Raw genomic sequence first — 55,178 nt, forward strand, 5'->3', positions numbered from 1 at the left:
CTGGCCACAGCCTTGGCTCAGCCATGGCTCAATACTTCGCCGCGGAATCACTGACTAAACCCGTGATGGCTTTCGGATGGGGGTCTCCCGGCGCAGAGCCTCCACCCACCCCCTCAGCGATGGTCAATTTTTTCGATGTCTTCGACCCAGTACCGAAACTCGGAGCAATCGGGGGCAAAGTGAGGGTCGGCGGTGACGTGTTTATTCACAGCCTTCTCGACAAGGACTCCTTCGACATAAAGACATTCACCTCTGAAGCTCACTCGATGGAGCTTTATACCCACGAGACGCGGCTTCTGGTCGAGCATGCCGCTGACAGCGCCAGTTCCTTCTACACCACGACTCTCGCAAGCAATCTTCGGGAGGGCACTCCCTATACCGGCCCTGACATTCAGATCATGCCCGGCACGATGAGCAACGACCGGATGGCTGGCTTCTCCGGGGACGATTTCGTTCTGGCGGGGAATGGCAACGACACGATCCTGTTGGACAGCACGAACTGGTTCGCGTTCGGAGCTCGCACGCTCGACGGGGGCTCGGGGCTGGGAGACAAACTTTTTCTGCCGACGCTTGTGGGCGCGGCCATCCAGCTCACGGCGCTGAACGCGGGGGACAGCGACCTTTCCTACAAGCCCTTTGCCCTGCTTCCCGGGTTGCACATCGGGACGCTGCGCGGCATCGAAGAGGTTATGACCGGCGATGGCCAGATCATCCGCCTGGGCGTGCCCGCCGCTAACATACAAGGCCCGAGCGGTGGCGCAGCCCAGTCGGTCGATCCGAGCTTCGACGCGTTCGATGCGGGCGACGGCACCCAGATGATCGCGGGCTCGAGCGCTGATGATACGATCCTGCTCGGGCTTGGCGCGAAGGTCGTCAGCGCGGCGGAGGGCGACGACACCGTACTTGTGAAAATCTGGGCCGATGGCTCCGACGTGGTGGTCGACGGCGGACGCGGCAAAGACATTCTGATCGGCGGGACCGGGAACGACTTCCTGCTGGGTGGGCTCGATGTCGACATCCTCAGCGGCCGAGCCGGCAACGACACGTTCGGCGTCAACGACAGCGGCGATCAGGTTTTCGAGGACGCGGCCGAAGGCATCGACTGGGTCCACAGCACGATCGATTACGTGCTGCCCGACAATGTCGAGCACCTGTATTTGCTGGCTGGCGCGACCACCGGCATCGGCAACGCCGAGAACAACGCCCTGATCGGGAACGCGGCCGACAACATCCTGTCTGGCGGGGAAGGCATCGACGAGTTCATCGGCGCCGGGGGCAGCGACACGATGATCGGCGGGCGGGGACACGACTTCTACTATGTCGACAGCCGCTACGACACAGTGGTCGAAAAACCCGGCGAGGGTACCGACCGCGTCTTTGCGACTGCGAGCTTCACCTTGCCGGAGAATGTCGAGGTCTTGATCCTCCAGGGCAGCGCCCAGACCGCGATCGGCAGCTCCGGAGACGACGCACTGATCGGCAACGCTATCGGGAACGTCCTCTCGGGCGGAGCCGGCAATGACGAGTTGTTCGGCGGTGGCGGCAACGACACCTTCGTGTTTCGGACCGGCTATGGTCACGACGTCATCGACGACTTCCAGGGCGGCCTCGGAAGTGGCGATGTCATAGCGCTGGACCCGGCGCTGGCATCAAGCTTCGCCCAAGTCATGGCACTGGCCACCCAGATCGGGGCCAACACGGTGATCTCGTTCGGCGAGGCCGCCTCCCTCACCTTGGTCGGGTTCGCCAAGACCAGCCTGGCGGCGGATGACTTCGTGATTTGACCGAACCGCTCCGGTTAACCCACACCCCTCCCCGCCTTCATGGGACCGAACGCGTGCGGGGGCTGCAACGGCGTCGTCGGTGAGCGTCAGGGAACTGCTTCGGTGGCCTTCTCCAGCCCCTCGCCGCAGTATCCCCGCCGCTCGCCCGGTAGCGCCTCCCGCATCGCGCGGACCTCAACTCTGCTCGCAGATTCCGCGCCTCATGGTGTAACTTAAGTGCCTGCCATCCGATCCAAGGACATAGCCGATGACGACCCGCGATCTGACCCGTGACGGTTCGAGCGACATCATCTGGTGGAATGACAATGGCGCACTCGGCTATTGGGATTTCGATCACGGCACTCCGAGCTGGGCCGCACTTCAAAGCGTCAACCGATCGGCCGCTACACTCCTGGGGGTCGGGGACGTTACCGGTGATGGCGGTCAGGACATTCTATGGGATGCCCGTGACACAGTTATCGCAACAACTTTTCTATATTATGGCGAAATCACCAATCAGCGTGTGGGCTATTGGGATATGGATAATTCCAGGATCGAATCCTGGCAATTGACCGGCGATAATTTCAGTTCCACCTATTTGCGGAGCAATTTTCCTCCCATCACCGAGGAGGTCCGCGGGCATCTCGTTGATATCATCTATTCCGACGGCGCTGATTTCTTGGGCGATGGCCGATCGAGTTACATCATAAATGATCAGGGAACTTACTCGATCCGCGCGCTGGCAGACCCGAACCATGCTTACACCACCTACTCGATCTCGCCGGGGAGCGACTGGTCGATTGCTGGTCTGGGCGATTTCACCAAAGACCGCACCACGGATATCCTGTGGCGCAACGCTGCCACTGACGAGGTCGCTCTCCATTCGGTCAAGAACGGAGTGTCGATCTCCTATACCGCCCTTGGCTCGGTTGGCCAAAATTGGGAGGTCGCCGCCACAGACGATTTCAACGGTGACGGCAGAGCGGATATCCTCTGGCGCGATGCAAGCACCAACCACTACGGCTTCTGGACGACATTCGATTACGGATCGTCGGTAGCCGCAGCCTGGACGGAGCTCGGGATATTCGATCCGGACTGGCAAGTCGCAAAGACGGGCGACTATTTCGGCGATGGCTCGGCGGACCTGATCTGGCGCAGTACGTCAACCGGCGAGCTGCAACTGTGGGACTACGATCAGGGCGTGATGACCGGATATGTCGGCCTTGGCATTGTCTCCACGGATTGGCATCTCGTTTAGAGAGACGACGGTTCCAGGTCGCTGGTAGGGATAGCCGAATCGCTCGGTCGATCGGGTTATGCCTTAGCCACTCGTCGAGGGCGGTGACCAGTCCGATCAGTTCGGCCTCCTCAGCGCTATCCGCGATGCAGCCGGTCAACCCCCGTGCACGCTCCGCTGCGCGCTCGACATCGCCGGCATATGGCGCAATGGGAATGGCCAATCGGCCATGACAATCCGGCTCCGGTTCAGCACGGACTAACGTTGCCCGCTTGTGCGGCTGCGGCAAGAGTGCGCAGGGGTATTGCCATTCAGGCCGCTCGCGGTTTGGTTTTTACTCAGGCGCCGATTTTCCGGTCATTTCCCGTTGTCGTCGGGCCGTTGACCCGCATGCGAGCGGACGCGCACTTACTTCCTCAGAAGCCGAGGTTGCTCGTATCCATACCAGTTCTTGCCGTCCTTTGCGTAGGACCACGGATTCTCGGTCAGCTTGGTCGAAGGATGCGGCTCTTCTCCGCGCGCAAGCGCGGCATCAGCCACCCGACGCGTCCTGCGATGCGCCAGCTGCTTGTCCTGCTTATCGCTCGGGGCAACCGTCATGCCCCCGGCTGGATTTTTCTTTCGAGAGCGCGACATCCGGCTGAAATATCTCAGCGAGCGGTGGCGTTCAAGGAACCGCCTGTTTTCGCTCTGCTTTTTCAGGCGACCGGGAACCAGTCTCGGCTCGCGGTGTTGATCTGCCGGCACTCATCCAAGCGCCAGCCTACCGCCGACCAGGACGCGAGCCGCGGATGTACCGGCCGCGCTGGTCGGAGGTAGCAGCCACGGAGGACAGAATGTCAGCCATTGAATTTCGGAGGCCTCAAGCCCAGATGCCGGCACTACGGAAGCTGGCGTCCCTCGCTATGTTGGTGGCGGCGACCGGCTTCATCCTCACCGTTCTGGTGCAGTGAGGGCAGCAAGGGTTCAGTAGCGGCCGTTCGCTCGCGCGACGACGGTCACAAGGCTCATCAGGGCTCTTCGGCGGCATCGGCCCGTTGCTGCTCACCGCCTTCATCTGGCACGACATCTGCAAAGCGTCTCTGCGTGCCGAACGGAGGGAACATGAACACGTGGGTCGCGCCTGGTGTCCGCTGCATCTGCGTCAACGACGATTGGACGGAATTCACCGCCCGCGGGCAGGTGTTCCCGGTCAGGCAGCCCATGATCGACGAGGTGCTGACGATCCGGGACGTTCAGCCGGGCCTCAGCGGCGGCAACGGCGAGCCGATGCACGGCTACCTCGGGTTCTGGGAGATCGACATCGTTCAGGAGAGCGGAGCGGTCTTCGCGTCGATCCACTGGATCGTCACTCATTTTCGTCCGGTGCAAGAGCCGAACACGGACATATCCGAGCTCAGCGCTTTGCTGGAGCCGGGGCCGGGCGAGCTGCAAAGGGAATGCGTGGGATGGACGTCTCGCTCTACCGCAGCCTGCTCACCTTCGCAGTCGGTGGCGGGACTGGCAGGCCTGGCCGGCTGCTGCCACTCCGGGTGAAGCTCCACATTTATCCTTACGCCGGGAGGTGTGTAATCGCCGGTCACGCTTACCGCGGCTCGTGTGTGAGATTAAGATAGGCTGGATCGAAATCAACCAACTCGGCCAGCCCTGTGAAATCGTGGATGGTGATGACCGATCCTTTCCAGCTGACCAGCCCCGTATTGCGCAATTGTTTTATGGTTCGATTGACGTGAACCAATGATAGACCCAACACATCGGCAATTTGAGCTTGCTTAAGCGGAAACTCGAAAGAATTACCTGAAATTAATCTTGCAGCGGTCAGTCTCGTGCTCAACTCGCAAACCAGGTGACCGAGGTGATGCAAGGGGGACCTTCGGCCAAAGCAAGCGATCCAAGCTCGATGTATCGCGCCATCGACGATGGTGGGGAGCCAAAGCAGCCGCCCCAGGTGCGGCGCAGCTTCGGAAATTTTCATCAACTCAGCATGCGGGATGTACGCGACGACGCCATCGCTCAAACCTACGACGCTATGATCGATCACCCTTGTAAGGACGACATGAAGGTCAACGAAATCGCCAGCAATATGTACCGCTGCGATTTGCCTTCCGCCATCTTTCAGCATGATTTCACGGCCTGCGAAACCGCTCACGACGACGCAACTCTCGCTTGGACGCGAGCCCGCGCAAACCAACTCGTCGCCTCGGCCGAACGACCGGAACCGCGTGGGCAAGCTTGCGATCAGTTCCTGTTCTTGAGGGGAGAGGCTATCTCGAGCTTTTAAATTTCTGCAGATGTTCTGGATCGCCAGTGGTCTGTGGTTAAGGCGCTCATCCATCGAGCCGCAACCTCACCCCAGAGCGGCGCGCGCGGCAGCTTGGCCATCTCCGTGCTTTATCGGCCAGCCAGAACCGGACGGTCGGCAGGCGGTAGACCTGTGAGTGTGACGGCTCGCGCATATGTCCCGCGGTAGGGCCGAGCCGGCGCCCCCGCTATTTCAATTGACACTCTACCTCTCAAAAAAAACCAATCGCTTGATCTAGTGCTGGCGTCTGGGGCCGGGCGGCCTTCGCGGCCTTCCCCCCAGCGTGCTCGGCGCTCTCAATTTCGACGTCGTAATCGGCCGTATCGCGTTCGGTATTGGCATGCCGGCCGCCAGAGCGACCTTTCGAGCATTCCGATATTTCGGCCGCTCAGACTTCTGAACCTTTGGCGCGCGCCCGCGTTCATCCGCCGGCACGCATCCAGCGCCAGCCTACCACCGACCGCTGTGAACCGCGGATGTACCGGCCGCAGCCGGTCGGAGGTAGCACGCAGTGAGGACAGAATGTCAGCCATTGAATTTCGGAGGCCCCAGTCCCAGATGCCGGCACTGCGGAAGCGGGCGTCACTCGCCATGTTGGTGGCCGCGACCGGCTTCATCCTCACCGTTCTGGTGCAGTGAGGGCAGCAAGGTATCAGTAGCGGCCGTTCGCTCGCGCGACGACGGTCACAAGGCCCAGCACTCCTAACGGGGGCTGGGCCTTTTTTCCCTCAGGGTGCGTTTTATTTTTGCCGGCCTAACCTTTGGTAAGGACTTCCCTCGCCAAGCCTCTTACAGTCCGTAGATCGAAGGTCGTGTCGCAACACCTTTGATGCTGGCCAGGCTCCGTCGGTTCACGCTGGCGGAGCCTACTAGAGCTTCCGCGGCAGCCTCATTTATGAACCTTTTGCGCCGCTCCGCGTTGAATCTCCGGCACTCATCCAAGCGCCAGTCTGCTTCCGACCGGTCGAGATCACGTATTCTCGCCAGCGCCGGTCGGAGGTAGCAGCCCCCAAACCGGCGGAATTCAATGAAAACAGCGAAAATTGCTTTTCAGATCCAGGTGAGTTCTGACCTGATCGAGCGCCAGCAAACTTACTTCGTTGGAGCTGATACCGAGGAATCGGCGATGGAAGCGCTGAGGACGAGTAAGTCCGTGCCTACCTCTTCCGACATGAGGATCGTGCGCTCACTTGGCACCGCTGCGATTCAGCAATTCGAGATAGGGCCGGGTACCATCTTCAGATGGGTTTAGGCCGCCGGAACTGCCGGCCGAGATTGAGTTCCGCGGCTGGAGCGATGATGACAAACTGCGTCATGCGTCGTTCAAAGGCCTACGCGAAGAAGCCGAAATGGGCGATGTATTCCAGCTGAAGACCTATCCTTCAGCGCAATAGCTTCGCGCTCGAATCGAGATACTCTCGCGATTGGCGACGAAAGCGCATCCATTGCCAATGATTATGCATTGTCTTGCCTTGGATCGGCCATGACGCGTTCAATCGCCCAACAGAGCGGTTACAGGTTAAGTATCTCGCCGCCTCCTGCCAGCCCCTCAACCTGGCCAGAGGCGGCGCTCTTTTAGGTTCCTCTGTAAGCCGTTGTCGCTCGTCGGAGCGCGCTGTTCGGAGATGAACGCGAGGCCTCTCAAGCTATATCGCCGCTACTGCGCCCAGCGCCGTTCTTCCCAACGCTCGAAGCTTTCGACGAGCAGAGCAAGCTTGCGCTCCTCCTCGCTGTCCTCGAGACATCCGGCGAGCTCGGCGATGTGCTCGCTGACGCGCTGGCAATCGAGTTCGCATTCAATCAGAGCGCCTGCTGGCCGGCCCGTCTGAAACGCCTCGATCGCGTCGGCGAGGTCTGCAAGCTCAGCTTCTTCATCGCTCTCGCATGTGCAGCCCATCAGGTATTCTGCCCTGCGCAGAGCGGCCGTCAGCTCGTCCATGCTGGTGATGACCATTGGCATGCCCCCACAACCGGACGCGTCGGGCTTCGTTCCCTGGGGCTAGGCGTCGTTGCCTGGAGCTGGTGGCGCGAACAGTTCAACGGCAACCCGCTCGAATTCATCGGCGCCTCTGATCATGGCGTCGGCCTCGACAAAGTCTCCGCCGCGGCGCGTCTTCTCGACCAGGTCGCGCTGCATTTGCGCCATGCCTTAGCTCACCCGGCTGCGCGCTCGCCATCTGCCTGATGATCATGGCTTGACTCCTGCTCCTGCTCGGATGTTCTTGTAATGTTCTCATTCGCAACAGAGTCAGATGGCCGCTGCCGAAGCCAAGAAAACGCCGGAGCTGGACGACGAAGAGGGCGGCGCGGCAGTCGTCGAGTTCACGTTCTCCGCCCGATCCACGACGGCGCGGGGACCAATGCCGGCGCGAAAGCCGATCATCGGCGAACCCGTTCTTGTTCCGCTGCTTCGAGCAGCCGTCAGTGCAGGATTTCCCTCGCCGGCCGACGATTATGCGGATGGGCCGATCGACCTCACGCGAACGCTGATCACCAATGCTCCGGCGACCTACATCATGCGGGTCTCTGGCGACAGCGCGGTTGATCTCGGCATCTTCGACGGTTCGTTGATCACGGTCGACCGCAGCCTGAAGCCAAGGGACGGCGATGCGGTCGTCGTGGATGTGAATGGAGAGCGGAGCGTCAAGCTGTTCCGGATCGCCGGAGGACAGCCGGGGCTGGCCTATGGAAACCGGCGCTATCCCGACTATGACCCAGGCCCCGATGCGGAAATCCTCATCTTCGGCGTCATCACGAATTCCATCCGGCGGTTTCGGCGATGAGCCGGTCGTTCGCGCTGATCGACGGCAATAGTTTCTACTGCTCCTGCGAGCGCCTGTTCGACCCCAAGCTGCGCCGGCGACCCGTCATCGTCCTTTCCAACAACGATGGGTGTGCGGTGTCGCGCACGGCCGAGGCGAAGGCGCTCGGCGTAAGAATGGCGACGCCGATGTTCATGATCCGAGACCTGGTGAGGCGAGAGGGAATCGCGGTCTTCTCGTCCAACTATGCGCTCTATGGCGATATCAGCCGCCGCATGAACGAGGTCTATCAGCGCTTTGCTCCGGACATCGAGATCTACTCGATCGATGAGAGCTTTCTCGATGTCACGGATATCGAACCGGAGCAGCGCGAGGAGTTCGGGCGAGATCTGCGCTCGACTGTCTCGACATGGACCGGCATCCCGACCTGCGTCGGCATCGGGCCGACGAAGACGCTCGCAAAGCTGGCGAACCATATCGCGAAGACGACGCCACAGCTCGGCGGCGTGTGTGATCTGACCAGCGCATCCGTGCGAAAGGAATGGCTGCCGGCGATTGCCCTGGGCGAGGTCTGGGGCATCGGCCGGTCCAGCCAGGCCAAGCTTGCTGCGCTGGGATGCAGGACCGTGGCTGATGTTGCCGCGCTCGATCCTCGTCCGGTCCGCAAGGCGATGACGGTCGTCGGCGAGCGCATCATCCATGAGCTGCGCGGTACCCCGTGCCTCGACCTGGAGAGCGTCACCCCAACGCGCAAGGGATGCGCGGTGACACGCTGCTTCTCAGGACGGGTGGATGAGCTCGAGGTGCTGCTCGAGGCCGTTGCCTCACATGCGACCCGGCTCGGCGAGAAACTGCGACAGCATGGGCTCGCGACCGACCATGTCACCGTCTTCTATCACACCTCGGAGCATGACCGCGGCGAGCCGCAGCGCTCGGTTTCCTTCACCGTCGATCTGCCCGAGGCGAGCAATGACAGCCTCGTCCTCGTCCGCGCGGCAAGATGGGGCGCCAAGCGGATCTGGAAGGCTGGCTATCGCTATTCCAAGGCCGGGCTCGTCACCGTCGATCTGGTGCCGCCGGAAGCATCACAGAGGGCACTGATCGGAGCGTTCGATCGCGACGCGAGTGGCCGGCTGATGGCGGCGCTCGATGCCTGCAACAAGCGCTTCGGCCGCGGCTCTGTCTTTCCGGCCTCGACGGGCATCGAGCGGCAGCGGCAGCGCTGGCAGACGAAATTCGAGATGCGAACGCCGCGCTACACCACGCGGATCGAAGAGGTCCCAATTGTGCTCGCGAGAGCATGACGAGCTAACGCCGCAGTGGCGCTTTGACAGTGAATTTGGCAGCGCGCCACGACGGGATAGCGGCCGGCAGGCTGCATCGCCGCCCCATCCTCCTGCCCGGACGGGTTCCGCGAACAGGCGCGACTAGGGGCGTGCCCAGATGGAGGCTTGGCGGCCCGCTGCTGCCGACTTCGCAGCCGCTACGAGCGCGCCACGGCCCGAAGTCCGAGGGGCGTCGGTACATCCGCGAGCGCCCCTCGGTATTGGCAGCCATATTCGGCTGGAAACCAGTTTGCCACGATCCGATCCGCAGCGGATGTCGAAGGCGGATAGCAGCCTGCGCGCGTTGGGATTACGCCGCCTGATCACTCCCGCATCACCGCACCCCGCCGCCTCGGCGGCGGCGATCGTCTGCGGACCATCGCTCGTTCTCTTGTTCATCCGCCGTTGCGGCGGATCATGTCGAACCGTCCCCGGAAAGAGCTCTTCCCAAAGAGGCTGCCTGACGGCTTAGAGCGACGACTTAGCCGTTGGCGCCCTCGATCAAGTCGAGATGCGGTCTCTTACGCTTCTTCACAGCGCAGTGGCCGGCTTGGGCAGAATGCTGCGCAACAATTGGGCGCACAGAGCTCGGATCGGTTCTGCATTCAGTTCGATTTTGCGGTAGCAGATGTCGGAGAGGATAGCGGAGGCCGGCAGAACGACCAGGGCTTGCGTGGTCCCATAATGGAGTTCGCTCGAAAAAGCGGGCGGGTAGAACTGCACCGTCCCGACCCAGACGATCGCCATCACCGGATAGTGCACAAGATAGAGTGAGTAGCTGCGGTTTCCGACCCAGAGCATGGCGCGATAGGCCAGGGTGTCCTTGCCGGAGAACGCACTCTCCCTGGCCGCCAGCAGGACGACAATCGCAAAACACGCGCCCATCAAGGGCAGGCCGACTCCGTCGAGCAGATCCTTTGGCCCCGGTGCGAGCGGGCTGCCGCAAGCGAGGGCAATGACGATCGGCGCGGCCAGCATCAATGCCCCGATTGCCGTTCCGAAGCGCGAGAACGCGAACCCGGCCCGGTACGCGAAATAGGTGATGACCCCCAGCGCCATGAAATCGAATTTCCAGGCCGTGAGGTAGAGCGCTCCCGCAGATGGGGATGGCAACATGCCCCCGGTGGCTGTCGACAATCTCTGCCACATCGCGAGGGCATAGACACCAACTGCCACAGAGAAGATCAAGCGGCGTCCAAGCCGCGGGGAAAGGCGCAGAGCCGAGATCGCCGCAAGAACGACGGCAAAGCCGGCATAGAACTGGAATTCGACGGACAGCGACCACATCGCGGAATTGGTATAGAGGGCGGGACCGTCCCGGTTGATGAAGTACCCTCCCAGCACGGACAGGCTCTGTCGCGTGAATTCGGCAGTGCCGACGATCAACGCCTGGTCGGCCCATGAATTGCCGGCCGTGAGCCAGGACGCAAGAAACACCGCGAGTCCGCTGAGCGCGACGAAGGCCAGCATCGCCGGCAACAGGCGAAACGCGCGGCGCTGCAAGAAGCGGCCGGGTGCCATCGACGAACCTTCGACAACCGCCTTCGTCACGACGAAACCGCTGATGACAAAGAACAGCTCGACGCCAATCCAGAAGGGTGACGGCGGCTGGCCGGGCAGCATCGCCAGAAACGTGTTCGGCAGGCTCAGATGCGCCAGCAGGACCGAAAGGATGGCCACGGCGCGCAGGATCTGAATGTCGGCGATCTTCTCGCGCGGAGCAGGCGACAGGCTCGTCGGGGACATAGCGGGCTTCCAGATTGCGGCATCCCTATGACATGCTACAAGAGGGACGGCAACTTGGAGTAAACCGGCCCTGGGCACCATTCATCGTTCCACGATGTTTCAGCCAGCTTTCCAGACAACCCACAAACCGCGATTTCCCGAGCTTTTGTTGCGTGCCGAGTGGAACGCCCGGCGGCGGCTATCTATCAGTGCCGCAGCGTCCGACTTCGCGCTGCCCTATGATCCAGACCTCCTGCAACTTGTGGTATGTGACCGATCGCCAGCCTGGCGCATGGCTGCCACGAGCGCGCCACGACCCGAAAGGCCGAGGGATGTCGGTCCATTCGCGAGCGCCGCTCGGAGGCATGATTGGCTGGGAATGAGTTTGCCACGTTGCGCTCCGCAGCAGGATCTCGAAGGCGGATAGCTGTCCGTACGCGTTCGGATTGCACTGCCTGATTGCTCCGTAGCGCCGCCCCTGCCGCCTCCGCCGTCGCACATCGCCCGTTCACGTGTTCATCTGCCGTTGCGGCTGGCTCCTGCCGCCTTGGCTGCATCCAGGCGCCGGCCTTATGGACCCGCGGGACGACATGCGGGATGCTTGGCGCATGATCCGAATCGCTTTCGCCCTGCTCGCAATTGCGGCCCTTGGTGCCGACCAAGCGGCCCACGCTGCGGGCTCTTGCCGCCCCACCCGTGACGGCAAGGACCGCATCGAGCAAGCCGGCGGGTGCCCCAGCGGCTACTTCGCGCGGGGCGCCTGCTGCGAATCCTTCCAGGCCATCTCCCAGCCGACGACAGCCGGCACTGGCGCGAAGACCTGCCCGGCGGGCACCGTCGCGAAGCTTGGGGTTTGCGTAGCCGCGAAGTGACCAAGCCGTCGACTTTGGCAGGCTCGGAGACAAGTCGCCGCCGCCGCTCGATTGATGATCCAGCCCCTTGTTTTCGCATCGGCTTTTTCCGAAAACCGCAATCCACTTTCCGGGCCGATGCGCTGGAGACAAGGTCTCACTCTGAATGATGGATCGCCATGGCGCGAAGCGGTTCGAGCCAGTGATGCCGCTTCGCCTCCCAGCCGGAATGCGTGGGCGCCGGAAAGGTGGGATCGGCAAACGAGCCGACGGCTACGGCGATATGGCCGGGAAATGCCTCTGCTTCCCAGTACACGGTCGACCCGCAAAATGGGCAAAACCGGAATGACACCGAACGGCCGGCGTCCGACTGGCGCGTGAATTGGGTTGAGCGGCCCGACATGCTCGTCTGCTCTGGAGTGAACCACGCCTGACCACCGAAGACCGCTCCGGTCCTGCGCTGACATGCGAGGCAGTGGCAGATCGAAATCCGGACCGGCTCGCCGCTGCACATGATCTCCAGTTTTCCGCAGCTGCAGGCTGCGCGACGCATTGCCATGGACATGCCCCCTTTTGTTCGGCACGCACGATTGAGCGCTTCTGCGAATCGCGGAAATTCTCTATCGCCTTGTTTTGACGCATTTTCTTGACGCGAAGCCGTGTCCACCTCGCTCGAAATGCCAGCCACCAACGTCATTGCGAGCACCCGGGTCTCGCCTTCGGCAGGTTCGAGTACAGGCTCCGCGAAGCAAACCAGGGCGGCCGGCCACCCAGTCCCCCTGGATTGCTTCGTCGCTCTCGCTCCTCGCAATGACGGGGGAGGTCAGGCGTGGATCACCGGCCCGGTCGGCGTCGCAGCGTCGAAACTAGTCGATAGGAAGAGTCTCACTGCAACCAGCGCTTCTGCTCCCATTCCTCGAAGGCCTCGGTCAGCGCGATCAGCTCCACCTCTTCGGCCGTATCCTCGAGGCAGCCGAGCAGGAGGTCGATCCGTTCCTGGACGCGCTGGCAGTCCAGCTCGGTCTCGATCGTGACCGGCGCGACGGTCTCCGGAAGGGCGATGGCGGGGATCATTCCTTGCTCAGCTTTCCGAGATTGCCGGGCAGGTCGGCGACGGGCAGGTGGTCACCGGTCCTGGGCTTGCCGCCTTCGGGCGCCGCGCCATCCTGGTCATCGTCCTGCTCGCGCAGCATGTCGCCGGCAGCGGCGAGGACATCGTCCGGAGGGGCCATGTCCTCCTGCAGATGCCACTCGACGAAATCGCGGCTCTTATGGGTACGCTCGGCGAGTTCCGCGACCCAGTCCTGGTGCGGGAAGCGGCCGGCGAGCGTGAGGGCGAGATCCCGCCCCGTGCCGATATGGTCGATGGCTGCCATGATCGCACTCCTCCTCTTGCCGCGCCCGCTGGAAGAACGTTTGCCTCGGCGCGGCAGTTCCGCCTGGAGCGGTCTCGTTGCCCCCAAATCCTCCATTTCCCCCCTTGGGAAAAGCGGCGCTTCAAGGCATGGTTCCGCGCGCCGGCCTGCTGCCGGGAGGGGGATCAGGGATGCGTGTGTTGCGGCCGGCTGGTTTTTGCGTCTTCGGCGCCGCTGTGCTGATCGCGGCTCATGCCGCGGCGCAGGCGCCGGCAGAGATCGACTGCAGCGGCCCCTTCGCGAAGAACGCCGATGAGGCGGGGCTGATCAAGGCCTTCGGCGCCGCCAATGTGCAGAAGGCCGATATCGATGTCGGCGAGGGCATGACCGAGCCCGGCACGATCCTGTTCCCGAAGGATCCGAAGCGCCGGCTCGACATCCTCTGGCGCGACAGCGCGAAGCGCAGCCAGCCGAGCGCGATCATGATCCGCGACAACAGCGCCTGGACGATCACCGCGCCCGGCGAGGCGCGGACCAAGATCAGGATCGGCACGCCGTTGAGCACGGTGGAAGCCGGCAATGGCGGGCCGTTCACGATCAACGGCTTCGGCTGGGATGGCGGCGGCTATGCCGGCGACTGGCGCGGCGGCAGGCTCGGCAAGCATCCGGCCGGCTGCACGATCACTGTGCGATTCGACCCGGACCCGAAGGCCAGTCCCAAGGCGCTGGACCGGGTCAATGGCGACAAGCCGTTCGCCTCCTCGAACGCCAATATGCGGGCGGTGAAGCCGGTGGTCAGCAGCATCAGCCTGGACTGGGGTCTCTAAATTCGCATCGGCATTGTCCGAAAACCGCAATCCACTTTTCGGGCCGATGCGCGAGCGCCGATTGTTTTCGCATCGGCTTTCTCCGAAAACCGCAATGCACTTTTCGGGCCGATGCGCGGTGCTTACCGCTCGTCATCCTCGCGGCGGGAGGGCGCGGTCTCGGCCTCGTCGATCGGCTCGCCGGGCACGACATAGCTGCCCTTCAGCCAGCGGCCGAGATCGATATCGGCGCAGCGCGCCGAGCAGAACGGCTTGTAGCGCTGCACCGAGGGCTTGCCGCAGATCGGGCATGGCCTTGCCGGCGGCGCGGTATTGGGTTGATCAGCCATATTTGAGCGTGACGCCTCCGTCGACGACGAGTTCGATGCCGGTGACATAGCGCGCTTCGTCGCTGGCGAGGAAGAGCGCGGCATAGGCGACATCCCAGGCCTCGCCCATATGGCCCATCGGCACCTGCGCGTCGCGCGCCGCCCACATCGCGGCGACGTCGCCTTCGCCATAGACCTGGGCAAGGCCGGCGGAATGTTCAACCATCGGCGTCTTCATCAGCCCGGGCAGGATGGCGTTCACGCGGATCTTCTGCGGGGCATATTGCGCGGCGGTGGTGCGGGTGAGCTGGTTCAGCGCCGCCTTGGTGGCGGAATAGCTGGCATAGGGCACGCCGGTATGGCGGATCGAGGCGATCGATGAGATATTGATGATCGAGCCGCCCTCGCCCGTCTCGTCGAACTGGCGCTGCATCACCGGGATGACATGCTTCATCGCCAGGAAGGCGCCGGTGAGGTTCACCCTGAAGACGCGCTCCCAGGTCTCCTGCGGCAGGTCGACGACGCTGCCGACCTCGGCGATGCCGACATTGTTGTCGAGAATATCGATGCGGCCATAGCGGCCGAGCGCCCGGCCGACGAGATCGGCCACGGCATCGGCCCTGGTGACGTCGGCCTCGACCGCGAAGGCCTGGCCGCCCTCGTTCTGGATGATCGCGGCAGTCTCCTCGGCGGCGTCGCGGTTGATGTCGGCGCAGATCACCCTGGCGCCTTCGCGCGCGAAGATCGTCGCCGTCGCCTTGCCATTGCCCCAGCCAGGTCCGATCGAGCCCGCTCCGGCGACGATCGCCACCTTGCCCCTGAGACGCTCCGACATCTGCACTGCCCTCCCTGCGGCGCCTTGTGACCGGCGCGGTTGCGGCGGCAAGGATCGGGGTTTCGGGCGGCCGGGGCAAGCCGTTCCGAGATCGTTCGAGACTTCGCTGGGGAGAGTCGAGTGGTGTGGCCGTCGAAAACGGAGCGCAGCGGACGTCCTGTGCGTGAGCACCGGACGCGCAGAGGGCCGCGTCAGGCGGCCGCCGCAGGAGAAGCAGCGAAGGCTCTCAGGCGACGTTCATCCAGCCGAAGCGGATCGGAAAACCCTCGCCACCGAGCAGGTTGACCGTCTCGTAGAGCGGCAGGCCGACGACGCTGGAATAGGAGCCGACGAGCTTGACCACGAAGGAGCCGGCAATGCCCTGGATGGCATAGGCGCCGGCCTTGCCGCGCCATTCGCCCGAGGCGAGATAGTGCTCGAGATCCTCGCTCGAGAGCCGCTTGAAGCGCACGCGGGTCTCGACAATGCGGTCGCGAATCGCGCCGCCGGGGGTCACCAGGGCGACGCCGGTATAGACGCGGTGAGCGCGGCCGGAGAGCAGGCGCAGGCAGGCGGCGGCCTCGTCGACGATCTCGGCCTTGGGCAGGATGCGGCGGCCGAGCGCGACCACGGTGTCGGCGGCGACGATGTAGCAGCCTTCGAGATCGGGCCGGGTCTTTGCGACTTCGCGAGCCTCCTCGGCCTTCTCGCGGGCGAGCCTGCGAGCGAGATCGCGCGGGCGCTCGCCCTTATGCGGCGTCTCGTCGAGATCGGCCGGCAGCATCGCGTCCGGCTTCAGGCCGGCCTGCTCCAGCAGGGCGAGCCGGCGCGGCGAGGCCGAGGCCAGGACCAGCATCGGACGCCAGCCGGGATGTTTGGGAGATGAGAAGAAACTCAGGGCAGCCTCCTGGTCGGCCACGATCGGCCACCCACTGGACTTGAATGCCTGTAAATCATTTTGGCCTACTGCGAAATCGTGAAGCGGAGCGCAAAAGCGCACTGGCATGCAGCATGCCGAATGCGCATATTTTGCGCAGCAGCATCCCGTTCTTCGCATTGCAGCTTGGCCGAAGCCTTGTCAGACTATGATCGCGGGACGTCGCTTTGCCCCGCGAGGCCACGGCCAGGGCGCCGCCCTCCCCCGCTCCCGGAGACTCTTTCCCACATGGCAGCTTCGAACCGGCGCTCGCGTCCCGCTGCTGGGACGGCGGTGGAGACGCAGGCGCTCGTCAGCAAGGTGCTGACCATGCAGGCCGATGCCGGCCTCACCATCGCGATGCGGATGCCGATCCTGCTTCAGGGTGCGCTCGGCGATACCCGTGGCCAGCGCGAGGCGGCGAAGGCCGTGACCGAGAAAGTCTCTGCGGTGATGGAGAGCGGCTTTGCCGCAAGCCAGGCGGTCGGGCTGTTCTGGTGGGGCATGGCGCTCAATCCGCTCGCCCAGGTCGATATCGCGGAAGCCGCCGCCAAGGCCGCCAACAGCGCGCTCGAGCCGTTCTCGAAGCGCACCCGCGCCAATGCGGCGCGGCTCAGCGGGCGCAAGCGGCGCTAGTTCATTGTTTTCGCATCGGCTTTTCCGAAACCCGCGATCCACTTTCGGGCCGATGCGCTGGCGGCGCGCCGACGACTAGCTCGAGCCATAATCGTATTTGGCCGCGAACCGGTATTTCCGCTTCCGCTCGGCGCACCAAGCCGGAAAGCTGCCTGCACCCTCGCGGGAAAAGGCGATCCAGTCCGCCACCAGCGCTTCGAAATAGCGCAGCTCACCGGCCGCTGCCGCAAATAGCACCGGGTCCGGTGCGCCTTCGATATAAGTTCCGAGGCTCTTCAAATCCTCGACAGTCTCGTCGACGCTGCCGATGAAGAAGTTCTCGTCGAGGTGATGCGTCGCATAATTGATATGATGGAGCGTCCGCTCGACCAGCCGGCGACGGACGGGCAGGTCGTCCGGCGCCATCGCCAAGGCGCGGGCGAGCAGATGGTCGCTGTGCTTGAGGAAGCCGAGCCAGCGCAGAGGCGTGATCGATCCCGGCTCATCCTCCATCCATGTTTCCAGGACGGGAAACAGGAAGCGGGCCCGAAGCGGCTGCGCCAGGAACTGATGAGCCTCCTTGGTCCTGTCGTGCAGTTCGAGGATATCGACTGCCGCCGCTCGCGCCTCCGGGCCGTCGAATTCGGAGGCCAGCTTCAGGAATTGCTCCAGGGCCGCAAGCGCCTGCCTGCGCAGCCCGCGGCTGCGGAGGCCGCAATAGTCGCCCAGCAAGCGCAGGCGGGGATGCGCGCGCAGCTCCTCGGCGAGCGCGTCCAGCCCCTCAAAATTGCGTCGATTCGAATGGTACATCCCGGCCGCCATCCCTGTCCCGCCGCCCGGCGGGACACCCTGCACTCAGAGTGGATCGGCTGCGATCGCAATCCTGCCCTGCGGCCCCATTCAGGGCGCAGCTTCCGCCTTCTCGTCAACCGGCGCCGGCACTGCCCGAGCCGCATTATATTCGCGGTCGAGCTTGCGATAGCGCGCGGCGCTGACCGGAATCAGAGCGAGATAGCTCACGACGATCAGCGAGAGCATCTCGAACGGATAGGCGACGACGAGGCCGGCCAGCACGACCACGGCGACGAAGATCGGCAGCACCATCTCGCGCGGCACGCGGGTGCCGAGCGTCTTGCCGGCATAGCAGGGGATGCGCGAGATCGTCAGGAAGGCGATGAAGAGGATATAGGCGCCGACGAAGACGGCGCCGTATTCCTGCACCGGCAGGCCGATGAAATGCAGGTAGAGCGGCAGCATCGCCGTGACCGCGCCTGCGGGCGCCGGCATGCCGACGAAGAAGTTCTTCTGCCAGTCGGGCCGGTTGGGATCGTCGAGCATCACGTTGAAGCGCGCGAGCCTCAGCGCCATGGCGCAGGCGAGCGTCAGCGCGATGATCCAGCCGAAGGAGCGCAAGTCGTGCAGGACGAAGATCCAGAGCACATAGCCGGTCGCGACACCGAAATTGACGAAATCGGAGAGCGAATCGAGCTCGGCGCCAAAGCGCGAGGTGCCTTTCAGGAAGCGGGCGAGCCGGCCGTCGACGCCGTCGAGCAGCGCGGCGGCGAGGATGCAATAGGTCGCGGTGTCGAGCTTGCCCTCGACCACGAGCCGCATCGCGGTGAGACCGAGGCAGAGCGCCAGCAAGGTGATGACGTTGGGCGCGATCAGGCGGAACGGGATCGCCTTGAAGCGGGCGCGCTTCGATTCGACCGGCTCGGGCGCGAAGGGAGGAAAGAGATCGCTCATGAGCGCGGGAATACGCGGTTTTGACGGCGGAGGCTAGGCGGGGTCCTCACGCTGGGAGAACGCCGGTCAATCATCATTGACCCCGTAAACGTCGATATCGAGATACAGGCCACGCGAGCCGAGCGCGACCATTGTTTCAGGCTCCAAACCGATACCCTCGTTCCGGCTCTCCAAAAACAGCCCAGCGAAGATCATCCCACCGAAACGGCTGGAGAGACCCGCCAGATTGCCAAATCCGAGCTGAGTGGAGTCAGTAAGCCCGCAATCTGCATATCGAGATTGCCGGGCCGAACGCGCTCGGCATTGAGCCTCCAAAGGCCGCTGCCGCAGATTGTTTCTCGCCCGTTGGCGTCAAACGCAGCTCGCCCTTACGATAGGCTTGCGTCGGGATGGCGCCGAGCAGACGGGAGATTTCGGCAGGGTCGAGATCATCCCCACAAAAGCGCAGCGCTGCCGCTGTCTCCGATAGCTCGCCCATACCGACCCGGCGCTCAGATCGATCGGAACGCCCGCTTGAGCTCGCTCGCGCTCATATCGGCCAGCACGGTCTCGCCGGCGATCGCCGTCTGGCCCTCGCCGACCAGCGGAATCACGGTCTGGGGCAGGTAGACATCGACGCGCGAGCCGAAGCGGATCAGCCCGAAACGCTCGCCGGTCGTGATCGGGTCGCCCTGCTTGACGAAGGGCACGATGCGGCGGGCGATGAGCCCGGCGATCTGGACGACGCCGACGATGCCCGCCGGCGTCTCGATCGCCAGCGCGTTGCGCTCATTGTCGTCGCTCGCCTTGTCGAGCTCGGCATTGAGGAAGAGCCCGGGCGTATAGGCCATCCTGACGATGGTGCCGGCCACCGGGGCGCGGTTCACATGGCAGTCGAAGACATTCATGAAGATCGAGATGCGCGTCATCTGCTCGGCCGGCAGCTCGAGCTCCGGCGGCGGCAGCGCGAGCGCGACCTGGCTGACGCGGCCATCGGCCGGCGAGATCACCAGCCCCTCGCGTTGTGGCGTGATCCGCACCGGGTCGCGGAAGAAATAGCAGATCCACAGGGTGATCAGCGCGCCGACCCAGCCGAAGGGCTCCCAGAGCTGGCCGAGCACGATGGTCGCCACCAGGCCGATCGCGATGAAAATATAGCCCTCCTTGTGGATGGGCACGATCAGCTTGCGGCAGGAATCGATCAGCGACATGAAAATCTCGTCTTGTTGGCGCTTATGCGCGGGCTTTCGCGCGGAGCGGCCCACGCGCACAGTGGCGGGAGATTTAGGGGGTTCGGCCCTCCGGGGGAAGAGCCTCGCCGCCGCCAAGCGGATTTGACGCGAATTCCAGGGAGTCGCGGGCCATGATGCGCTTCAGCCATGCGGAGACCGCCTCGTTCGCCGAGCTGCGCCATGACGAGGTCAGCCTGCGCCTCAGCGAGCGCCGCGAGGCCGAGACCTCGCCCTGGGGCGCCCTCGCCTATCGATTCGACATCCTGGTCGCCGGCGAACGCGCCGGGACGATCAGCCTGCGGATCGGCACCAGCTACCTCCTGACCCACCTTGCCGGCCAGATCGGCTTCTCGGTCGAGCCGCCGTTCCGGGGGCGCGGATTGGCCCGCAAGGCGGTGCTCGCCCTGCTGCCCGCCGCCCGGGCCCATGGGCTCGATGAGCTCTGGCTGACCACGACCGAGGATAATCTCGCCTCGCGGCGCACGCTGGAGAAGCTCGGCTGCAGCTTCGTCGAGCGCGTGCCGGTGCCGGAGAACTATGTCTCCTACGCCCAGGGCGAGCGCGAGAAGCTGCGCTTTCGCCTCGCGCTCGATCGGGGCCCGTGACCGAGCCAAACCAATTCGGTCATAAATTCACATAAGCAAATAAAATCGGTCATCCAACTGTCGTCCGCCTGCGCTTCACTGCTGCCGAAGCTCAGGAAGGCCAGATGGAGGGCCAGATGGACCATTCGAAGTTGACGCGCCGCCAGGCGCTTGCGGCGGGGCTCGCCGCCAGTCTCGCCGGCAGCATGGGCGCTCAAGTGCAGGCGCAGGAGAAAGACCGGAAGGCGTTGCGGATCGCGATGTCCGGCTATCCGCCGGCGCTCGAGCCGGTGCTGTTCAACCACACGGCGACGCGGCGCGTGGCGCCGCAGATGTTCGACACGCTCACCGCCTTCGACCATGGCCGCGGCATGGCGCTGCGGCCGGCGCTGGCCGAGCGCTGGGAGCGGATCGACGCCAGGACGCTGAAGCTCTTCCTGCGCAAGGGCGTCACCTTCCATGATGGCAGCCCGTTCACGGCCGAGGATGTCGCCTTCAGCCTCGGGCCGGACCATCTGCTCGGCCCCGGCCGCTCGGGCCGTTCGATCGCGATGCAGACGCTCTCGACGCTCGACCGGGTCGAGGTGGTCGATCCCTTCACCGTGATCCTGCACGCCAGGGAGAACGATGCGCTGCTGGAGCAGCGGCTCGCCGCCTGGGGCGCCGAGATCGTCGGCAAGCGCGCCTTCGATGCCGCCGGCTCCTGGGACAAGTGGACGGCGGCGCCGGTCGGCACCGGTCCCTATAAGCTCGTCGAGCAGAAGCTCGACCTGCATGTCCGCCTCGCGGCGCATGATGCCTATTGGGGCGGGCGCCCGCATTTCGAGACGGTCGAATACAAGATCGTGCCCGAACTGGCTTCGCGCGTGAACGGCCTTATCACCAACCAGTACGACATCGTCACCGATGTCTCGCCCGACCAGTTCCAGGACGTGCAGAACCGCAAGGAGCTGGAGATCGTCGGCGGCGCCGTGCAGAACCTGCGCTTCCTCTCGATCGACCAGACCGCGCCGCTGCTCAGGGATCCGCGCGTGCGCCGCGCGCTCAGCCTCGCCATCGACCGCAAGCTCTTCCTGGAGACCTTGTGGGACAACCGCGTGCCGGCGCCGAACGGCTTCCAGCTGCCGAGCTTCGGCCAAGGCTATATCGAGACTTTCCCGGCGCTGGCCTATGATCCGAAGCTGGCGCGCGAGCTGCTCGCGGCCGCCGGCTACAAGGGCGAGCCGATCACCTATCGCCTGCTCAACAACTACTACACCAACCAGACCGCCGGCGCGCAGGTGATGCTGGAAATGTGGAAGGCGGTCGGGCTCAACGTCCAGATCGAGATGATGGAGAATTTCTCGCAGATCCAGAAGAAGCCGGTGAACGCGATCTACGATTCCTCCTCGACCGCGATCTTCCTCGACCAGCTCGGCCAGGCCTGGCGCGAATTCGGCCCGAACGGCACCTTGCCGAAACAGGTCGGAATCTGGTCGAATGAGGAGTATTTCGCCCTGGGCAACAAACTCCAGACCACCGTCGAAACCGCTGAGCGCCGCAAGATCCTGACCCGCATGCTCGAAATCGTCGACCGGGACGACCCGCCCGTCATCATCCTGCACGTGTCCGGCCAGTTCTATGGCAAGCGCAAGGATACGCCCTGGCTGCCGGGGCAGACGCTCGACCTCGATTTCGGGCCGTTCAACGGGGCGTTCGCACGAGGCTGACCGGATGCGAGACAGCGAAGAGCGCACATTGCGCAACCGGGCGGGCGGAGCGCTTAGCGCCGCTCGCCAGCAGGAAATCCTGAGCCTGATCTCGCGCGGCGAGATCCTCGCCGTGAACGCGCTCGCCGAGCGTTTCGGCGTGTCGCAGGAGACCGTCCGGCGCGACATCCGGGCGCTGGAGGAGGCCGGGCTGCTGCAGCGCGTCCATGGCGGCGCGATGCCGACGGGCACGGTCGATCTCGCGGCGCGCCGGCCGGTGCAGGAGCGCCTCGGCCTTGGCCGCGAGGCCAAGCTCGCGGCGGCGCAGGCGGCGCTGCCGCTGTTCAGGGACGGGATGAACGTCTTCCTCGGCGGCAGCTCGACCATGCTGTTCCTGGCCGAGGCCCTGGCGCGGCGGCCGCTGTCGCTGACCGTCACCACCAACATGGTCGATATCGCGACCGCGCTCGCCGGCAACAGCACCTGCGAGGTCTCGCTGCTCGGCGGCATCCTCAAGCCGGCGACGCATACGTTGACCGGCGTCGAGACGATCCGGGCGCTCGAGCGCCGGGTCTTTGATCTCGCGCTCTGCGGCGCCAGCGCCTTCGACCCGGTGCATGGCATCCTCGGCCCGAGCGCTTGGCATGCCGAGATCGGCGACACGCTGGGCCGCCAGGCGCGCCGGCTCGCCTATGTGATCGACGCCTCGAAATTCGGCCGCTCGGATGCGCATGTCGTGCGCCCCATCACCGGCCTGCATGCGATCGCGACCGACAAGGAGCCCGACGCGGCCTGCCGCAGTGCCTGCGACGCGGCCGGGATCGACCTGCTCATCGCCGCGGCGGATGCCACCGACACGGCGGCGGAAGGCGGCAAGCCGGCCTGAGCCCGGCGACGGAACCCCGCCCTGCCCGCGACGTTGCCAAGCCGAGCGCCGCAACCAACCGGCAGGGAGGCCGCGATGGCGAAATCAGCAACCAAACTCAAGGCCGAGAAGCCTAGCAAGGGCGTGAAGCCCGGCAAGGGCGTGAAGGCCGCCGCCAAGCAGCAGCGGCGCATCCAGAAGCAGGTGGCGCGGGCCGATGCGCGGCCGCAGACGCGCAAGAGCGGCGCGATGCAGGCCGGCATGCGGCTCTATCCCGAGCCGCCCTTTCCGAAGCAGCATCAGCCGAAACCCGGTTCGGAAGCGCTCCTCGATCCGGCGCCGATGTATGACGCGCCCTATTACAAGGGCTCCGGCAAGCTCGACGGCAAGGTCGCGATCATCACCGGCGGCGATTCCGGCATCGGCCGCGCCGTCGCCGTGCTGTTCGCGCGCGAGGGCGCCGATGTCGCGATCCTGCATCTCAGCGAGAGCGAGGATGCCGAGGAGACCTGCAGGGCGATCGAGGCGGAGGGACGGCGGGCGCTGAGCCTCGCCGGCGACGTGCGCGAGGCGCGCTTCTGCCGCAAGGCGGTGGCCGAGGTGGTCAAGGCCTTCGGCAGGCTCGACGTACTCGTCAACAATGCCGCGTTCCAGGTGCATGCGCCGAGCTTCGAGGAGCTCACCGAGGAGCATTTCGACACGACGCTGAAGACCAATCTCTACGGCTATTTTCACATGGCGCAGGCGGCCGTGGTGCATATGGGCCCGGGCAGCGCGATCGTGAATTCAGGCTCGGTGACCGGGCTCGAAGGCTCGAAGCAACTGATCGACTACGCCACGACCAAGGGCGGCATCCATGCCTTCACCCGCTCGCTCGCCTCGCATCTGGTGCCGCGCGGCATCCGGGTCAACGCGGTGGCGCCCGGCCCGGTCTGGAGCCCGCTCAACCCCTCCGACAAGACGGCAGAGGATGTCTCGCAATTCGGCGCGCAGGTGCCGATGAAACGCCCGGCCCAGCCGGAGGAGATCGCGCCGGCCTATGTCTTCCTCGCCTCGCCGCATTGCTCGAGCTACATCACCGGCGAGATCCTGCCCGTGATCGGCGGATACTGAAGCGCCCTTTGTGGGCTGCATCACAGAAGCGCGGCACCGTTTCAGCGCATGTGGGGTCACCGACAGGAGACCTCAGCCATGGCTCACGATCGCAACGGCACCTTCAATGCCCGGACCACCGCCCTCGACCTGGCGGCGATGCGGGCGCTCGCGACACCAGAGATCAACGACCTCAGCGAGCTGACATCGTCGCTCAAGCGGCTCACCAGCTTCGCCTGGCGCAGCTTCGGCGAGCGCGCCGTCATCAATCCCGGCCTGCTCGGCAACCTCGGCCGCGCGGTGACGACGATGCGGACCGCCCGGTCCTTCGCCGGCCCGGAGCTGCGCTGAGGCCTGGCGCTACGCTGAGGCCTGCCGATCATCTAACGTCTTGTTTTCGCATCGGCTTTTCCGAAAGCCGCAATCCACTTTTCGGGCCGATGCGCTAGGGCAGGATTGACAAAAGCCCGCGCCTCCACAAATTACCATCAGTAACTTACTAATGGTAACCAATGGAGGCTTTCATGGCGGCAATCCCGCAAGACCCGGTTCTCATCATCGGCGGCTCCGGCGTCGTCGGCTCGCTCGCGGCGCGCATGCTTCGGCAGGCGCAGCCGGAGTTGCCGATCACCATCGGCGGGCGCGACCTCGCCAAGGCCAAGGCCGTGGCGCGCGGGATCGGCAAGGCCGATGCGGCCGCAATCGATCTCGACCGGGCCGATCTCGGCCTGCCCGAGGGGCGCCGGCATTCGGCGATCGTCGTCTTCGTCAAGGATGCCGGGCTCAACGCGCTGCACTATGCGCAGGCGCACGGCATTCCCCATCTCAGCGTCTCCAGCGGCGTCTTCGAGGTCGGGCCCGAAATGGCGCTGCAGGTCCACAAGCCGCAAGCCGCTCCCGTGCTGATGGCGAGCCATTGGCTCGCCGGCGTCGCCGTGCTCCCGGCCCTGCACCATGCCCGGGATTTCGCGCGGGTCGACGCGATCAGGATCGGCGTCGTGCTCGACGAGCAGGATATGGGCGGGCCGGCGGCCTATGCCGATTACGAGCGCCTGACCACGGCCGCGCCGCATGCGCTGATCCTGAAGGACGGCAAGTGGAACTGGGCCAAGGGCGAGGACGGCGCGCGCCGCTTCGTCAATGTCGACGGCACCGAGTTGCCGGGCCAGGCCTATTCGCCGCTCGACGTGATCAGCCTGGCAGCCGCGACCTCGGCGCGCGACATCCGCGTCGACCTGCATTACGGCATCTCGGCCGGGCGCCAGCAAGGCGGCGCCTTCTCGAGCGACCTCGTCATCGAGATCGCCGGCGAGGGCCGCGACGGCAAGCCGCTCAGCCAGCGCCATGAGATCAGCCATCCGCAGGGCCAGGCGCCGATCACCGCGCTCGGCGTCACCGTCGGCACCGAGCGCCTGCTCGGACTCGCCGGCGGCCCGCCGGTCCAGCCCGGCCTCTACCTGCCGGAAACGCTGATCGAGCCGGCCTATTTCATCGCGCGGCTCGAGGGAATCGGGACGACCTTCCGGCGGGCCTAGCCGCGAACGTCATTGCGAGCATAGCGAAGCAATCCACGGGCGGCAGCGCTCCACGTCCTCCTGGATTGCTTCGTCGGCTGCGCCTCCTCGCAATGACGGGTCAGGCGTGGACGGTGGGCCCGGCGGCGAAGCGGCGGCCGCAGAGCCAGGTCAGCACCGCGAAGACGAGGAAGAGCAGGCCCTGCGCGATGGCGAAGGGCGGCTCGGACTGGGTCGGCGCGAGCGCCTTGAGCGCCGGCACCTTCAGGAAGGCCTGGAACACCCCGACGAAGCAGAGCAGGTAATGCGCGATCACCACGCAGATCGCGTAGATGCGGCGCCAGGCGCCTTCGAGCATGCGGGCATAGAGGCCATAGCCGGCCAGGCCGATCAGGATGAGCGAGACCACGCCGAAGATATGCGAGGGCAGCACGCCGTTGAACGGGAAGGCGAAGCCGGTCGCGCTCGTGGCGAAGGCGGTGGAGAGGAAGGTCCCGGTCCAGCCGGGTGCCATATGGCCCTTTAGCAGGGCGGGAATGACGAAGAAGCCCGCGGCGATCGCGATCAGGCTGAGCCAGGTGTGAAAGCCGGTAAGTGTGGTCGGATCGAACATGAAAAGCCCCCGCCTCGCCTTCCGCGGCGCGGAAGCTGCCGGGACCATGCCGCAAGAGCAGCGGGCTTTCCAGCGCTTCCGCGAGTTCGTCGAAGTCGAAACTGCCTCTTATTCGGTCAGGCTGACGCGAACGCTCTCGCCCTCTTCCGCCGTGGCGCGCTGCAGCGTCGCCTTGGCCTCGTCGACCTGGCGCTGGCGGTTCCAGAGCGCGGCATAGACGCCGTCGGCAGCGAGCAATTCGCGGTGATGGCCGCGCTCGACGATCAGGCCCTTGTCGAGCACGATGATCTCGTCGGCATTGATCACGGTCGAGAGCCGGTGCGCGATGACCAGCGTGGTGCGGCCCTGGCTGACCCGGTCGAGCGCGTCCTGGATCTCCTTCTCGGTGAAGGAATCGAGCGCCGAGGTCGCCTCGTCGAGCACGAGGATCGGTGGCCCCTTCAGGATGGTGCGGGCGATGGCGACGCGCTGCTTCTCGCCGCCCGAGAGCTTCAGGCCGCGCTCGCCGACCGAGGTATCATAGCCCTCCGGCAGCGACTTGATGAAGCGGTCGATCTGGGCGAGCCGCGCCGCCTCCTCGATCTCCTCCTGGGTGGCGTCGGGGCGGCCATAGCGCAGGTTGTACTCGATCGTGTCGTTGAACAGCACGGTGTCCTGCGGGACCATGCCGATGGCGGCACGCAGCGAGACCTGCTGCACGGCGGCGATATCCTGTCCGTCGATCCGGATGCGCCCTTGCTGCGGCTCGTAGAAGCGGAAGAGCAGCCTGGAGATCGTCGACTTGCCGGCGCCGGAGGGGCCGACGATCGCGACGGTCTTGCCCGGCGGCACGGTGAAGGAGATGCCCTTCAGGATCGGCCGCTCCGGGATATAGGCGAAATGCACGCTCTCGAAGCTGACCTCTCCTGCGTTCACGCGCAGCGGCGGCGCGCCGGGGCGATCCTGGATCTCGGGATCGCGGCCGATCAGCGCGAACATCTGCTCGATGTCGAGCGTCGCCTGCTTGATCTCGCGATAGACCGTGCCCATGAAGTTCAAGGGGATGTAGAGCTGGATCAGCATGGCGTTGATCAGCACGAAATCGCCGACCGTGTTGATGCCCGCCTTGAAGCCCTGCACGCACATCACCATCGAGATGGTGAGGCCGACGGCGAAGATCGCCGCCTGCCCGAAATTGAGCATGGCGAGCGAGGTATAGGCCTTGATCGAGTTGCGCTCGTAGCGCGCCATCGAGATATCGTAACGCGCCGTCTCGCGCGCCTCGGCGCCAAAATACTTCACCGTCTCGAAGTTGAGCAGCGAGTCGATCGCCTTGGCATTGGCGTCGGTGTCCGAGTCGTTCATCTCGGCGCGGATGGCGATGCGCCATTCCGTGGCCTTGATGGTGTAGGTCATGTAGCCGACGACCATCAGCACGAGCACGACGACATAGAGCCAGTCGAACAGGGCCAGCAGCACGGCGATGATCAGGGTGACCTCGATGATCACCGGCACGAGCTGATTGAGCCCGAGCCGAACCATTTCCTCGATGCCGTTGCGGCCGCGCTCGAGCACACGGGTGAGCCCGCCGGTCTTGCGCTCCAGGTGGAAGCGCAGCGAGAGATGATGCAGATGCGCGAAGGTCTGCAGCGCCAGCGTGCGCACCGCATGCATGAAGACCGGGGCGAAGATCGCATCGCGCAATTGCACGAAGGCGGCCGAGCCGACACGGGCGAGACCGTAGATCACCGTCAGCGCCAGCGGCGCGCCGACGAGGAAGGGCAGCCAATGGCCGAGCGTCGTCGGGTTGTTGGCGAGCGCGTCGGTCGCCCATTTGAAGGTGAAGGGCACGCCCATCAGCACGAGCCGACCGACGACCAGCAGCACGAAGGCGGCGACCACGCGCTGGCGCAGGTCGGCCCGTTCCGGCGGCCAGAGATAGGGCCAGAGTGCGCGGAAGGTGGCGACGAAGCCGGAGCCCGGCTGGAGCACGGCCGAGCGCGCGAAGGTCGGCGCCGGATGAGGCGCGGCAGGCGGGGACATTTTTCAGCGATTCCAAGTTGGCCCGGCCCATATAGACGCGTTCGACGCCGAATGCATGGGCTCAGTCGCAAGCACTCGGTTGCGATAATCGCGGGATCGTTACGCCTTGTTATCGTCGAAAGACACGTGTCAGATGCGACGGGAGCGCTTCAAAGCTCGCTATCGGGGAAGGAACAACATGAAAATTCGACCCGCTATCCCGGCCGGCCTGATCGGTGCCTGCGCAGTTCTGTCTCTCGCCGCGCTGCCGGCACTGGCGCAATCGAGCCGCCCGCCTGCCCAGGTCAAGATCACGAACGCCCGCACCGTGCCGCTGGATTCCCTTGAAATCACCACCTCGGGCGAGCAGCCCCGGCTCGTCGCCAAGCTCGCCAAGCCGCTCGCGCCAGGAAAAAGCATCGCCCTCAAGCTCAACAAGCCGACAGGCTGCAGCTACTATCTGCTCGGCAAGTTCAGCGACGAGGTCGAGAGCGACAATGACGGCGTCGACCTCTGCCGCGAGAAGTCGGTACGGCTGACCGATTGAGTAGCCGTCATCCCGCACGCGCTGCAGCATGGAATGTTGCTGCGCAGATGCGGGACCGTCTCTCGGACGGGGCTCCCACCCGTTCTCAGGAAGAGGCGCCTTCTCGTCACGCGGTCCCGTGTCTGCGCAGCGTCACTGCGTGCCGCAGCGCGCACGGGATGACGGGCGTTACGCCGTCGCGCCGACCCGCATCAGCTTGTAGGTGATCGAGTCGACCAGCGCCTGGAACGAGGCGTCGATGATGTTCGGGCTGACGCCGACCGTGGTCCAGCGCTCGCCGCGCTCATCGGCCGATTCGATCAGCACGCGCGTCACCGCATCCGTGCCGCCCTGGAAGATGCGGACCTTGTAGTCCACCAGGCGGAGGCCCTCGATCAGCGACTGGTAGCGCCCGAGATCCTTGCGCAGCGCGATATCGAGCGCGTTGACCGGGCCGGCCGAGCCCTCCGCCGCCGAGATCAGCACCTCGTCGCCGACCTTCACCTTCACGATCGCCTCCGAGAAGGTGACGAGCTCGCCCATCGCATTGTAGCGGCGCTCGACATTCACGGCGAAGCGCTCGACCTGGAAGAAATCCGGCACCTCGCCGAGGATGCGCCGGACCAGCAGGTAGAAGGAGGCGTCGGCGCCCTCGAAGGCATAGCCCTGCGCCTCCTTGTCCTTGACCTCCTCCAGCACCCGGCCGAGCCGCGGATCGTCGCGGCCGAGCGTGACGCCGATGCGCTCCAGCTCGGCCATGAGGTTCGACTTGCCGCCCTGGTCGGAGATCAGCACCTTGCGGGTATTGCCGGTCGCCTCGGGCGCGACATGCTCATAGGTGCGCGGGTCCTTCAGCACGGCCGAGGCATGGATGCCGGCCTTGGTGGCGAAGGCGGAGGAGCCGACGAAGGGCGCGTGCACATTCGGCGCGCGGTTCAGCATCTCGTCGAGGGCGCGCGAGACATGGGCGAGCTGGCCGAGCTGGCGCTCGTCGACGCCGAGCGAGAAGCGCTCGCGATACTTGTCCTTGAGCTTCAGCGCGCCGATCAGCGTGACCAGGTTGGCGTTGCCGCAACGCTCGCCGAGCCCGTTCAGCGTGCCCTGGATCTGGCGCGCGCCGGCCTCGACCGCCGCCAGCGAATTGGCGACGGCGCAGCCGCAATCGTCATGGGCGTGGATGCCAAGATGAGCGCCCGGCACGGTTTTCGTCACCTGTGCGACGATGGCGCCGATCTCGTCCGGCAAGGTGCCGCCATTGGTGTCGCAGAGCACCACCCAGCGCGCGCCGGCCTCATAGGCCGCGCGGGCGCAGGCGAGCGCATAGTCGGGATTGGCCTTGTAGCCATCGAAGAAGTGCTCGCAATCGAGCATGACCTCGCGGCCCGCCGCCTTGGCCGCCGCGACGCTGTCGCGAATGCCCTCCAGGTTCTCTTCGAGCGGGATCTCGAGCGCGACATGGACATGGTAGTCCCAGCTCTTGGCCACGAAGACGATGGCATCGGCCTTCGCATCCAGGAGCGCGGCGATGCCAGGATCGTTCGCGGCCGAGCGCCCCGCCCGCTTGGTCATGCCGAAGGCGGCGAATTTCGCGTTCTGCGTCGGCTTCTCCGCGAAGAAGGCGGTGTCGAGCGGATTCGCGCCGGGATAGCCGCCCTCGACATAGTCGATGCCGAGCTTGTCCAGCATCGCTGCCACGGCGCGCTTGTCGTCGAGCGAGAAATCGACGCCCGTGGTCTGGGCGCCGTCGCGCAGCGTGGTGTCGAAGAGGTGGACGCGCTCGCTCATAGGCGCGATCTCAGCCGGTAGCGCAGGACCTTGGGCATGACCATGGCGAGCATGACGAGCTTCATGGCAATCGAGAGCGAGCCACGCTTGCGAATCTTTACTTCTGGGGCGTTCATTCTTTTTCTTCTTTCGGTGGGGTGAGCAGCCGTCACAGGTTGACGGGGGTTACGGAGAGTTCAAGTTTCGACGGTTCGTAGGCGATCCTACCCTCGAGATCGTGCCAGAGCGTATCGCCGACCTCGTCGGGCCGAGCGAGAATATCGGCATTCCAGAAGCGGCGGATGCCCCTCACCCCAACCCTCTCCCGCAGGGGGAGAGGGGGCGCGGTCGCGGTTCATCGCTTCGCTTCCCAGGTCGTGACCGGCGCGCCGGTCGCTGGGTCCTTGCCGTCCTTGAGGGCGATGCCCATGGCGGCGAGCTCGTCGCGGATGCGGTCGGATTCGGCGAAGTTCCTGGCGCGCCGGGCTTCGAGGCGGGCGGCGATGAGCTCGTCCACGACCGCCTCATCGACCTGAAGCTCGGGCTCCAGCGCCTTCAGCCTCCCGGTGAAGCCGAGCAGGCCGAGGGAAGCGGAAAGGCGTGCGCGATCGGCGGCCGAGCCATCGACAGCCGCAGCCTTGAGCGCGTGCAGTTCCGCGATCACCAGCGCGGTGTTGAGGTCGTCACCGAGCGCCTCGACGAGGCCGACGGAAGGCGAGCCCTCCCCGGCCCCTTCGGCCGCGCGATAGAACTCGATCAGCGTGCGCTCGGCCTCCTCCAGCGCCTTCACCGTCCAGTCGATCGGCTGGCGGTAATGCGTCTTCAGCATCGCGAGCCGCAGCACCTCGCCGGGCCATGTCCGCCCGCCGAAGCCCTGCGTCTCCAGCAGCTCGTTGATCGTGACGAAGTTGCCGAGGCTCTTCGACATCTTCTCGCCTTCGACCTGCAGGAAGCCGTTATGCATCCAGATATTGGCCATGCGCGCGGAGCCGCCGGCGCCGCCGAAGGCGCAGCAGCTCTGGGCGATCTCGTTCTCATGGTGCGGGAAGACGAGGTCGATGCCGCCGCCATGGATGTCGAAGACGTTCTTGCCGGGATCGTCGCATTGCAGCCCACCGCCGAACGGCTCGAGCAGCTTCGCCATCGACATGGCCGAGCATTCGATATGCCAGCCGGGCCGGCCGGGCATCGCGATGCCGGCAGGCGACGGCCAGCCGGGATCGATGCCGTCGCGGCTCGGCTTCCACAGCACGAAATCCATCGCATCGCGCTTATAGGGCGCAACGTCGACGCGGGCGCCGGCCATCATCTCGTCGAGCGAGCGCCGCGCCAGCGAGCCGTATTTCGGCGCGTCCTTCAGGCCGGCCACGGCGGGAACATGGAAGAGCACATGCTCCTCGGCGACATAGGCGACGCCGCGGGCGATGAGGCGCTCGATGATCGCCTTCATCTGCTCGATATGGTCGGTCGCGCGCGGCTCGGAATCGGGCGGCAGGCAGCCGAGCGCCGCGATGTCCTTGTGGAACTGCGCGGTGGTCGCATGCGTGACCTTGCCGATCGCCTCGTTCAGCGCCAGGCCGGGAAAGTCGCGCGCCGCCCGGGCGTTGATCTTGTCGTCGACGTCGGTGAGGTTCCGGGCATAGGTGACATGCTCTGCGCCGTAGACATGGCGCAGCAGCCGGTAGAGCAGGTCGAAGACGATGACCGGCCGGGCATTGCCAATGTGAGCATAGTCATAGACCGTCGGGCCGCAGACATACATACGGACATGGGCGGGATCGACGGGGGTGAAGACCTCCTTCGTCCGCGTCAGCGTGTTGTAGAGCCGTAATGTTTGCGACATCGAAACGGTCCTGGCGAAAAGGCGACGGCAAGCAAGTCCTGGCCGCTGGCCGGGGCGCTGTTGTCGGTTCGCTTAGGACGAGGACGTGAGCAGCCGGCCAGCAAAAGCTAGCGGCAAATCAAGCAAATCCGGAGAATGGCCCGCGTCATGAAAAACTGATTGCCTGTGCGCGGGCTTTGCGTCAAGAGGGCGGCCCGTTTTGCTGCAGTGCAGCGCCGACACAAAAGCGCCATTCATTCAAATTTAACGAGCCGGAACCATCGTCATGAGTCGACGGTTCTTCGCCTGTCGGACCACCAGGAAACCACGAGAATGCGCCGCGCCATCGCCCTGATCGGCTTGTTCGGAATCATCGGTGCGGGCCTCTCGCTCGCCGTGCTGCCGCCGAGCAAGACCGTCGCTGCGCCCAATGCCAACCGCACCTTCATCATCCCGGCCAGCGACGGCTACGGCGTCGCCGATTGCTTGTCCTCCAAGTCCTCCGAATGCGGCAAGATCGTCGCCGACGCCTGGTGCGAGTCGCAGGGCTTCACCAAGGCGACCGCTTTCGGCATCGCCGCGCGCGAGGATTTCACGGGCACCGTGACGAAGGCGAGCGAAGTCGACCAGGCCGAGCAGCCGCTGACGATCACCTGCGGGGAGTGAGGTCGGCCTGCACGGCCTTGCCCGGGCGGTGAGCTGCCCACCAATCCCGTTGCCATTCTTCGTAGCCGAGGAGCTCGCCCTGACGACGCTCCCGTTCCTCGCTCCAGCCTTCGGTCTTGAGAGACTGCCAGAGCGCAAGATAGGCTTCGATCCGCCATTCCTCGTCCGGTAGCGCGATAAAGACGCGTCGGATGCCGTCGAAGCGCTGGCCGTCCACGACGCGTGGCTTAGCAAACGGCTCGTCAATCAGGCGCCTGACAACGCGGCCGCCGGCGACATAGGGATCGAACCGCGCAATCATCTCGTCGAACCAGTCGGCCGGATAGGCATCGCTGAATACAGCGAGCGGTTTCCTGCGCTCCAGCATCAAGGCGAGTTCGTACCCGGTGTGCACGAGATAGGGCACGTCGCGAAGCGGGTCCCAAGAAACGATCTGGACCGGGCCGAGATCGCGGGGAAAGGACAGGCCCGTCAGTCGCTGGAGCGCGGCGAGATCGTCGCCGTCGAGGTCGTAGATGCCGTCGAAATCGGGATCCTCGCCCTCCTCGATGCCGAGCGCGCGGCGAAGGGGGCCGGGATCGGCGATTGAAATACGCGCCTCCAGGACCGGGCAATCCGTCACCGGATCGCGCGCCTGCAATACGAACTTGTGCGGACGCGAGGCCGTTGCGGTCTCCCCGGCGCTCACCTCACCCATTCCGCGCATTTCGGTGCATCGCCCGTGCCGCCCCAGGGCATGATCGGCACCGTCGAGGTCGAGTTCTGCGGCGAGCCGTCGATCAGCTTGTCGGAATAGACCAGGTAGACCAGCACGTTGCGCTTGGTGTCGCAGCCGCGCACGATCTGCATCTTCTTCCAGATCAGCGAGCGGCGCTCGCGGAAGACGACATCGCCCTGCTCGAACTTCTCCTTGAACCTGATCGGGCCGATCTGGCGGCAGGCGAGCGAGATCTCCGAGACCTCCTCGGCGACGCCGAACATGCCGGAGACGCCGCCCTTCTCAGGCACTGTGTAGTGGCAGGCGACGCCCTCGACGATAGGATCGTCGACGCCATAGACGGCGAGCTTGTCGTCCGGGGTCAGCATTTTCCAGACGGTGGATTTCTTGAAGATCAGGTCTTCCTGCGCCGAGGCCGGTGCCGCCCATCCGGCCCAGGCGACCACAGCCGCCGCAGCGAGGGCGCGAATAAACATGATGCCGTGTGCGCGCATTTCGAAATCTCCGACTTCTCCGGTCCGCCGCGGCCGGATATGGGCTCTCGCAACCGATCGCGCCAGAGTCGCCGAACGAAAGCCTAGCAAGATGCAGCCGGTCCTCACCAGTGAGCGCCTGATCTTAAGGCCGCGGACCATGGCTGATCTGCAGCCGATCGCCGCGATGAACGCCGATCCCGAGGTGATGCGCTATATTGCGCCGGTCGGCGACCCGTTGATGGGCGTCGAGGGGCTGGCCAGGCGCAGCTTCACCCATGTCGAACAGGGCCTCGGCTATTGGAGCGTCAGCCACCGCGACGCCCCCGAGGCGTTCCTCGGCTATGTCGGCCTGATCCCGCAGCGCGAGGGGCGTGCCGAGATCGAGCTCAGCTATCGCTTCGAGGCACGGAACTGGGGCCAGGGCTATGCCGCCGAGGCGGTGCGCAGCCTGCTCGGCCACGGCTTCGATGCGCTCGCCCTGCGCGACATCGTGATCCTGACGCATCCGCTCAACGCAGCTTCGCTCCGGCTGGCCGAGCGGCTCGGCTTCAGCCGGGAGGCGGACCGGCCGTCCTGGATGATGGGCGATCCGCAGTTCCTCTGCGCCTTCTGCCGCCTGACCCGGGCTGCCTGGCTCGCCGGTTCACCGGCGCGCGCTCGATCATCGGACCGGATATCGTATCCGGTCAGATGATCCGGCTCCTTGTTTTCGCATCGGCTTTCTCCGAAAACCGCAAGCCACTTTTCGGGACGATGCGCCAGAGAATTTCCGCGCGTCCCTGAATCGCGGAAATTCTCTATCCCTTTGTTTTGACGAATTTTCTTCACGCGAACCGGGGTTCACTTCGCTCGAAAATGCTTGAGCGCTATTTCTGGGTGAAGAAGGCGCCATAGGCTTCCAGCGTCGCCGTGCGCTCGGCGATCAGCGTGGCGCGGCAGGTCGGGAAATGCAGGACCTGTCCTTCCCGGCCCCAGTCGCCATTGGCGTAGAACAGGCAGGATTTTTCCTTGAAGGCGTTCCAGGCGCGCTGCTCTTCGAGGAGGTCCGCCTTGGTCGCCGCGGGAAGCCCCTCATAGATGCGCTTCCAGGTGGTGTTGAGTGTCTCGTCCTCGCGCTTCAGCCATTCCGACCCGCACAGGCCCCAGGCCGTGTTGGTACCGTCGGACGCGTCGATACACTTGTCGTAGATATCATCGGCGGCAGCCGGCCTGGTCAGCGCCAGGACGAGGCCGCCCAGCAGGATCAGCACGGACAAGCGGTGCATCACAGGCCTCCACTTCTCGGGCCTATGCGTCAGGCCGCCAGCGGCTTGAAGGCCAGGTAGACCGCGGCGAGCGCGCCGACGATGCCGAGCGCGAACAGGACGAGCTTCACCTGCGTGAACCGGCTGGCGGTGGCGACGTCGCCGGGCTCGACCTTGGGATATTTGTCGAGCAGCCGGGCGATGGCGAAATTCTCGGCGACATCGCAAAGCCCGCCGAGCAGCCAGCCGCCGCCGCACAGGGCGGCGACCCACCAGGGATAGCCGCGCGTCAGGACGCCGGCGAGGATGAGGGCGCCGATGATCGCATAGACCAGCGCGAAGGCGACATCGGCCGGCAGCACTTTGCGGCGGTATTTGTTGCGCCGCTCCTCGCCATAGGCCGCGAAGAGCTTCTCGACATCGGCGGCGTTGAAGCCGTTCCAGTCGCTCTCGAGCATGCGCGCCACGCCCTGGCGGCTGGCCCAGAGGCCGGTGAGCCAGAACATCAGCATCACCAGGACCGGCCCCCAGACGAAGAAGCCGAGCGGGATCATGGTGGAATAGAGCGGAACGGACTCGAGCTCGGTCATCTTTGAGAGGGCTCCGGCGGGCAGGCGAAGGCGAGACTAGCCCGCCTCGCGCGCAAGCGCCAAGGCCTGACGCAGAATCTCGATATCGCCGATGTGGTTGGCCAGGATCAGCACGAGCCTGGCATTGAGCGCCGCGCTCTCGGCCTCGCTGAGATGACGATGCGCCTCGGCGATCAGGCGATAGGCGGCGTCGGGATCGCTGAACCGGGAATGAGTGGCAAGCTCGTCGACCAGCGTCATGGCTCACGTCCCTCGAGTCGCTCGATCGCGGCCGCGACCTCGGCGCGCGTCGGATGATGGAAGCGGGCGGCGACATGCCCGTCCGGCCGCAGCAGGTAGGCATCGCCCGGCGCCAGGGCATAGCGGCGGATGAGGGCCTCGTCCGGACCGGGGGTTATGCCGATCACGGTCACGCCCGCCGGCACGAGCGCCTCGGCATCGAGGCCATGGCCGAGCAGCACCGGACCGCCCTCGCCCAGCGCCTCGCTCAGCCAGGGCCGCGCAGCAGCGCTCAGCGGCGCATCGACGAAGGCCGCGCCCGGCGGAATGCCGCCCTGCCAGGCGCGATCCGGCGTCGAGAGCGGCGAGGCCTCGTAGGCGGTCGGAAGCGAGAGCCGACCGGAATTGACAAAGCGCTTGGCGAAGCCGGTGCGCGGCGCGAGCGCCAGCGCGGCATCGCGCAGGATGCGCTCGCCCGGCGAACGCGGCGCGATGAAATCGGTGGCGCGGGTCGAGTTCAGGATGTTCTCGTCGGCGGCCTGGATGCGCTCGCTATCGTAGCTGTCGAGCAGGGAGGCCGGGCTCCTGCCCTGCAGTACCAGCGCCAGTTTCCAGCCGAGATTGTCGGCGTCCTGGATGCCGGAATTGGCGCCACGCGCGCCGAAGGGCGAGACCTGATGGGCGGCATCGCCGGCGAAGACGACGCGGCCATGGACGAAGCGCTCCAGCCGGCGGCAGTGGAAGCGGTAGACCGAGACCCATTCCAGCGCGAAATCGCCATGGCCGAGCATGTGCTCGAGGCGCGGACGGACCGTCTCCGGATGCCGCTCATGCTCGGGATCGGCATCGCGATCGAGATGAAGATCGATGCGCCAGATATCGTCGGGCTGCTTGTGCAGCAGCGCCGACTGGCCGGAATGGAAGGGCGGCGCGAACCAGAACCAACGCTCGGTCGGGAATTCCGCCCGCATCTTCACATCGGCGATCAGGAACTGGTCCTCGAAGGCCTCGCCATGGAAGTCCAGCCCGAGCCGGGACCGCGTCGGCGAGCGGGCGCCGTCGCAGGCGACGACCCAGGCGGCATCGAGCCGATAGGGACCGTCCGGCGTCTCGATGGTGAGGGTGGCGCCGTCATTGCGGGGCGCGATATCGCTCAGGCGGTTCGCCCAACGCAGATCGACCAGCGGCTCCGCCTCGGCCGCGTCGGCCAGCGCCGCCTCGACGTAATATTGCTGGAGATTGATGAAGGCCGGCTGCTTGTGGCCGGGCTCCGGCAGGAGATCGAAGGCGTAGAGCTGGTCCTGCCCGTGGAAGACCTTGCCCGTCTGCCAGGTGACGCCCTTCGCGACCATCGCCTCGGCGAGGCCGAGTCGGTCAAAGATCTCGAGCGTGCGCTTGGCGAAGCAGATGGCGCGCGAGCCCTCGCCGATCCGGTCTGAATCATCCAGCAGGACGACAGGGATGGCGCGGCGCGCCAGATCGAGCGCCAGCGTCAGGCCGACCGGGCCGGCGCCGATGATAGCGACGGGGTGATGTGCGGGTGAGCGCGCATCCTGGTCGGCAGAGCGGCGATAGGCGAATTGGCGATAATGGCCGCCGACCATCTAGCGGAGAGCCTCCGGCCCCTCGATGCCGAGCGCAGCCAGCTCCGCCATGCGGCGCGGCCCGTCGAAGACGAGGAAGTATTCATCGAGCTGCGGCGGCGGGACGCCGGTCCCGGCGAGCATCGCATGGGCCTGGCCGCGATGGTGGATCTGGTGCTGGAAGAGATGGGCGAGCAGATCGTCGATGCGCTCCGGCACCATGCCCTCCTCGCCGCGATCGGTCTCGACCAGGCGCGGCAGCGAGGCCTCGTCCTGCGCGTCGCAAAAGGCGATCAGGCGGCGGTCGGTCGCAAGCTGGGCGCTGCGCAACGGGCCGGCGCCCAGCGGCTCGAACCTGTCGAAGATCGCGAGGCCGATCCCGCCCTCTTCGAGCATGTCGAGATAATAGAGATCGACCGAGAGATTATGGTTCAGCGTCGCGTGCAGCGAGGGGAAGAAGCTGGTACGCGTTGCCGTGAACTCCGCCTCGCCAAGCATCTCGCAGGCACCCAGCAGGCGATCATTCGACCAGGCATTGTTGCGGGCCGCCTTGCGGAAATGAAGCGCCGCCAACATCGCCCTACCCCCTGAGATCGACCCACATCTGCCGGTCGCGCTCGTCGGTCCAGATGCGGGGATGGTCGAGACCACCAGCCTCGTCATAGGCGCGCGAGACGTTGAAGGGCAGGCAATGCTCGAAGATGACCCAGCCGCCATAGGCCGGCTTCAGCGCGGCATGAGCGCGCTCGAAGGTCTCGCGCAGTGAATGGCCGGCGGCCCGGCTGCGCTTCACCGCCTCGTAGAGATCGCTCAGGAAGGCGCGCGTGCCCATGATGCCGTCGGCGACCATGGTTGCGCCGGTCAGAGCCGCGCCGCGGCCTGGCACCATCGCGGCCGAGCCCAGGGCCGCCAGCCGGTCGAGCGTCCCGGGCCAGTCGGTGAAATGCGCGTCGCCGCAATAGGGCGTCGCGCCGTATTCGACGAGGTCGCCGGCGAAGGAGACCTGCGCATCGGGGATCCAGGCGACGATGTCGCCGGCGGTGTGGCCACGGCCGAGCTTCATCAGCCTGACCTCGCGCTTGCCGAGCCAGATCGACATGCTGTCGGAGAAGGTCGTCGTCGGCCAGGTCAGGCCGGGGCGGATCGAATCGGCGCCGCGGAACAGGCGCGGGAAGCGGCCGATCTCGCTCGCCTTGTCCTGCTCACCACGCTCGACGATCATCTCGCGGGCGAGATCCGAGCAGATCATCTCGCGGGCGCCATAGGCCGGTGCGCCCAGCACGCGCACGGCGTGGTAATGCGAGAGCACGACATGGCTGATGGGCTTGTCGGTGACCTTTCGCACCCGGTCGATCACCGTCTGCGCCATGGCCGGCGTCGCCTGCGCATCGAAGACGAGCACGCTGTCATCGCCGACGACCACGCCGGTATTGGGATCGCCCTCGGCGGTATAGGCGTAGACGCCCGTGCCGATCTCGTCGAAGGAGATGGTCTTCTCGCCGAGATCGGCGCTGGAAGCGAAGGCGGGCTTGTCAGTCGCAGTCGTCTCAATCGACATGGGGCAGCACGTCCTGCTCGATGGCGCCGAAGATCGAATGGCCGGCGGAATCCTTCATCTCGATGCGCACGGTGTCGCCGAAACGCAGGAAGGGCGTCTTCGGTTCACCGGAGCGAATGGTCTCGACCATGCGCTGCTCGGCAATGCAGGCATAGCCGAGCCCGCCCTCCGCAACCGGCTTGCCCGGCCCGCCATCGCCATCGCGGTTGGAGACGGTACCCGAGCCGATGATCGTGCCGGCCGAGAGCGGGCGGGTGCGGGCGGCATGGGCGATCAAGGCGCCGAAATCGAAGGTCATGTCGATGCCGGAATCAGGCCGGCCGAAGGGCTGGCCGTTGAGCTGCGAGAGCAAGGCGCCCGAGAGCTTGCCGCCGGCCCAGGCGTCGCCCAGTTCGTCCGGCGTGACGGCGACGGGCGAGAAGGCCGAGGGCGGCTTCGACTGGACGAAACCAAAGCCTTTCGGCAATTCGCTCGCGATCAGATTCCGCAAGCTCACGTCATTTGCGAGCATGACCAGGCGGATCGCCGAAAGCGCCGTCTCCGGGCTCGCGCCCATCGGCACATCGCCGGTCACGACCGCGATCTCCGCCTCGAAATCGATGCCGTCCTCCTCGTTGCGGGCGCGGATCGGCTGGCGCGGGCCGAGTGAGGCGTCGGAGCCGCCCTGGTACATCAGAGGGTCGGTCCAGAAGCTGTCCGGCATCTCCGCCCCCCTCGCCTTCCGGACCAGCGCGACATGGTTCACGTAGGCCGAAGCGTCGAGCCACTGGAAGGCGCGCGGCAGGGGCGAGGCGCAATCATGCTCGTGGAAGCGGAAGGACGGCACCGAGCCGTGCTCCAGCCCCTCGGCGAGATCGGCCAGGCGCGGCGCGTGCCGCTCCCAGTCGTCGAGCGCGCCCTGCAGGGTCGCGACGACGGGGAAGGCATCGGTGGCGCGCGTCAGGTCCTTGGAGACCACGACGAGACGGCCATCGCGGCCATGGATGAGAGAGGCGAGTTTCATCTCTTTTCATTCCTAGCAGGAGACTAGCACGCCTTTCCGTTCGGTCGGGACGGCCGAACGGCAGAATTCGCGCCAGCTCAATCTGCATGTTCTCACCGCAAAAGTGCATGCCACTTTTGCCGAACATGCTCTAATAGACCGCAACAAGCCTGTCGGGAGGAGAGCATATGAAACGTCGCGACTTTCTGAAAACCGGCGCGCTCGCAGCGGCCGCGACACCCATCGCCATGCCCGCGATCGCGCAGTCCATGCCGGAGGTGAAATGGCGGCTGACATCGAGCTTCCCCAAGTCGCTCGACACGATCTACGGCACCGCCCAGCAATTCGCGAAGTTCATGTCGGACGCGACCGACGGCAAGTTCCAGGTGCAGACATTCTCGGCCGGCGAGATCGTGCCCGGCCTGCAGGCGCTCGACGCGGTGCAGAACGGCGCCGTCGAATGCGCGCATACCCCGATCTATTTCTACATCGGCAAGGAGCCGGCGCTCGGTCTCGGCACCGGCATCCCGTTCGGCCTCAATGCCCGCCAGCAGCATAGCTGGTGGTATTTCGGCGGCGGCGAGCCGATCATCAACGAGGCCCTGGCCAAGTTCAACGCCTACTCGATCCCCTGCGGCAATTCCGGCTGCCAGATGGGCGGCTTCTTCCGCAACGAGCTGAAGAGCGTCGACGATCTGCGCGGCCTGAAGTTCCGGATCGGCGGCATGGGCGGCTCGGTGCTGGCCAAGCTCGGCGTTGTGCCGACGCAGATCGCCGGTGGCGATGTCTATCCCGCGCTCGAGCGCGGCACGATCGACGCGGCCGAATTCGTCGGCCCCTATGACGACGAGAAGCTCGGCTTCGTGCGCGTCGCCAAATATTACTACTATCCAGGCTGGTGGGAGGGCGGCGCGATGCTGCATCTCGTCATCGGCAAGGAGCAGTGGGAGAAGCTGCCGAAGCACTACCAGGCGATCGTCTACCATGCCTGCGAAGCTGCCAATAACTGGATGCTCGCCAAGTATGACGCGGTGAACCCGGGCGGCCTGCGCCGGCTGATCCAGCAGGGTGCGCAGCTCAAGCCCTTCCCGATGCCGATCATGGAAGCGGCCCTCAAGGCGGCGGACGAGTACTACGCCGAGACCTCGGCCAAGAGCGAGGCGTTCAAGAAGGGCTACGACTCGATGGTCGCCTTCCGCGGCGAGAACCTGCTCTGGTGGCAGGTCGCCGAGCTCTCCTACGACTCCTTCATGAACCGGCTGCGCTCGCGTTCGTGAGCCCAGGAAGGACATGCCGGGTCAGGCGGACCTGACCCGGCGCGCTCCTCGGCTCGTAGCGCTACCAGGCCTCGCGCTTGCCCGGATCGAAGCGCTTCTTCAGCCCTTCCCAGCAGCCGGCGTAATCCGGCTGGAGCGCCGGCGAGCCCGCGGCATAGCCGGTGACGCGCTGGGCGAAGCGCGTCTCGAACATGAAGGCCATGGTGCCGGTCAGCTTCACCGGCTTCAGCTCGCTGGTGCTGGCATGCTCATAGGCCTGGGCGTCGGGCCCATGCGGCAGCATCATGTTGTGCAGGCTGAATCCGCCGGGAGTGAAGCCCTCGGGCTTGGCGTCGTAGACGCCATAGATCAGGCCCATGAACTCGGACATGATGTTGCGGTGATACCAGGGCGGCCGGAAGGTGTTCTCGGCCACCGCCCAGCGCTCCGGGAAGATCACGAAGTCGATATTGGCCGTGCCTTCGGTCTCGGAGGGCGCGGTCAGCACCGTGAAGATCGACGGGTCGGGATGGTCGAAGGAGATCGCCCCGACCGGCGAATAATGGCGCAGGTCGTATTTATAGGGCGCGTAATTGCCGTGCCAGGCCACGACATCGAGCGGCGACTGGCCGATCTGCGTCGCATAGAGCTCTCCGCCCCATTTGGCGTAAAGCTTCGAGGGCGCCTCATCATCCTCATAGGCTGCGACCGGAGTGAGGAAATCGCGCGGATTGGCGAGGCAGTTGGCACCGATCGGCCCGCGGTTGGGCAAGGTGAAGGCGCCGCCATAGTTCTCGCAGACATAGGCGCGGGCCGGCCCGGCGATCAGCTCGCAGCGGAAGACGACGCCGCGCGGGATGACGCAGATCTCGCCGGGCTCGATCTCGATGATGCCGAACTCGGTGAAGAAGCGCAGCCTGCCCTCCTGGATCACGACGAGCAGTTCGCCATCGGCGCAGAAGACATATTCGCGCTCCATCGAGGCGGTGACGAAGAGCATATGGGCGGCCATGCCCGCCTGCGTGTCGGCATCGCCGGCCGTGGTCAGGGTGCGCAGGCCGCTGACGAAGGTGAGCTTCTCCTGCGGAATCGGGATCGGGTTCCAGCGCAGCTGGCCGATCGGCATGTCGGCCTCGTCGCGGCAGGGCGCGGTGCGGATCAGGCCCCGGTCGACCTTCTTCCAACGCCCACTATGCTTGACGCTCGGGCGGATGCGGTAGAGCCAGGAGCGCTCATTCGAGGAGCGCGGCGCGGTGAAGGGCGAGCCGGAGAGCTGCTCGGCATAGAGCCCATAGGCCGGCTTCTGCGGCGAGTTGCGGCCGATCGGAAGCGCGTCCGGCAGCGCCTCGGTCTCGAAACTGTTGCCGAAGCCGGACATATAGCGCGGGCCGGTGCCCGCCTGCCCCGACGGAGAGCCTTGGATCTTGGCCTGGACGTTCATGAGCTTCTCCCTCGGCTATCCACCAGTTTTGACAAGCGCCCCGGTTCCGGAACAATCAACGCCGTGCGCGACGACCAGCGCAATTAGTTGCAAGTGAAACTAATGTCAACGAACCTGCCTTCCACGCAAGACCTGCTGCATCTCGAACTCTTCCTGCCCTACCGGCTCAATGTCGTCGGCTCCTTCGCGAGCCGGGCGCTCGGGCGCATCTACGACGAGCGTTTCGGCATCGGCATCCCGGAATGGCGCGTCATCGCGCAGCTCGGCGAATTCGGCCGGCTGACCTCGCGCGACATCGGCGAGCTGTCGCAGATGCACAAGACCAAGGTATCACGGGCCGTCACCGAATTGGAGAAGCGCGGCTTCATCACCCGCAGCGAGAACCGGCAGGACCGGCGCGAATCCTTCATCGCGCTGACGGCGCCGGGCGCGCGGATCTATGCCGAGATCGTGCCGCTGGCGCTCGCCTTCCAGGCGCGCTGGACGGAAGGGCTGGCGCCGGAGGAACTGCGCGTGTTCGAGCGCGTGCTTTCGATCCTGACCGAGCGCGGCCGCCATCTCGCCGGCACCTATCACGAAAACGAGCGCTAGGGCAGTTGGGGCGTGGTCTTGTCGCAGAAGTGGGAACCACTCCTGCGGAACAGGCTGCAATTGCCGCACCCCGGCAAATATGCCATGCGGGAGCCGGTAAAGCCGGTTCCCGAATCTGTGCGGAGCCGTCGCAGGCGCTGTCCATAGTTCCGTCGCGTTTGGCGGTTGGTGTTGCAGCCGAACGATCTCCAGCTGCGGTGGATCGAACAAGCAGGTGATGTGGCCGGACCGGCGATGAAATTGCTTAGACTTCCCAGACGCCTCGGTACGATGCTGATCGCCTTCGCCGCGATGAGCGGCGCCGCCTTTGCTCAATCCCCGGCCTGCAACGCCTGGCGCTCGGAGCTTGCCAGCCTCCAGGGCCAGCGCGGCGGCGGCGATGCGCGAGCGGCGCAGCAGGCCCAGCGCATCGGCGCGCAGCTTTCCCAGCTCGCCGGCCAGTTCCGCTCGATGGGCTGCGAGCGTGGCGGCTTCCTGTTCTTCGGCGAGCAGCCGCCACCGCAATGCGGCGGCATCCGCGCCCAGATGAACCAGCTCCAGGCGCAATATCAGGCCTGGCAGCGCCAGGCCCAGGGCGGCGGCGTCGACCAGCGCCGCGCCCAGCTGCAGGCGATGATCGACGGCAATTGCCGGGCGCAGCCGGAGCGTCGCGGCTTCTTCGAGACGATCTTCGGCGTCGATCCGCGCCGCCCGGCCGAGCTCGATTCGGGCCTGCCCGAGCTCGACCCCGATCAGCCGACACAGCCGACCGAGGACAGGCCACGCCAGGGCGGCCCCTACACGGTCTGCGTCAGGACCTGCGACGGCTTCTTCTTCCCGCTCGCCAACAGCCCGGGCGGCAGCAGCGGCCAGGACGAGATGTGCCAGGCGCTGTGCCCGGGCACAGAAACTTTCGCGTTCGGCATGTCGAGCGGCGGCGATATCCAGAACGCCGTCCAGCGCTCGACCGGCACACCCTATTCCTCGCTGCCCAACGCCGGAAAATACACCCGCAGCTTCGACGCCGCCTGTACCTGCAAGACGCGAGGCGAGAGCTGGGTGCAGGTGCTGCGCAATGCCGAGGACCTGCTCGAGAAGCGCAAGGGCGACATCATCGTCACCGAGCAGCGCTCGCTCGAGATGTCGCGGCCGAAGGTGGATCCCAAGGCCGATCCGAAGACCGACCCCAAGCGCAAGCCCCAGACCCCGGCACCGGTTCCGACCTCGGCCTCGGCCGACCCGACGGATGTGCCGATGCCCTCCGAGAACTCGCCGACCTCCGGCACCGAATCGGCCGGCATGGGCCCGCAGACCGTCGAGCCCGACAAGACCGTCCAGCAGGGCGACGGGCTGAAGAAGGAAAGCAAGAGCGTCACCGGCGAGCGCCGTACCGTCCGCATCGTGGCGCCGAATCTCGCGCCCAATCTCGGCCCCGCGAACGCACGGCCCTGAGGGGCGCCTCGCCGTGCTCGCCCTTGTGGTAAGCATCCACGTCTTGAACACCGCCCTGCATCAAGGAAGACGTGGATGGTCGGGACAAGCCCGACCATGACGGGAAAGGCCGTACCCAGTCCCTGGATTGCTTCGTCGCTGCGCTCCTCGCAATGACGGACTGCGCATCGGCCCGAAAACTGGATTGCCGTTTTCGGAACAAGCCGATGCGATGACAGGAAGCTCGATCATCGGACCGATGATCAAGCCATGCGTTTTTGTGAGCCCGGCCACGCCCCTCACTTCCTCGAAAGCATGGAACGCATGGCCTAGATGTCTTCCATAACCCGGCCTGTCCCGCTGCCGGAATCGGCCTGTGGTCCGATGTCTGGCGGCGCCGCGTGGCCCTTGCGGAGGCATGCCCATGTCCGAATCGACCGCGAACCCCCATCAGGGCCTCGACGTCGCCGACACCACCCGCCGGCTGAAGGCGATCTTCATCGGTTCGGTCGGCAACCTCGTCGAATGGTATGATTTCTACGCCTACACCGCCTTTGCGCTCTATTTCGCGCCGAAATTCTTCCCCTCGGCCGATCCGGTGGTGCAGCAGCTCAACGCCGCCACGCTCTTCGCCGCCGGCTTCATCGTGCGGCCGCTCGGCGGCTGGCTCTTCGGCCATCTCGCCGATCGCTATGGGCGGCGCCTTTCGCTGACCATCTCGGTGCTGATGATGTGCTTCGGCTCGCTGATCATCGCGCTGACCCCGACCTATGCGACGATCGGCTTTGCGGCTCCGGCCCTGCTCGCGCTCGCCCGCATCATCGAGGGCCTGAGCCTCGGCGGCGAATATGGCGCCAGCGCCACCTATCTCACCGAAATCGCAGATCCGAACCATCGCGGCTTCTATTCGAGCTTCCAGTACGTGACGCTGATCGGCGGCCAGCTCACCGCCATCCTGGTGCTGCTCCTGCTGCAGAATGTCTTCCTGACGCATGATCAGCTGGTCGAATGGGGCTGGCGCATCCCCTTCGTCATCGGCGCGCTGCTCGCGACCACCGCCATGTACATGCGCCGCGACATGCACGAGACCGATTCCTTCATCGAGGCCAGCAAGTCGGGGAAGAAGCGGGAGAGCTCGCTGCGCGGCCTGCTCAACTATCCGCGCGAGGTCGCGATCGTGGTCGGCCTCACCGCCGGCGGCACGGCGGCCTTCTACACCTTCACCACCTATATGCAGACCTTCGTGAAGCAGACGGTCGGCCTTTCCGACATCACGACGACCTATGTCATCGCCGGCTCGCTGATCTTCGCCTCGCTGCTGCAGCCGGTCTATGGCGCGCTCTCGGACCGGATCGGCCGCAAGCCGCTGCTGATCTTCTTCGGCGTCGCGGGCACGCTCCTGACCGTCCCGATCCTGACCTACCTGTCGCAGACCAAGTCGCCCTGGGTCGCCTTCCTGCTGATCTCCGGCGCCTGGGTCTTCGTCGCCGGCTATACCTCGATCAATGCGGTGGTGAAGGCCGAGCTGTTCCCGACCTCGATCCGCGCCACGGGCGTCGCCGTGCCCTATGCGCTGACGGTCTCGATCTTCGGCGGCACGGCGCCTGCCATCGCGCTGTTCTTCAAGCAGCAGGGCCATGAGGAATGGTTCTACTACTACCTCTCGGCCGTGATCTTCATCTCGCTGCTGGTCTACTCGACCATGCGCGACACCAAGCATGAATCGGCGATGCACCGGCACGAGTGAGCATGCCCAGGGGGTGGCGAGCGGGATCGCCACCCCTGATCGGTTACGGAGGGCTCGGTCGGCGGCCGGGCGCGCCTCAGTGAGAGCCTGAAGGGGATATCGATTCGACAGCGATTCATCTGCCACGAAGGTCGCTTTGCCTGACCGTACGCCTGCGGAACCTCAGCGCCGCAGCGTCGTTGGTTCGGCAAGACATACTGTCAGGAGATGAATGATGATGAAGAAGCTTGCATTCGCCGCTGTGCTGGCCGTGCTGCCTGTCACCGCTTTCGCCCAGAGCAGCGGCGTCGTGGTCCGCGATCCCACTGGCGGCTCGACCCGCGATCCGGCGCTGGGTGTCGGAACGGTCGAGGTTCCGCTGACGCGTGACCCGGCCGGTGGCACGATGGTCGACGATACCCCTCGCTTCCGGACCTATGTGATGGAACAGCACCTGCCATCCTATAGCTATGCTCCCCCGATGGCGGTCGGAACGGTGCTGCCGGATGACGGGGTCGTCTATCGCGAGGTCCCGGTCGAATACGGCGCGCAGGGCTATCGCTACACGGTGGTGAACGGGCGCACCGTCCTGGTCGAGCCGGGCACCCGCCGGATCGTCCAGATCATCAACTGACCGGGCCTCTATCCGACTGAAAGAAAGCCCGCCCCATCATGGGGCGGGCTTTCTGCGCGATCAGCAGATCGGCCCGAACGTGGGTAGCGGCTTTCGGAAAAGCCGCTGCGAAGACAGGGAGCCGGGGCGTCAGGCTGCCTCGCCCTGCAACCGCTGCAGAGCCTTCTCGCGCCCGATCAGCGGCAGCAGAGCCGCCAGCTCCGGGCCATGGTCAAGCCCGGTCAGCGCCTGGCGCAGCGGCATGAACAGCGCCTTGCCCTTGGCGCCGGTGGCGGCGCCGACGGCCTGCGTCCAGCTCTTCCAGGTCGTCGCATCGAAGGGCCCGGGCGGCAGCAGCGAGGCCGCGGTCGCGGCGAAGGCGGGATCGGCGATGACCGGCAGCAGCGGCCCCTGCACGACCTGCCACCAATCCTTCGCTTCGGCGAGCCTGGCGAGATTGCCGCGCACGGCGAGCCAGAAATTCTCGCCGCCTTCGACGCCGAGCGCCTGCAGGCGCTGCGCCACCGCCTCATACGGCAGCTGATGCAAGGTCCGGGCGCTGAGCGCGTCCAGCTCATGCTCGTCGAACTTGGCGGGTGCGCGCGAGACATGGCCGAGATCAACGAGGCCGGCGAGCTCGTCGAGGCTCGAGACCGGCCGGACGGAATCGGACGAGCCGACCAGGACCGCGAGCGCCGCGACGGCCAGCGCCTCGACGCCGGAGTCGCGCAGGCCGCGCAGCGAGAGATGGCCGAGGCGTTTCGACAGCCCCTCGCCGCTCGCCGTGGTCAGCAGGTTGACATGGCCGAAGGCCGGCAGGGCTGCGCCCAGCGCCTCGAAGATCTGGATATGGACGGCCGTGTTGGTGACGTGGTCCTCGCCCCGGATGATATGCGTGATGCCGGTGGCGATGTCGTCGACCACCGAAGGCAGGTGGTAGAGATAGCTGCCATCCTCGCGGATCAGCACCTGGTCTGACAGCGACGCGCAATCGACATGGGCCTCGCCGCGCACCAGATCGTTCCAGGCCACGACACGGGCATCGAGCTTGAAGCGCCAATGCGGCTTGCGGCCTTCCGCCTCAAGCGCGGCGCGCTCGGCGGCCGTCAGCTTCAGGGCCGCGCGGTCGTAGATCGGCGGCTGGCCGCGGGCGAGCTGGCGCTTGCGGCGGCGATCGAGCTCGTCGGCCGTCTCGTAGCAGGGATAGAGCCGGCCCGACTCGCGCAGCCGCCGCGCTGCATCCTCGTAGAGCGCGACGCGGTCGGACTGGCGGAAGGTCTCGTCCGGGATGATGCCGAGCCAGGCCAGATCCTCGGCGATGGCATCGGCGAATTCGGCCTTCGAGCGCGCGATATCGGTATCGTCATAGCGCAGCAGGAAGCGCCCGCCATGCCGGCGCGCGAACAGCCAGTTGAACAGCGCGGGCCGCGCATTGCCGATATGGAGATAGCCGGTCGGCGACGGCGCGAAACGAACGAGCGGAGTGGTCATGGCAGGGCTTATGCCGCTTCTGCCCGCGGCCGACAATCGCCCTCGTCGGAACGTCGCGCGGGCAGATGATGACCCCGCTCGCAAGCGCAGGACGAACCACCCCTATTCCCGCAGCGCAGAATGATCGGTGTTGCATCGCAGCACAGCTCGCCGCTACGGTTAGTCATTCGACTGGACCCGGTGAAATTCCGGGTGGCTCTTCCGGCCGCCGATCCGCCGGACAACGCAACTGACCATTCCCTTCCGCCCGCCCACCAGCGGACGCGGACGTCTCTTGCGGATTTTTCCCATGCCCCAGCATTCCCCTTACTACCGCCAGTGGTTCTCCAATATTCGCGGCGACATCCTGTCCGGCATCGTCGTCGCGCTCGCGCTGATTCCCGAAGCGATCGGCTTTTCCGTCATCGCCGGCGTCGATCCCAAGGTCGGGCTCTTCGCCTCCTTCGCCATCGCCTGCGTCTCCGCCTTCGTCGGTGGGCGGCCCGGCATGATCTCGGCGGCAACCGCGGCGACAGCCGTGCTGATGGTGACCTTGGTCAAGCAGCACGGGCTGAACTATCTCTTCGCCGCGACGATCCTGATGGGGTTGCTGCAGATCGCGGCAGGCTTCCTGAAGCTCGGCCGCCTGATGAATTTCGTCTCGCGCTCGGTCATCACCGGCTTCGTCAATGCGCTCGCCATCCTGATCTTCATGGCGCAGCTGCCGGAACTGATCGGCGTGCCCAGCCTGACCTATGCGATGATCGCCGCCGCGCTCGCGATCATCTACCTGTTTCCCTATGTGACCAAGGCGATCCCCTCGCCGCTCGTCGCGATCATCGTATTGACGGCGGTTACGTGGTCGATGGGCCTGAACCTGCGCACGGTCGGCGATCTCGGCGAACTGCCCGCGACCTTGCCGGTCTTCGCGCTGCCGCAGGTCCCGCTGACCTTCGAGACGCTGCAGATCATCTTCCCGTACTCGCTGGCGCTGGCGGCCGTCGGCCTGCTCGAATCGCTGCTGACGGCGCAGATCGTCGACGACCTGACCGACACCCAGAGCAACAAGAACCAGGAATGCTTCGGCCAGGGCGCGAGCAACATCGCCTCGGCGCTGATCGGCGGCATGGGCGGCTGCGCCATGATCGGCCAGTCGGGCATCAATATCGCCTCGGGCGGGCGCGGCCGGCTCTCGACCTTCGTCGCCGGCGCCTTCCTGCTCGTCCTGATCCTCGTGCTCGACGATCTCGTGCGGATCATCCCCATGGCGGCGCTGGTCGCGGTGATGATCATGGTCTCGGTCGGCACCTTCTCCTGGCGCTCGATCCTCGATCTCAGGCGTAATCCACCGACATCCTCGATCGTGATGCTGGCGACCGTGGTCACCGTCGTCGCGACGCATGATCTCGCCAAGGGCGTCATCGTCGGCGTGCTGCTGTCGGGGGTGTTCTTCGCCGGAAAGGTGGCACGGCTGGTCAAGGTCGAGCTACTCGGCGACGCCGAACGGCGCCGCTATGTCGTGCGCGGCCAGATCTTCTTCGCCTCGACCGAAAGCTTCCTGCGCGGCTTCGATTTCGAGGAGGCGCCGGGCCAGGTCAGCATCGACGTCTCCCATGCCCATTTTTGGGACATCAGCGCCGTCGGCGCGCTCGACAAGGCCGTGCTCAAGTTCCGCCGTGGCGGCGCCGAGGTCGAGGTGATCGGCCTCAACGAGGCAAGCGCGACGATGGTCGACCGCTTCGCGCTGCACGACAAGGATGGAGCAAGTTCGGCCCCGGCGCATTGAGCGGTACCGGCCGGGGCTCAGAGCCTCAGAAGTCGAAGCTCTCGCCTCCGGCCTTGCCGACGCCTTTCACCAGCGTCGTATCCGGCGCGTAGGCGCCCTCGCCCGAATCCCGGAACCGGTTCACGATCGGATAGCGCCGGTCGCGGCCAAAGTTCTTGCGGGTGACCTTCACGCCCGGCGCTGCCTGGCGGCGCTTGTACTCGGCAAGATAGAGCAGCCGCTCGACCTTCTTGACCGTATCGATGTCATGGCCGCGCGCCACGATATCGGCGAGCCGCATCTCGTGCTCGATCAGGCAGGCGAGGATGTCGTCGAGCACCTCGTAGGGCGGCAGCGAGTCCTGGTCCTTCTGGTTCTCGCGCAGCTCGGCCGAGGGCGGCTTGACGATGATATTATGCGGGATGACCTCGCCGTCAGGTCCGAGCGCGCCTGTCGGCTTCCAGCGGTTGCGCAATTCGCAGATGCGGAAGACCTCGGTCTTGTAGAGGTCCTTGATCGGGTTGTAGCCGCCGTTCATGTCGCCATAGAGCGTGGCGTAGCCGCAGGACATCTCCGACTTGTTGCCGGTCGTCACCACCATCGGCCCGAACTTGTTGGAGATCGACATGAGCAGCGTGCCGCGGACGCGGCTCTGCAGGTTCTCCTCGGTGATGCCGCGATTGGTGCCGGCGAAGAGATCGGCGAGCGCCCGCTCGAAGCCCTCGACCGGCTCGGCGATCGGCACGATCTCGTAGCGCACGCCGAGCGCCTCGGCGCAGGCCTTGGCGTCGTCCAGGCTCTCCTGCGAGGTGAAGCGGAAGGGCATCATCACGCAGCGGACCTTGTCGGCGCCGAGCGCGTCGACCGCCATGGCGGCGCAGATTGCCGAGTCGATGCCGCCGGAGAGGCCGAGCACGACGCCGGGAAAGCCGTTCTTCTGGACATAGTCGCGCAGGCCGAGCACGCAGGCGGCGTAGTCGGCCTCCTCACTGCTTTCGACCACGGCGATCTCGCCGGGCTTGCAGCGCCATTGCCCGTCCTCGCGCACCCAGTCGGTGATGCCGAGGGCCTCGCGGAAGGCGGGAAGCTGGCAGGCGAAGCTCTTGTCGGCATTGAGCACGAAAGAGGCGCCTTCGAAGACGAGCTCGTCCTGGCCGCCGAGCTGGTTGAGATAGACCATCGGCAGGCCGGATTCGACGACGCGGGCGACCGCGACATTGAGGCGCTCGTCGATGACGCCGCGGCGATAGGGCGAGCCGTTCGGCACCAGCAGGATCTCGCCGCCGGTCTCGCTGAGGCACTCCACCACCTCCTCGCCCCAGATATCCTCGCAGATCGGCAAGCCCAAGCGGATATGGTTGCGGAAGACGACCGGACCGGGCAACGGGCCGGGCTCGAAGACGCGCTTCTCGTCGAAGACGCCGTAATTCGGCAGGTCGACCTTGAAGCGCACCGACTGGATCAGCCCCGCATCGAGCAGGGCGTAGGCGTTGTAGAGCTTGCCGTCCTCGACCCAGGGCAGGCCGACGAGCACGGCCGGGCCGCCATCGGCGGTCTCGCGCGCCAGCGCCTCGCAGGCCTTGCGGCAGGCGTCCTGGAAGGCCGGCTTGAGCACGAGATCCTCCGGTGGATAGGCCGAGAGGAACAGCTCGGGGAACATGACGAGATCGGCATCGGCCGCGGCAGCCTGCTTGCGGGCGGCGCGGACCTTCTCGGCATTGCCGGAGACATCCCCGACAACCGGATTGAGCTGGGCCAGAGCGAGGCGGAAGGAGGTCGCTGTCATGCGTCCGCTTTAGCGCGCGCAAGTGACGCCAGCAACGGCAGGCATGACGCGCCCGGCCTGCGTCTGGAGGCGCGGCGGCTTAACCTGTCAGCACAGGGTCGAGCGAAAATCGGCGGAATAGCGCAGCTCGCGCAGCGGCCGCACGCGCTGCGTGGTCTCGGCATAGATCGGATGCGCCTTGTAGGCGGCAAGCGCCACCTCGTCGGCGAACTCGGCGTAGACGACGACATCGACGTCGTTGCCCATCGGGTCGACCTTGCCATTGGCGACGACCTCGAAGGCGCTGGCATGCGGGATCTCGCCGAGCCGGGCCAGGCCGGAGCGAATGGCCTCGACATCCTCGGGACGCCTGGCGGTGAAGAAGACGATATGCCGGATCATGGCCCTCCCCTTAGGCTGCGTCGCGGCCCGGCGCCACCCGCAGAGCAGGTTCCAAACGAAAAAGGCCCGGCCTCCTTCCGGAGTGCCGGGCCTTGTGACCGTCGTCGCGCGTGCGAACGGTCGCTACTGATACCGGTTCGCCGTCACTGCAGCAGAATGGCGAGGATGAAGCCCGTTGCCGTTACCAGCATGGCGAGAGAGGCCAGCTTCCGCAGTGCCGGGATTTGGTTCCGAGGTCTCCAAAATTCAATGGCTGACATTCTGTCCTCCGTTGCAGCTACCTCCGACCGGAGCGGCCGGTAGATCCGCGGCTCGTAAACCGGTCAGCGGTAGTGGCCCTGGATGAGTGCCGCTGCGTCAACGCGCGTGCTGAGACAAAGTTCGGATTGCACAGCGGAGACTGCGAAAACAGAAAAGGCCGGCGCCACCCCGAGGGATGACGCCGGCTCTCGATGTCAGGTTCAATCAGGCGAAGATCAGCTGATCGGCGAGCTGGGCGACGGTGAAGTTGGTGAGGACGATGCCCCCGGAACCGCCGAGCGTCCCAGTGCTGATGACGACACTGGTGCCGCTCTGGTTGAACGTCAGCTGCGCCGGGTTGACGCCCTCGAATCGCAGATAGTCGAAGTTGTTTGCGGTCTCGCCGAAACCGTCGATCACGTCGAAAACGCCAGCCTCGAAGTCGGAGGCCAAGGTCCAGTACTGGTCGTTGCCGGCGCCACCCACGGAGTAGTCCGCGCCGGAGCCGCCCAGAAGCTGATCCGAACCGTCACCGCCATACAACTGATCGGCACCACCCTGGCCATAGAGCCAGTCGTTGCCGCCCTGGCCGTGCAGGACGTTGGCAGCGCCATCGCCGATCAGATAGTCCTGCTGGGCAGAACCGATCAGGCCTTCGACATTGACAAGTGTATCGCCCTGGGCATCGCCGCCCACGCCCATGCCGACATCGAGCCGCACGACCACGCCGTTGAGCGAGCCGTCATAGCGCGCGTAGTCGAAGCCGGCGCCGCCGTCGATCCAGTCGGCGCCCTCGCTGCCGTCGAGCTGGTCGTTATCGGCTCCGCCATCGAGATAGTCGTCACCGGTCCTGCCGACGAGCGTATCGGCGCCGCTGCCACCGAGAATCGTATCCCTGTCCGCGCCGCCGTCGAGATAGTCGTTACCGCGACCGCCATCGAGATAATCATCGCCGGCGCCTCCGAACAGGCCTGGTGTCGCAGTTACACCGTTGGGCCCAACAGTTATCGCTGCACCTGAGTCATCTCCATCGCCGCCGTAAAGCGTATCGTTCCCGGCGTAGCCATAAAGAGCGTCGCGACCCGAGCCGCCTTCGATATAGTCAGGACTGGCGACCCCCGTGGGGTCAGCTTGTATGTAATCGTCACCGGTCCCACCAAACGCGTTCTCGGCGCTTCCTGTATTTCCCATCTGAATCCAGTCATTCCCGGAACCGCCGTAATAATCGCCCCAGGCACCGCTGGTCCAACGGGCGTAAAGATAGTCGTTTCCCTCGCCTCCTTCCCAATAATCATAGCCAGAGATCGATGATCCCAAGGTATCATTGCCTCGACCGCCATAAAGGAAGTCGTACGAAGCCTCGGGTGGCGCGTCGTTCACATCTGTTCCGTAAAAGACTGGCATTCAAATCTCCTGCTTAAACCGATCTGCAGAGAACCAAATCCGGAACTCTGCAAGATGCTACCAGTTCCGATAGGGTCTAGACGTACTTCATATGAATGACCCCGGGTCGAGACGATCGCCGCAGCGGGTTTCTTCGCGCGCTTGACTGCAAGGGCGACGGCGATTGCCGGGGCGGATGGGCTCGGCAATTTCAGGGCGGCTTCGTCGGCGATTGATAGGCGCCAGCTTCGGCCCGAACTCGCGCAACATCTGCTGCGCCATGATCTCGGCCCGGCGCACGACCGAACAAGCCTGCAAACTTTTCGGCGAAAAGGCCGATGGAACAGGGGTTGACGACGATGGAGACGTTAACCGGGCATTAGGGTTACTATTGGATGAATACCCTCAGGCGACACACGCAGGCCGAGACGGCCCCGCCTCTGGGAGATGGGAATGCATATCCGTTCGGTTGCATCGTTGATCGGCGCGACGGCGCTCGCGCTGTCCCTGACGGCCGCGCAGCAGGCCTCGGCGGCGGACTATCCGGTCCTGCGCGGCTCGCAGATCGAGGACGTGCCGCCGGCACCCGATTTCCAGGGCGGCTCCTTCAACTGGACCGGCTTCTATTTCGGTGCCTTCGCCGGTCAGTCGCAAACCAGCTTTCGAACAGATCGCGGCGTCATGGACCTCGCCAATGGCGCCTTCAATGCGACGACAGTTCTGAGCGAAATCACGCCAGGTCAACTGGTTCTCACCAGTGCTCGCGACGATTCCGGCATGACGTTCGGCGGCTTCCTCGGCTACAACATCGCCTTCGGCGACGCGGTCGTCGGCGTCGAAGCCGAGTATTCGCG

General features: G+C 65.4%; 57 protein-coding genes and 1 other annotated feature (2 of these 58 running past the window's edge). Of the genes, 24 read left to right on the top strand and 33 right to left on the bottom strand.

The window, feature by feature from the left end; genetic code table 11:
- The 3 genes from EV560_RS19435 to EV560_RS19445 all read left to right on the top strand — a co-directional run.
- Positions 1-1,784, top strand: the 3' portion of a protein-coding gene (locus EV560_RS19435) for a hypothetical protein (protein WP_131857454.1). The gene continues 1,384 nt to the left of window position 1, outside the view; 1,784 of the gene's 3,168 nt are visible here — the last part of the coding sequence; its start codon lies beyond the left edge, outside the window; its stop codon occupies positions 1,782-1,784.
- Between the two features lie 247 nt (positions 1,785-2,031).
- A complete protein-coding gene (locus tag EV560_RS19440; protein WP_131857455.1) occupies positions 2,032-3,021 on the top strand; it encodes an FG-GAP repeat domain-containing protein in 990 nt (329 codons plus the stop codon).
- A gap of 1,083 nt (positions 3,022-4,104) precedes the next feature.
- Complete coding sequence (locus tag EV560_RS19445; RefSeq protein ID WP_131857456.1) at positions 4,105-4,536, top strand: hypothetical protein; 432 nt, start codon at positions 4,105-4,107, stop codon at positions 4,534-4,536.
- A 49-nt stretch (positions 4,537-4,585) separates the two neighbouring features.
- On the opposite strand, the gene EV560_RS19450 is transcribed toward EV560_RS19445, so the two are convergent.
- Positions 4,586-5,335: a Crp/Fnr family transcriptional regulator gene (locus tag EV560_RS19450; protein WP_131857457.1), complete on the bottom strand. Its 750-nt coding sequence runs from the start codon at positions 5,333-5,335 to the stop codon at positions 4,586-4,588.
- A 1,229-nt stretch (positions 5,336-6,564) separates the two neighbouring features.
- On the opposite strand from EV560_RS19450, the gene EV560_RS36465 reads away from it, so the two are divergent.
- A complete protein-coding gene (locus EV560_RS36465; protein WP_465247028.1) occupies positions 6,565-6,696 on the top strand; it encodes a hypothetical protein in 132 nt (43 codons plus the stop codon).
- Between the two features lie 263 nt (positions 6,697-6,959).
- On the opposite strand, the gene EV560_RS19460 is transcribed toward EV560_RS36465, so the two are convergent.
- On the bottom strand, positions 6,960-7,256 hold the full coding sequence (locus EV560_RS19460) for a hypothetical protein (protein ID WP_131857458.1): 297 nt from the start codon (positions 7,254-7,256) through the stop codon (positions 6,960-6,962).
- A gap of 45 nt (positions 7,257-7,301) precedes the next feature.
- On the bottom strand, positions 7,302-7,448 hold the full coding sequence (locus tag EV560_RS35835) for a hypothetical protein (RefSeq protein ID WP_165923544.1): 147 nt from the start codon (positions 7,446-7,448) through the stop codon (positions 7,302-7,304).
- Between the two features lie 106 nt (positions 7,449-7,554).
- Here EV560_RS35835 and EV560_RS19465 point away from each other — a divergent pair, with 106 nt between their 5' ends.
- Together EV560_RS19465 and EV560_RS19470 are read left to right on the top strand one after the other, a co-directional pair.
- Complete coding sequence (locus tag EV560_RS19465) at positions 7,555-8,085, top strand: LexA family protein (protein ID WP_248312136.1); 531 nt, start codon at positions 7,555-7,557, stop codon at positions 8,083-8,085.
- Positions 8,082-9,368 (top strand): Y-family DNA polymerase, encoded by a 1,287-nt coding sequence (locus EV560_RS19470; protein WP_131857459.1) that lies wholly within the window; start codon positions 8,082-8,084, stop codon positions 9,366-9,368. The genes EV560_RS19465 and EV560_RS19470 overlap by 4 nt, the downstream gene beginning before the upstream one ends.
- Positions 9,369-9,920: 552 nt before the next feature.
- Here the strand turns inward: EV560_RS19470 and EV560_RS19475 are convergent.
- The 4 genes from EV560_RS19475 to EV560_RS19490 form a co-directional block, all read right to left on the bottom strand.
- Positions 9,921-11,135, bottom strand: a complete 1,215-nt coding sequence (locus EV560_RS19475) for an acyltransferase family protein (protein ID WP_165923545.1) — start codon at positions 11,133-11,135, stop codon at positions 9,921-9,923.
- Positions 11,136-12,122: 987 nt separating this feature from the next.
- Positions 12,123-12,662, bottom strand: a complete 540-nt coding sequence (locus EV560_RS19480) for a GFA family protein (protein ID WP_348982245.1) — start codon at positions 12,660-12,662, stop codon at positions 12,123-12,125.
- Positions 12,663-12,850: 188 nt separating this feature from the next.
- Entirely contained in the window at positions 12,851-13,039 is a 189-nt protein-coding gene (locus tag EV560_RS19485; protein ID WP_131857461.1) for a hypothetical protein, read from the bottom strand.
- Entirely contained in the window at positions 13,036-13,341 is a 306-nt protein-coding gene (locus EV560_RS19490) for a hypothetical protein (RefSeq protein ID WP_131857462.1), read from the bottom strand. Before EV560_RS19490 ends, EV560_RS19485 begins: the two co-directional genes overlap by 4 nt.
- A 170-nt stretch (positions 13,342-13,511) precedes the next feature.
- Here EV560_RS19490 and EV560_RS19495 point away from each other — a divergent pair, with 170 nt between their 5' ends.
- Positions 13,512-14,147 (top strand): hypothetical protein, encoded by a 636-nt coding sequence (locus tag EV560_RS19495; RefSeq protein WP_131857463.1) that lies wholly within the window; start codon positions 13,512-13,514, stop codon positions 14,145-14,147.
- A gap of 122 nt (positions 14,148-14,269) precedes the next feature.
- Here the strand turns inward: EV560_RS19495 and yacG are convergent, their stop codons facing one another.
- The 3 genes from yacG to EV560_RS19510 all read right to left on the bottom strand — a co-directional run bounded on the left by yacG (position 14,270) and on the right by EV560_RS19510 (position 16,125).
- Positions 14,270-14,476 (bottom strand): DNA gyrase inhibitor YacG, encoded by a 207-nt coding sequence (gene yacG / locus EV560_RS19500; protein ID WP_131857464.1) that lies wholly within the window; start codon positions 14,474-14,476, stop codon positions 14,270-14,272.
- Positions 14,469-15,290, bottom strand: a complete 822-nt coding sequence (locus EV560_RS19505; RefSeq protein WP_131857465.1) for an SDR family NAD(P)-dependent oxidoreductase — start codon at positions 15,288-15,290, stop codon at positions 14,469-14,471. Before EV560_RS19505 ends, yacG begins: the two co-directional genes overlap by 8 nt.
- A 226-nt stretch (positions 15,291-15,516) precedes the next feature.
- Positions 15,517-16,125 carry a Maf-like protein gene (locus EV560_RS19510; protein ID WP_131857775.1) on the bottom strand — a complete coding sequence of 203 codons (609 nt, stop codon included), beginning with the start codon at positions 16,123-16,125 and terminating at the stop codon, positions 15,517-15,519.
- Between the two features lie 309 nt (positions 16,126-16,434).
- Between EV560_RS19510 and EV560_RS19515 the strand changes: the two genes are divergently transcribed.
- A complete protein-coding gene (locus EV560_RS19515; protein WP_131857466.1) occupies positions 16,435-16,821 on the top strand; it encodes a hypothetical protein in 387 nt (128 codons plus the stop codon).
- A 75-nt stretch (positions 16,822-16,896) separates the two neighbouring features.
- On the opposite strand, the gene EV560_RS19520 is transcribed toward EV560_RS19515, so the two are convergent.
- From EV560_RS19520 to EV560_RS19540, 4 genes are all read right to left on the bottom strand, one after another.
- Complete coding sequence (locus tag EV560_RS19520; protein WP_131857467.1) at positions 16,897-17,610, bottom strand: hypothetical protein; 714 nt, start codon at positions 17,608-17,610, stop codon at positions 16,897-16,899.
- A 90-nt stretch (positions 17,611-17,700) separates the two neighbouring features.
- Positions 17,701-18,546 carry a CDP-alcohol phosphatidyltransferase family protein gene (locus tag EV560_RS19525; RefSeq protein ID WP_131857468.1) on the bottom strand — a complete coding sequence of 282 codons (846 nt, stop codon included), beginning with the start codon at positions 18,544-18,546 and terminating at the stop codon, positions 17,701-17,703.
- Positions 18,547-18,796: 250 nt separating this feature from the next.
- On the bottom strand, positions 18,797-19,024 hold the full coding sequence (locus EV560_RS36895) for a DUF4279 domain-containing protein (RefSeq protein WP_131857469.1): 228 nt from the start codon (positions 19,022-19,024) through the stop codon (positions 18,797-18,799).
- Between the two features lie 13 nt (positions 19,025-19,037).
- A complete protein-coding gene (locus tag EV560_RS19540) occupies positions 19,038-19,790 on the bottom strand; it encodes a phosphatidylserine decarboxylase (RefSeq protein ID WP_282568867.1) in 753 nt (250 codons plus the stop codon).
- A gap of 98 nt (positions 19,791-19,888) precedes the next feature.
- Here EV560_RS19540 and EV560_RS19545 point away from each other — a divergent pair, with 98 nt between their 5' ends.
- The 6 genes from EV560_RS19545 (at position 19,889) to EV560_RS19570 (ending at position 25,521) form a co-directional block, all read left to right on the top strand.
- Positions 19,889-20,362 (top strand): GNAT family N-acetyltransferase, encoded by a 474-nt coding sequence (locus EV560_RS19545; RefSeq protein ID WP_131857471.1) that lies wholly within the window; start codon positions 19,889-19,891, stop codon positions 20,360-20,362.
- Positions 20,363-20,478: 116 nt separating this feature from the next.
- Positions 20,479-22,050 carry an ABC transporter substrate-binding protein gene (locus EV560_RS19550; RefSeq protein ID WP_131857472.1) on the top strand — a complete coding sequence of 524 codons (1,572 nt, stop codon included), beginning with the start codon at positions 20,479-20,481 and terminating at the stop codon, positions 22,048-22,050.
- 4 nt (positions 22,051-22,054) lie between these two features.
- Entirely contained in the window at positions 22,055-22,915 is an 861-nt protein-coding gene (locus EV560_RS19555) for a DeoR/GlpR family DNA-binding transcription regulator (protein ID WP_165923547.1), read from the top strand.
- Positions 22,916-22,990: 75 nt separating this feature from the next.
- Positions 22,991-24,007: an SDR family oxidoreductase gene (locus tag EV560_RS19560; RefSeq protein ID WP_131857474.1), complete on the top strand. Its 1,017-nt coding sequence runs from the start codon at positions 22,991-22,993 to the stop codon at positions 24,005-24,007.
- Between the two features lie 78 nt (positions 24,008-24,085).
- A complete protein-coding gene (locus EV560_RS19565; protein ID WP_131857475.1) occupies positions 24,086-24,337 on the top strand; it encodes a hypothetical protein in 252 nt (83 codons plus the stop codon).
- 173 nt (positions 24,338-24,510) lie between these two features.
- Positions 24,511-25,521, top strand: a complete 1,011-nt coding sequence (locus EV560_RS19570) for a Rossmann-fold NAD(P)-binding domain-containing protein (RefSeq protein WP_131857476.1) — start codon at positions 24,511-24,513, stop codon at positions 25,519-25,521.
- Positions 25,522-25,621: 100 nt separating this feature from the next.
- Here the strand turns inward: EV560_RS19570 and EV560_RS19575 are convergent, their stop codons facing one another.
- Both EV560_RS19575 and EV560_RS19580 read right to left on the bottom strand, forming a co-directional pair.
- Complete coding sequence (locus EV560_RS19575; RefSeq protein WP_131857477.1) at positions 25,622-26,113, bottom strand: hypothetical protein; 492 nt, start codon at positions 26,111-26,113, stop codon at positions 25,622-25,624.
- Between the two features lie 108 nt (positions 26,114-26,221).
- A complete protein-coding gene (locus tag EV560_RS19580; RefSeq protein WP_131857478.1) occupies positions 26,222-28,135 on the bottom strand; it encodes an ABCB family ABC transporter ATP-binding protein/permease in 1,914 nt (637 codons plus the stop codon).
- Between the two features lie 178 nt (positions 28,136-28,313).
- Between EV560_RS19580 and EV560_RS19585 the strand changes: the two genes are divergently transcribed.
- A complete protein-coding gene (locus EV560_RS19585; RefSeq protein ID WP_131857479.1) occupies positions 28,314-28,661 on the top strand; it encodes a hypothetical protein in 348 nt (115 codons plus the stop codon).
- A 168-nt stretch (positions 28,662-28,829) separates the two neighbouring features.
- Here EV560_RS19585 and cimA read toward each other — a convergent pair whose 3' ends face one another.
- The 3 genes from cimA to cysS all read right to left on the bottom strand — a co-directional run bounded on the left by cimA (position 28,830) and on the right by cysS (position 32,247).
- Positions 28,830-30,425, bottom strand: coding sequence for a citramalate synthase (gene cimA, locus EV560_RS19590; RefSeq protein ID WP_131857480.1), 1,596 nt, complete (start codon positions 30,423-30,425; stop codon positions 28,830-28,832).
- Between the two features lie 148 nt (positions 30,426-30,573).
- A complete protein-coding gene (locus EV560_RS35840; protein ID WP_165923548.1) occupies positions 30,574-30,717 on the bottom strand; it encodes a hypothetical protein in 144 nt (47 codons plus the stop codon).
- A gap of 42 nt (positions 30,718-30,759) precedes the next feature.
- Positions 30,760-32,247, bottom strand: a complete 1,488-nt coding sequence (gene cysS, locus EV560_RS19595) for a cysteine--tRNA ligase (protein WP_131857481.1) — start codon at positions 32,245-32,247, stop codon at positions 30,760-30,762.
- 312 nt (positions 32,248-32,559) lie between these two features.
- Between cysS and EV560_RS19600 the strand changes: the two genes are divergently transcribed.
- The gene (locus EV560_RS19600; protein WP_131857482.1) at positions 32,560-32,892 is read left to right on the top strand and encodes a hypothetical protein; all 333 of its coding nucleotides are present in this window, start codon (positions 32,560-32,562) and stop codon (positions 32,890-32,892) included.
- Here EV560_RS19600 and EV560_RS19605 read toward each other — a convergent pair.
- Entirely contained in the window at positions 32,876-33,589 is a 714-nt protein-coding gene (locus EV560_RS19605; protein WP_131857483.1) for a hypothetical protein, read from the bottom strand. The genes EV560_RS19600 and EV560_RS19605 overlap by 17 nt on opposite strands.
- Entirely contained in the window at positions 33,577-34,104 is a 528-nt protein-coding gene (locus EV560_RS19610) for a CreA family protein (protein WP_131857484.1), read from the bottom strand. Before EV560_RS19610 ends, EV560_RS19605 begins: the two co-directional genes overlap by 13 nt.
- A gap of 91 nt (positions 34,105-34,195) precedes the next feature.
- On the opposite strand from EV560_RS19610, the gene EV560_RS19615 reads away from it, so the two are divergent.
- On the top strand, positions 34,196-34,780 hold the full coding sequence (locus tag EV560_RS19615) for a GNAT family N-acetyltransferase (RefSeq protein ID WP_282568868.1): 585 nt from the start codon (positions 34,196-34,198) through the stop codon (positions 34,778-34,780).
- Positions 34,781-34,952: 172 nt separating this feature from the next.
- Here EV560_RS19615 and EV560_RS19620 read toward each other — a convergent pair whose 3' ends face one another.
- From EV560_RS19620 to EV560_RS19650, 7 genes are read right to left on the bottom strand one after another with little or no spacing between them, the layout of a single operon-like run.
- Positions 34,953-35,351, bottom strand: coding sequence for a lysozyme inhibitor LprI family protein (locus EV560_RS19620; protein ID WP_131857486.1), 399 nt, complete (start codon positions 35,349-35,351; stop codon positions 34,953-34,955).
- Between the two features lie 29 nt (positions 35,352-35,380).
- Positions 35,381-35,920 (bottom strand): hypothetical protein, encoded by a 540-nt coding sequence (locus EV560_RS19625; protein WP_131857487.1) that lies wholly within the window; start codon positions 35,918-35,920, stop codon positions 35,381-35,383.
- Positions 35,921-35,956: 36 nt separating this feature from the next.
- Positions 35,957-36,160, bottom strand: a complete 204-nt coding sequence (locus EV560_RS19630) for a DUF2783 domain-containing protein (RefSeq protein WP_165923550.1) — start codon at positions 36,158-36,160, stop codon at positions 35,957-35,959.
- The gene (locus EV560_RS19635; protein WP_131857488.1) at positions 36,157-37,743 is read right to left on the bottom strand and encodes an FAD-dependent oxidoreductase; all 1,587 of its coding nucleotides are present in this window, start codon (positions 37,741-37,743) and stop codon (positions 36,157-36,159) included. Before EV560_RS19635 ends, EV560_RS19630 begins: the two co-directional genes overlap by 4 nt.
- Complete coding sequence (locus EV560_RS19640) at positions 37,744-38,298, bottom strand: DinB family protein (protein ID WP_131857489.1); 555 nt, start codon at positions 38,296-38,298, stop codon at positions 37,744-37,746.
- A gap of 4 nt (positions 38,299-38,302) precedes the next feature.
- Positions 38,303-39,280 (bottom strand): MBL fold metallo-hydrolase, encoded by a 978-nt coding sequence (locus EV560_RS19645; protein ID WP_131857490.1) that lies wholly within the window; start codon positions 39,278-39,280, stop codon positions 38,303-38,305.
- Entirely contained in the window at positions 39,270-40,283 is a 1,014-nt protein-coding gene (locus tag EV560_RS19650; protein ID WP_131857491.1) for a fumarylacetoacetate hydrolase family protein, read from the bottom strand. Before EV560_RS19650 ends, EV560_RS19645 begins: the two co-directional genes overlap by 11 nt.
- Before the next feature lie 167 nt (positions 40,284-40,450).
- Between EV560_RS19650 and EV560_RS19655 the strand changes: the two genes are divergently transcribed.
- Positions 40,451-41,539 carry a TRAP transporter substrate-binding protein gene (locus tag EV560_RS19655; RefSeq protein WP_131857492.1) on the top strand — a complete coding sequence of 363 codons (1,089 nt, stop codon included), beginning with the start codon at positions 40,451-40,453 and terminating at the stop codon, positions 41,537-41,539.
- Between the two features lie 61 nt (positions 41,540-41,600).
- Here the strand turns inward: EV560_RS19655 and hmgA are convergent, their stop codons facing one another.
- Positions 41,601-42,959, bottom strand: coding sequence for a homogentisate 1,2-dioxygenase (gene hmgA, locus EV560_RS19660; RefSeq protein ID WP_131857493.1), 1,359 nt, complete (start codon positions 42,957-42,959; stop codon positions 41,601-41,603).
- A 102-nt stretch (positions 42,960-43,061) separates the two neighbouring features.
- On the opposite strand from hmgA, the gene EV560_RS19665 reads away from it, so the two are divergent.
- From EV560_RS19665 to EV560_RS19680, 4 genes are all read left to right on the top strand, one after another.
- Positions 43,062-43,550 (top strand): MarR family winged helix-turn-helix transcriptional regulator, encoded by a 489-nt coding sequence (locus tag EV560_RS19665; RefSeq protein WP_131857494.1) that lies wholly within the window; start codon positions 43,062-43,064, stop codon positions 43,548-43,550.
- A gap of 234 nt (positions 43,551-43,784) precedes the next feature.
- Positions 43,785-44,981, top strand: coding sequence for a DUF2865 domain-containing protein (locus tag EV560_RS19670; protein WP_131857495.1), 1,197 nt, complete (start codon positions 43,785-43,787; stop codon positions 44,979-44,981).
- A gap of 403 nt (positions 44,982-45,384) precedes the next feature.
- Positions 45,385-46,707 (top strand): MFS transporter, encoded by a 1,323-nt coding sequence (locus EV560_RS19675; protein WP_131857496.1) that lies wholly within the window; start codon positions 45,385-45,387, stop codon positions 46,705-46,707.
- Between the two features lie 217 nt (positions 46,708-46,924).
- The gene (locus tag EV560_RS19680; RefSeq protein WP_465247023.1) at positions 46,925-47,320 is read left to right on the top strand and encodes a DUF1236 domain-containing protein; all 396 of its coding nucleotides are present in this window, start codon (positions 46,925-46,927) and stop codon (positions 47,318-47,320) included.
- Between the two features lie 129 nt (positions 47,321-47,449).
- On the opposite strand, the gene gltX is transcribed toward EV560_RS19680, so the two are convergent.
- Positions 47,450-48,790, bottom strand: coding sequence for a glutamate--tRNA ligase (gene gltX, locus EV560_RS19685; protein WP_131857498.1), 1,341 nt, complete (start codon positions 48,788-48,790; stop codon positions 47,450-47,452).
- A 170-nt stretch (positions 48,791-48,960) separates the two neighbouring features.
- Positions 48,961-49,016: a sequence feature (sul1 is cis-regulatory element that is thought to sense ions involved in sulfur or methionine metabolism; They are found in Alphaproteobacteria), on the top strand.
- A 63-nt stretch (positions 49,017-49,079) separates the two neighbouring features.
- Here gltX and EV560_RS19690 point away from each other — a divergent pair.
- Entirely contained in the window at positions 49,080-50,555 is a 1,476-nt protein-coding gene (locus EV560_RS19690) for a SulP family inorganic anion transporter (protein WP_131857499.1), read from the top strand.
- 25 nt (positions 50,556-50,580) lie between these two features.
- Here EV560_RS19690 and EV560_RS19695 read toward each other — a convergent pair whose 3' ends face one another.
- The 3 genes from EV560_RS19695 to EV560_RS19705 form a co-directional block, all read right to left on the bottom strand.
- Positions 50,581-52,320, bottom strand: a complete 1,740-nt coding sequence (locus EV560_RS19695) for an NAD+ synthase (RefSeq protein ID WP_131857500.1) — start codon at positions 52,318-52,320, stop codon at positions 50,581-50,583.
- Positions 52,321-52,407: 87 nt separating this feature from the next.
- Positions 52,408-52,701, bottom strand: coding sequence for a Dabb family protein (locus EV560_RS19700; RefSeq protein ID WP_131857501.1), 294 nt, complete (start codon positions 52,699-52,701; stop codon positions 52,408-52,410).
- Positions 52,702-53,166: 465 nt separating this feature from the next.
- The gene (locus tag EV560_RS19705; protein ID WP_131857502.1) at positions 53,167-54,345 is read right to left on the bottom strand and encodes a calcium-binding protein; all 1,179 of its coding nucleotides are present in this window, start codon (positions 54,343-54,345) and stop codon (positions 53,167-53,169) included.
- A 432-nt stretch (positions 54,346-54,777) separates the two neighbouring features.
- Here EV560_RS19705 and EV560_RS19710 point away from each other — a divergent pair, with 432 nt between their 5' ends.
- Positions 54,778-55,178: the 5' end (the start) of an outer membrane protein gene (locus tag EV560_RS19710; RefSeq protein WP_165923551.1), read on the top strand. The gene runs 442 nt beyond the window's last position; the window shows 401 of its 843 coding nt (coding positions 1-401); the start codon lies at positions 54,778-54,780; the stop codon falls past the right edge of the window.

Source organism: Allobosea sp. BK604 (genome assembly GCF_004341515.1).
In the GTDB taxonomy this organism is placed as follows: domain Bacteria; phylum Pseudomonadota; class Alphaproteobacteria; order Rhizobiales; family Beijerinckiaceae; genus Allobosea.

Excerpts from the sequence above, each read along its gene's own strand:
- EV560_RS36895 (WP_131857469.1), bottom strand. The coding sequence starts at position 19,024 with ATGGGCGAGCTATCGGAGACAGCGGCAGCGCTGCGCTTTTGTGGGGAT.
- EV560_RS19690 (WP_131857499.1), top strand. The coding sequence starts at position 49,080 with ATGCCCCAGCATTCCCCTTACTACCGCCAGTGGTTCTCCAATATTCGC.
- cysS (WP_131857481.1), bottom strand. The coding sequence starts at position 32,247 with ATGTCGCAAACATTACGGCTCTACAACACGCTGACGCGGACGAAGGAG.
- EV560_RS19445 (WP_131857456.1), top strand. The coding sequence starts at position 4,105 with ATGAACACGTGGGTCGCGCCTGGTGTCCGCTGCATCTGCGTCAACGAC.
- EV560_RS19560 (WP_131857474.1), top strand. The coding sequence starts at position 22,991 with ATGGCGAAATCAGCAACCAAACTCAAGGCCGAGAAGCCTAGCAAGGGC.
- EV560_RS35835 (WP_165923544.1), bottom strand. The coding sequence starts at position 7,448 with ATGGCGCAAATGCAGCGCGACCTGGTCGAGAAGACGCGCCGCGGCGGA.
- EV560_RS19515 (WP_131857466.1), top strand. The coding sequence starts at position 16,435 with ATGGCAGCTTCGAACCGGCGCTCGCGTCCCGCTGCTGGGACGGCGGTG.
- EV560_RS19460 (WP_131857458.1), bottom strand. The coding sequence starts at position 7,256 with ATGGTCATCACCAGCATGGACGAGCTGACGGCCGCTCTGCGCAGGGCA.
- EV560_RS19655 (WP_131857492.1), top strand. The coding sequence starts at position 40,451 with ATGAAACGTCGCGACTTTCTGAAAACCGGCGCGCTCGCAGCGGCCGCG.
- EV560_RS19585 (WP_131857479.1), top strand. The coding sequence starts at position 28,314 with ATGAAAATTCGACCCGCTATCCCGGCCGGCCTGATCGGTGCCTGCGCA.
- EV560_RS19545 (WP_131857471.1), top strand. The coding sequence starts at position 19,889 with ATGATGCGCTTCAGCCATGCGGAGACCGCCTCGTTCGCCGAGCTGCGC.
- EV560_RS19675 (WP_131857496.1), top strand. The coding sequence starts at position 45,385 with ATGTCCGAATCGACCGCGAACCCCCATCAGGGCCTCGACGTCGCCGAC.
- EV560_RS19470 (WP_131857459.1), top strand. The coding sequence starts at position 8,082 with ATGAGCCGGTCGTTCGCGCTGATCGACGGCAATAGTTTCTACTGCTCC.
- EV560_RS19495 (WP_131857463.1), top strand. The coding sequence starts at position 13,512 with ATGCGTGTGTTGCGGCCGGCTGGTTTTTGCGTCTTCGGCGCCGCTGTG.
- EV560_RS19475 (WP_165923545.1), bottom strand. The coding sequence starts at position 11,135 with ATGTCCCCGACGAGCCTGTCGCCTGCTCCGCGCGAGAAGATCGCCGAC.
- EV560_RS19665 (WP_131857494.1), top strand. The coding sequence starts at position 43,062 with ATGTCAACGAACCTGCCTTCCACGCAAGACCTGCTGCATCTCGAACTC.
- hmgA (WP_131857493.1), bottom strand. The coding sequence starts at position 42,959 with ATGAACGTCCAGGCCAAGATCCAAGGCTCTCCGTCGGGGCAGGCGGGC.
- cimA (WP_131857480.1), bottom strand. The coding sequence starts at position 30,425 with ATGAGCGAGCGCGTCCACCTCTTCGACACCACGCTGCGCGACGGCGCC.
- EV560_RS19510 (WP_131857775.1), bottom strand. The coding sequence starts at position 16,125 with ATGCTGGTCCTGGCCTCGGCCTCGCCGCGCCGGCTCGCCCTGCTGGAG.
- EV560_RS19615 (WP_282568868.1), top strand. The coding sequence starts at position 34,196 with ATGCAGCCGGTCCTCACCAGTGAGCGCCTGATCTTAAGGCCGCGGACC.
- EV560_RS19555 (WP_165923547.1), top strand. The coding sequence starts at position 22,055 with ATGCGAGACAGCGAAGAGCGCACATTGCGCAACCGGGCGGGCGGAGCG.
- EV560_RS19440 (WP_131857455.1), top strand. The coding sequence starts at position 2,032 with ATGACGACCCGCGATCTGACCCGTGACGGTTCGAGCGACATCATCTGG.
- EV560_RS19550 (WP_131857472.1), top strand. The coding sequence starts at position 20,479 with ATGGACCATTCGAAGTTGACGCGCCGCCAGGCGCTTGCGGCGGGGCTC.
- EV560_RS19485 (WP_131857461.1), bottom strand. The coding sequence starts at position 13,039 with ATGATCCCCGCCATCGCCCTTCCGGAGACCGTCGCGCCGGTCACGATC.
- EV560_RS19605 (WP_131857483.1), bottom strand. The coding sequence starts at position 33,589 with ATGGGTGAGGTGAGCGCCGGGGAGACCGCAACGGCCTCGCGTCCGCAC.
- EV560_RS19620 (WP_131857486.1), bottom strand. The coding sequence starts at position 35,351 with ATGCACCGCTTGTCCGTGCTGATCCTGCTGGGCGGCCTCGTCCTGGCG.
- EV560_RS19450 (WP_131857457.1), bottom strand. The coding sequence starts at position 5,335 with ATGGATGAGCGCCTTAACCACAGACCACTGGCGATCCAGAACATCTGC.
- yacG (WP_131857464.1), bottom strand. The coding sequence starts at position 14,476 with ATGGCTGATCAACCCAATACCGCGCCGCCGGCAAGGCCATGCCCGATC.
- EV560_RS19695 (WP_131857500.1), bottom strand. The coding sequence starts at position 52,320 with ATGACAGCGACCTCCTTCCGCCTCGCTCTGGCCCAGCTCAATCCGGTT.
- EV560_RS19600 (WP_131857482.1), top strand. The coding sequence starts at position 32,560 with ATGCGCCGCGCCATCGCCCTGATCGGCTTGTTCGGAATCATCGGTGCG.
- EV560_RS19670 (WP_131857495.1), top strand. The coding sequence starts at position 43,785 with ATGAAATTGCTTAGACTTCCCAGACGCCTCGGTACGATGCTGATCGCC.
- EV560_RS19480 (WP_348982245.1), bottom strand. The coding sequence starts at position 12,662 with ATGACGTTGGTGGCTGGCATTTCGAGCGAGGTGGACACGGCTTCGCGT.
- EV560_RS19680 (WP_465247023.1), top strand. The coding sequence starts at position 46,925 with ATGAAGAAGCTTGCATTCGCCGCTGTGCTGGCCGTGCTGCCTGTCACC.
- EV560_RS19575 (WP_131857477.1), bottom strand. The coding sequence starts at position 26,113 with ATGTTCGATCCGACCACACTTACCGGCTTTCACACCTGGCTCAGCCTG.
- gltX (WP_131857498.1), bottom strand. The coding sequence starts at position 48,790 with ATGACCACTCCGCTCGTTCGTTTCGCGCCGTCGCCGACCGGCTATCTC.
- EV560_RS19630 (WP_165923550.1), bottom strand. The coding sequence starts at position 36,160 with ATGACGCTGGTCGACGAGCTTGCCACTCATTCCCGGTTCAGCGATCCC.
- EV560_RS19635 (WP_131857488.1), bottom strand. The coding sequence starts at position 37,743 with ATGGTCGGCGGCCATTATCGCCAATTCGCCTATCGCCGCTCTGCCGAC.
- EV560_RS19505 (WP_131857465.1), bottom strand. The coding sequence starts at position 15,290 with ATGTCGGAGCGTCTCAGGGGCAAGGTGGCGATCGTCGCCGGAGCGGGC.
- EV560_RS19465 (WP_248312136.1), top strand. The coding sequence starts at position 7,555 with ATGGCCGCTGCCGAAGCCAAGAAAACGCCGGAGCTGGACGACGAAGAG.
- EV560_RS19650 (WP_131857491.1), bottom strand. The coding sequence starts at position 40,283 with ATGAAACTCGCCTCTCTCATCCATGGCCGCGATGGCCGTCTCGTCGTG.
- EV560_RS19490 (WP_131857462.1), bottom strand. The coding sequence starts at position 13,341 with ATGGCAGCCATCGACCATATCGGCACGGGGCGGGATCTCGCCCTCACG.
- EV560_RS19580 (WP_131857478.1), bottom strand. The coding sequence starts at position 28,135 with ATGTCCCCGCCTGCCGCGCCTCATCCGGCGCCGACCTTCGCGCGCTCG.
- EV560_RS19520 (WP_131857467.1), bottom strand. The coding sequence starts at position 17,610 with ATGTACCATTCGAATCGACGCAATTTTGAGGGGCTGGACGCGCTCGCC.
- EV560_RS19640 (WP_131857489.1), bottom strand. The coding sequence starts at position 38,298 with ATGTTGGCGGCGCTTCATTTCCGCAAGGCGGCCCGCAACAATGCCTGG.
- EV560_RS19645 (WP_131857490.1), bottom strand. The coding sequence starts at position 39,280 with ATGTCGATTGAGACGACTGCGACTGACAAGCCCGCCTTCGCTTCCAGC.
- EV560_RS19705 (WP_131857502.1), bottom strand. The coding sequence starts at position 54,345 with ATGCCAGTCTTTTACGGAACAGATGTGAACGACGCGCCACCCGAGGCT.
- EV560_RS19700 (WP_131857501.1), bottom strand. The coding sequence starts at position 52,701 with ATGATCCGGCATATCGTCTTCTTCACCGCCAGGCGTCCCGAGGATGTC.
- EV560_RS19610 (WP_131857484.1), bottom strand. The coding sequence starts at position 34,104 with ATGCGCGCACACGGCATCATGTTTATTCGCGCCCTCGCTGCGGCGGCT.
- EV560_RS19565 (WP_131857475.1), top strand. The coding sequence starts at position 24,086 with ATGGCTCACGATCGCAACGGCACCTTCAATGCCCGGACCACCGCCCTC.
- EV560_RS19625 (WP_131857487.1), bottom strand. The coding sequence starts at position 35,920 with ATGACCGAGCTCGAGTCCGTTCCGCTCTATTCCACCATGATCCCGCTC.
- EV560_RS19570 (WP_131857476.1), top strand. The coding sequence starts at position 24,511 with ATGGCGGCAATCCCGCAAGACCCGGTTCTCATCATCGGCGGCTCCGGC.
- EV560_RS19525 (WP_131857468.1), bottom strand. The coding sequence starts at position 18,546 with ATGAGCGATCTCTTTCCTCCCTTCGCGCCCGAGCCGGTCGAATCGAAG.